Annotated in this window: 44 protein-coding genes, 1 tRNA gene and 2 pseudogenes (1 of these 47 running past the window's edge); 40 read left to right on the forward strand and 7 right to left on the reverse strand. The window is 72.1% G+C overall.

Going from position 1 to position 57,671, the window contains the following annotated elements; genetic code table 11:
- Nucleotides 1-832: HAD-IA family hydrolase (locus tag ABZ570_RS12450; RefSeq protein WP_358061147.1), on the forward strand; the 832-nt coding region annotated here is incomplete at its 5' end.
- A 31-nt stretch (nt 833-863) separates the two neighbouring features.
- Here the strand turns inward: ABZ570_RS12450 and ABZ570_RS12455 are convergent.
- Nucleotides 864-1,199 carry an SCP2 sterol-binding domain-containing protein gene (locus ABZ570_RS12455; protein WP_358061150.1) on the reverse strand — a complete coding sequence of 112 codons (336 nt, stop codon included), beginning with the start codon at nt 1,197-1,199 and terminating at the stop codon, nt 864-866.
- 111 nt (nt 1,200-1,310) lie between these two features.
- On the opposite strand from ABZ570_RS12455, the gene ABZ570_RS12460 reads away from it, so the two are divergent.
- The 5 genes from ABZ570_RS12460 to ABZ570_RS12480 all read left to right on the forward strand — a co-directional run bounded on the left by ABZ570_RS12460 (nt 1,311) and on the right by ABZ570_RS12480 (nt 8,253).
- Nucleotides 1,311-1,874: a hypothetical protein gene (locus ABZ570_RS12460; protein ID WP_358061153.1), complete on the forward strand. Its 564-nt coding sequence runs from the start codon at nt 1,311-1,313 to the stop codon at nt 1,872-1,874.
- Nucleotides 1,871-2,134: a hypothetical protein gene (locus tag ABZ570_RS12465; protein WP_358061156.1), complete on the forward strand. Its 264-nt coding sequence runs from the start codon at nt 1,871-1,873 to the stop codon at nt 2,132-2,134. Before ABZ570_RS12460 ends, ABZ570_RS12465 begins: the two co-directional genes overlap by 4 nt.
- Before the next feature lie 22 nt (nt 2,135-2,156).
- Nucleotides 2,157-3,017: a TlyA family RNA methyltransferase gene (locus tag ABZ570_RS12470; RefSeq protein ID WP_358061159.1), complete on the forward strand. Its 861-nt coding sequence runs from the start codon at nt 2,157-2,159 to the stop codon at nt 3,015-3,017.
- Nucleotides 3,014-3,898, forward strand: a complete 885-nt coding sequence (locus ABZ570_RS12475; RefSeq protein WP_358061162.1) for an NAD kinase — start codon at nt 3,014-3,016, stop codon at nt 3,896-3,898. Before ABZ570_RS12470 ends, ABZ570_RS12475 begins: the two co-directional genes overlap by 4 nt.
- Nucleotides 3,899-4,515: 617 nt before the next feature.
- Entirely contained in the window at nt 4,516-8,253 is a 3,738-nt protein-coding gene (locus ABZ570_RS12480) for a S8 family serine peptidase (protein ID WP_358061165.1), read from the forward strand.
- A gap of 42 nt (nt 8,254-8,295) precedes the next feature.
- On the opposite strand, the gene ABZ570_RS12485 is transcribed toward ABZ570_RS12480, so the two are convergent.
- Nucleotides 8,296-9,282, reverse strand: coding sequence for a helix-turn-helix domain-containing protein (locus tag ABZ570_RS12485; protein WP_358061168.1), 987 nt, complete (start codon nt 9,280-9,282; stop codon nt 8,296-8,298).
- Between the two features lie 90 nt (nt 9,283-9,372).
- Between ABZ570_RS12485 and recN the strand changes: the two genes are divergently transcribed.
- The 23 genes from recN (at nt 9,373) to ABZ570_RS12600 (ending at nt 37,573) form a co-directional block, all read left to right on the forward strand.
- Nucleotides 9,373-11,130: a DNA repair protein RecN gene (gene recN, locus ABZ570_RS12490; RefSeq protein ID WP_358061171.1), complete on the forward strand. Its 1,758-nt coding sequence runs from the start codon at nt 9,373-9,375 to the stop codon at nt 11,128-11,130.
- Between the two features lie 116 nt (nt 11,131-11,246).
- Entirely contained in the window at nt 11,247-12,425 is a 1,179-nt protein-coding gene (gene steA, locus ABZ570_RS12495; protein WP_358061174.1) for a putative cytokinetic ring protein SteA, read from the forward strand.
- A 28-nt stretch (nt 12,426-12,453) separates the two neighbouring features.
- Nucleotides 12,454-13,395: a copper transporter gene (locus ABZ570_RS12500; protein ID WP_358061177.1), complete on the forward strand. Its 942-nt coding sequence runs from the start codon at nt 12,454-12,456 to the stop codon at nt 13,393-13,395.
- A gap of 87 nt (nt 13,396-13,482) precedes the next feature.
- Nucleotides 13,483-14,349: a hypothetical protein gene (locus ABZ570_RS12505; protein WP_358061180.1), complete on the forward strand. Its 867-nt coding sequence runs from the start codon at nt 13,483-13,485 to the stop codon at nt 14,347-14,349.
- Nucleotide 14,350: 1 nt separating this feature from the next.
- Nucleotides 14,351-16,036 (forward strand): lipid II flippase MurJ, encoded by a 1,686-nt coding sequence (locus ABZ570_RS12510; protein WP_358061183.1) that lies wholly within the window; start codon nt 14,351-14,353, stop codon nt 16,034-16,036.
- A gap of 118 nt (nt 16,037-16,154) precedes the next feature.
- Nucleotides 16,155-17,285 (forward strand): glycosyltransferase family 4 protein, encoded by a 1,131-nt coding sequence (locus tag ABZ570_RS12515; protein ID WP_358061186.1) that lies wholly within the window; start codon nt 16,155-16,157, stop codon nt 17,283-17,285.
- Nucleotides 17,285-19,738: a hypothetical protein gene (locus tag ABZ570_RS12520; protein ID WP_358061189.1), complete on the forward strand. Its 2,454-nt coding sequence runs from the start codon at nt 17,285-17,287 to the stop codon at nt 19,736-19,738. The genes ABZ570_RS12515 and ABZ570_RS12520 overlap by 1 nt, the downstream gene beginning before the upstream one ends.
- Before the next feature lie 150 nt (nt 19,739-19,888).
- Complete coding sequence (locus ABZ570_RS12525) at nt 19,889-21,646, forward strand: CTP synthase (RefSeq protein ID WP_358061192.1); 1,758 nt, start codon at nt 19,889-19,891, stop codon at nt 21,644-21,646.
- A 76-nt stretch (nt 21,647-21,722) separates the two neighbouring features.
- Entirely contained in the window at nt 21,723-22,328 is a 606-nt protein-coding gene (locus ABZ570_RS12530) for an NUDIX hydrolase (RefSeq protein WP_358061195.1), read from the forward strand.
- Nucleotides 22,329-22,664: 336 nt separating this feature from the next.
- Complete coding sequence (gene ald / locus ABZ570_RS12535) at nt 22,665-23,780, forward strand: alanine dehydrogenase (protein WP_358061198.1); 1,116 nt, start codon at nt 22,665-22,667, stop codon at nt 23,778-23,780.
- 5 nt (nt 23,781-23,785) lie between these two features.
- On the forward strand, nt 23,786-24,763 hold the full coding sequence (locus ABZ570_RS12540) for a site-specific tyrosine recombinase XerD (RefSeq protein ID WP_358061201.1): 978 nt from the start codon (nt 23,786-23,788) through the stop codon (nt 24,761-24,763).
- 193 nt (nt 24,764-24,956) lie between these two features.
- A complete protein-coding gene (locus ABZ570_RS12545; protein ID WP_358061204.1) occupies nt 24,957-25,880 on the forward strand; it encodes a ParA family protein in 924 nt (307 codons plus the stop codon).
- A 41-nt stretch (nt 25,881-25,921) separates the two neighbouring features.
- A complete protein-coding gene (locus tag ABZ570_RS12550; RefSeq protein ID WP_358061207.1) occupies nt 25,922-26,875 on the forward strand; it encodes a segregation/condensation protein A in 954 nt (317 codons plus the stop codon).
- Nucleotides 26,875-27,789: an SMC-Scp complex subunit ScpB gene (gene scpB / locus ABZ570_RS12555; protein ID WP_358061209.1), complete on the forward strand. Its 915-nt coding sequence runs from the start codon at nt 26,875-26,877 to the stop codon at nt 27,787-27,789. Before ABZ570_RS12550 ends, scpB begins: the two co-directional genes overlap by 1 nt.
- A complete protein-coding gene (locus tag ABZ570_RS12560) occupies nt 27,776-28,546 on the forward strand; it encodes a pseudouridine synthase (protein WP_358061212.1) in 771 nt (256 codons plus the stop codon). The genes scpB and ABZ570_RS12560 overlap by 14 nt, the downstream gene beginning before the upstream one ends.
- Nucleotides 28,547-28,780: 234 nt before the next feature.
- Nucleotides 28,781-29,461, forward strand: a complete 681-nt coding sequence (cmk, locus tag ABZ570_RS12565; RefSeq protein WP_358061215.1) for a (d)CMP kinase — start codon at nt 28,781-28,783, stop codon at nt 29,459-29,461.
- Nucleotides 29,462-29,528: 67 nt separating this feature from the next.
- Nucleotides 29,529-30,935: a ribosome biogenesis GTPase Der gene (der, locus tag ABZ570_RS12570; protein ID WP_358061218.1), complete on the forward strand. Its 1,407-nt coding sequence runs from the start codon at nt 29,529-29,531 to the stop codon at nt 30,933-30,935.
- Between the two features lie 165 nt (nt 30,936-31,100).
- Nucleotides 31,101-31,174 (forward strand) — tRNA-Pro (locus ABZ570_RS12575).
- Between the two features lie 619 nt (nt 31,175-31,793).
- Nucleotides 31,794-32,576: a hypothetical protein gene (locus ABZ570_RS12580; protein WP_358061221.1), complete on the forward strand. Its 783-nt coding sequence runs from the start codon at nt 31,794-31,796 to the stop codon at nt 32,574-32,576.
- Between the two features lie 355 nt (nt 32,577-32,931).
- Entirely contained in the window at nt 32,932-33,480 is a 549-nt protein-coding gene (locus ABZ570_RS12585) for a YceI family protein (protein ID WP_358061224.1), read from the forward strand.
- A 672-nt stretch (nt 33,481-34,152) separates the two neighbouring features.
- Nucleotides 34,153-35,724, forward strand: coding sequence for a hypothetical protein (locus tag ABZ570_RS12590; RefSeq protein WP_358061227.1), 1,572 nt, complete (start codon nt 34,153-34,155; stop codon nt 35,722-35,724).
- The gene (locus tag ABZ570_RS12595) at nt 35,721-36,950 is read left to right on the forward strand and encodes a DUF6880 family protein (RefSeq protein WP_358061230.1); all 1,230 of its coding nucleotides are present in this window, start codon (nt 35,721-35,723) and stop codon (nt 36,948-36,950) included. The genes ABZ570_RS12590 and ABZ570_RS12595 overlap by 4 nt, the downstream gene beginning before the upstream one ends.
- Before the next feature lie 365 nt (nt 36,951-37,315).
- Nucleotides 37,316-37,573, forward strand: a complete 258-nt coding sequence (locus tag ABZ570_RS12600; RefSeq protein ID WP_358061233.1) for a UPF0158 family protein — start codon at nt 37,316-37,318, stop codon at nt 37,571-37,573.
- A 43-nt stretch (nt 37,574-37,616) separates the two neighbouring features.
- Here the strand turns inward: ABZ570_RS12600 and ABZ570_RS12605 are convergent.
- A pseudogene (locus tag ABZ570_RS12605) lies at nt 37,617-38,248 on the reverse strand (nucleotidyl transferase AbiEii/AbiGii toxin family protein).
- A gap of 20 nt (nt 38,249-38,268) precedes the next feature.
- Nucleotides 38,269-38,625 carry a hypothetical protein gene (locus ABZ570_RS12610; RefSeq protein ID WP_358061235.1) on the reverse strand — a complete coding sequence of 119 codons (357 nt, stop codon included), beginning with the start codon at nt 38,623-38,625 and terminating at the stop codon, nt 38,269-38,271.
- A 441-nt stretch (nt 38,626-39,066) separates the two neighbouring features.
- Here ABZ570_RS12610 and ABZ570_RS12615 point away from each other — a divergent pair, with 441 nt between their 5' ends.
- Entirely contained in the window at nt 39,067-39,894 is an 828-nt protein-coding gene (locus ABZ570_RS12615; protein ID WP_358061238.1) for a tyrosine-type recombinase/integrase, read from the forward strand.
- Here ABZ570_RS12615 and ABZ570_RS12620 read toward each other — a convergent pair.
- A pseudogene (locus ABZ570_RS12620) lies at nt 39,853-40,360 on the reverse strand (IS630 family transposase); the annotation flags it as partial. The gene ABZ570_RS12615 and the pseudogene ABZ570_RS12620 sit on opposite strands and share 42 nt — an antisense overlap.
- A gap of 55 nt (nt 40,361-40,415) precedes the next feature.
- On the opposite strand from ABZ570_RS12620, the gene ABZ570_RS12625 reads away from it, so the two are divergent.
- Nucleotides 40,416-44,768, forward strand: coding sequence for a LamG-like jellyroll fold domain-containing protein (locus ABZ570_RS12625; RefSeq protein WP_358061241.1), 4,353 nt, complete (start codon nt 40,416-40,418; stop codon nt 44,766-44,768).
- Nucleotides 44,769-45,324: 556 nt separating this feature from the next.
- Nucleotides 45,325-48,648, forward strand: coding sequence for a beta-N-acetylglucosaminidase domain-containing protein (locus tag ABZ570_RS12630; protein WP_358061244.1), 3,324 nt, complete (start codon nt 45,325-45,327; stop codon nt 48,646-48,648).
- A 17-nt stretch (nt 48,649-48,665) separates the two neighbouring features.
- Here the strand turns inward: ABZ570_RS12630 and ABZ570_RS12635 are convergent, their stop codons facing one another.
- On the reverse strand, nt 48,666-49,439 hold the full coding sequence (locus ABZ570_RS12635) for a GntR family transcriptional regulator (protein ID WP_358061247.1): 774 nt from the start codon (nt 49,437-49,439) through the stop codon (nt 48,666-48,668).
- Between the two features lie 159 nt (nt 49,440-49,598).
- On the opposite strand from ABZ570_RS12635, the gene ABZ570_RS12640 reads away from it, so the two are divergent.
- The 7 genes from ABZ570_RS12640 (at nt 49,599) to ABZ570_RS12670 (ending at nt 56,105) form a co-directional block, all read left to right on the forward strand.
- A complete protein-coding gene (locus tag ABZ570_RS12640; protein ID WP_358061250.1) occupies nt 49,599-50,867 on the forward strand; it encodes an extracellular solute-binding protein in 1,269 nt (422 codons plus the stop codon).
- Between the two features lie 95 nt (nt 50,868-50,962).
- Nucleotides 50,963-51,796, forward strand: a complete 834-nt coding sequence (locus ABZ570_RS12645) for a sugar ABC transporter permease (RefSeq protein WP_358061252.1) — start codon at nt 50,963-50,965, stop codon at nt 51,794-51,796.
- Nucleotides 51,797-52,696 (forward strand): carbohydrate ABC transporter permease, encoded by a 900-nt coding sequence (locus tag ABZ570_RS12650; RefSeq protein ID WP_358061255.1) that lies wholly within the window; start codon nt 51,797-51,799, stop codon nt 52,694-52,696. It abuts the gene before it with no gap.
- Complete coding sequence (locus ABZ570_RS12655; protein ID WP_358061258.1) at nt 52,693-53,628, forward strand: BadF/BadG/BcrA/BcrD ATPase family protein; 936 nt, start codon at nt 52,693-52,695, stop codon at nt 53,626-53,628. Before ABZ570_RS12650 ends, ABZ570_RS12655 begins: the two co-directional genes overlap by 4 nt.
- Entirely contained in the window at nt 53,625-54,869 is a 1,245-nt protein-coding gene (locus ABZ570_RS12660) for a hypothetical protein (protein ID WP_358061261.1), read from the forward strand. The genes ABZ570_RS12655 and ABZ570_RS12660 overlap by 4 nt, the downstream gene beginning before the upstream one ends.
- On the forward strand, nt 54,862-55,611 hold the full coding sequence (locus ABZ570_RS12665; protein ID WP_358061264.1) for an SIS domain-containing protein: 750 nt from the start codon (nt 54,862-54,864) through the stop codon (nt 55,609-55,611). The genes ABZ570_RS12660 and ABZ570_RS12665 overlap by 8 nt, the downstream gene beginning before the upstream one ends.
- A gap of 206 nt (nt 55,612-55,817) precedes the next feature.
- The gene (locus ABZ570_RS12670) at nt 55,818-56,105 is read left to right on the forward strand and encodes a beta-N-acetylglucosaminidase domain-containing protein (RefSeq protein ID WP_358061267.1); all 288 of its coding nucleotides are present in this window, start codon (nt 55,818-55,820) and stop codon (nt 56,103-56,105) included.
- A 179-nt stretch (nt 56,106-56,284) separates the two neighbouring features.
- Here ABZ570_RS12670 and ABZ570_RS12675 read toward each other — a convergent pair whose 3' ends face one another.
- Nucleotides 56,285-57,358, reverse strand: a complete 1,074-nt coding sequence (locus ABZ570_RS12675; protein ID WP_358061270.1) for a LacI family DNA-binding transcriptional regulator — start codon at nt 57,356-57,358, stop codon at nt 56,285-56,287.
- Nucleotides 57,359-57,635: 277 nt separating this feature from the next.
- Between ABZ570_RS12675 and ABZ570_RS12680 the strand changes: the two genes are divergently transcribed.
- Nucleotides 57,636-57,671 carry the 5' end (the start) of a hypothetical protein gene (locus ABZ570_RS12680; protein ID WP_358061273.1) on the forward strand. It continues 1,290 nt past the right edge of the window, so the window shows 36 of its 1,326 coding nt (coding positions 1-36); the start codon lies at nt 57,636-57,638; its stop codon lies off the right edge, out of view.

Consider the following 57,671-nt stretch of genomic DNA (forward strand, 5'->3'; position numbering starts at 1 on the left):
CGCACGGCCAGCTCGCGTACCGCCCGGTCGGCGGCCTCGGAGAGCAGGATCGCGGTCCGCCGCGACCGCCGAGCTGCTGCGCGACCGGCTGCCGGCCGGCGCGCCGGTGCTCGTGGTCGGGGCGGAGGCGCTGCGGGCGGAGTTGCGTGCCGCCGGCCTGCGGCCGGTGTCCTCCGCCGACGAGAACCCCGCCGCCGTCGCCCAGGGGTACGGCCCGGAGGTCGGCTGGGTCGACCTGGCCGAGGCGTCCTTGGCGGTACGGGCGGGTGCGGCCTGGTACGCGACGAACACCGATCGGACCCTGCCCAGCCCACGCGGCCCGCTGCCGGGCAACGGCTCCCTGGTCGCGGTGCTGCGTACCGCGTTGGGGCGGGAGCCGGACGTGGTGGTGGGCAAGCCGGAGCCGGCGCTGTTCGCCACTGCGGCCCGCCGGGCGGGTGCGGGGCGGACCCTGGTGGTCGGCGACCGGCTGGACACCGACATCGAGGGTGCCCGCCGGGCCGGCCTGGACAGCCTGCTGGTGCTCACCGGGGTGAGCGACGTACCCGAGCTGCTGGCCGCTCCCGAGCAGCGCCGTCCGACGTACGTCTCGGTCGACCTGGCCGGGCTGTTCGACCCGGCGGCGGTGGTGCGGGTGCCGGGTGTGTCCCATGCCGGCGGCTGGTCGGTGATCGTCACCGACGGCGGGCTGGTCCTCGACGGCGCGGGACGCCCGCTCGACGCCCTCGCTGCCCTCTGCGCGGCGGCCTGGTCGGCGGCGGCCGACCCGCGGGTGCGGCCGGTCTCCCCGGCGGCGGAGGAGGCACTCGCCGCGCTGGGCCTGCCCGGCTGAGGCGTCGGGCCTGCCCCCGGCCGACCGGCGGTCAGAGCATCTTGCGAAGCTTCATCAGGTCGAACGGGTTCGCCTTGATCGACACCCGCCGGCCGGTGACCGCCTTGGCCATGTCGAGCTGACCGTTCACCAGCGCGACCAGGTCGTCGCTGGTGGTGCTGAGCGCGATCTTGGCCTGCGGATCGTCGCCGTCGGTCAGGTCGACCAGCCGGCCCCCTTCGAGGCGGCCGTGGAACGCGGTGTCGAGGTCGGTGATCCGGCAGGCCAGGGTGCGGTCCAGGTCGATCCGGCCCTGCATCTCGGCGTGCTGCTCCAGCCGGGCGGCCAGCTCCTGCAACGCCTGCCGGCACTCGTCCACGCTGGCCACATCGTCTCCTCACCACGCGCCACGCCGTTCCCCGGCACCGTACCGCAATGGGGTGTCCGGGGTGCCCGGTAGCGTGACACCAGCACACTCGCCCCGCGGAAGGACTCAGGCATGCAGGACGCGTGGCGCGCCTACCTCGAGCTGGCCATGGGCCTGACGGAGGCGCCCCGGAAGAAGGCCCAGGACACCGTGCGACGCGTGGTCGGGCAGGGGGGCGCGACCGCCGCCCAGCTCCAGGCGTTCGCCGAGGAGCTCGTCTCCACCGGCATGGCGAACCGGGAGGCGTTGACCAAGCTGGTCCGCTTCGAGGTGGACCGTGCGCTGGGCGCGGTCGGGCTGGCCACCGCCGACGAGGTCGCCGAGCTGACCCGCCGGGTGCGCGCGCTGGAACGGCAGCTGCGCGAGGCACAGCCCGCCCCGGCGGTCCTGGCGGCGGCATCCGCCGCCGAAGCCCCGACCTCCGGCGCCCCGGCGGCCCCGACCAGCTCGGTGCCCGCCCCGACCAAGGTGGTGGCGAAGAAGACGGTGGCAAAGAAGACGGTGGCGAAGAAGACCGTCGCGCGGAAGTCGGCGGCGACGGCCGCGGACGCCTCGGCCGAGCAGTCGCCGGCCACCCCGGCCCGGCGGGTCAAGAAGGCCACCCCCCGCAAGCGGACCGGCGGTGCCGGGTCGTGACCGCCCCGTACCGTCCCGGGCCGCCGCCGGTCCCGCGCCCGGGCCCGCCACCCGGCGGCCCCCGTCCCGGGCCGCCGCCGGGAGTGCGGCCGGCGCCCGTGCCCGTCGAGGAGATCGGCGACGACCGGCACCCCGCGGTGGACGCCGCCGTACAAGCGATGATCAACGCCGAGGCGCTGTCGCCGGCGGACCAGATCGCCCAGTACGAGGCGGCGTACGAGACGCTGCGCGAGACCCTGGCCAGCATCGACCAGACCTGATCGATCGGAGAGAGAACCGCCCATGGCACGTCGCACCCGGCTGGATGCCGAACTCGTCCGCCGCGGTCTGGCCCGCTCTCGCGAGCAGGCGGCCGCGCTGGTGGAGGCCGGCCGCGTCCAACTGCGTGGCGTGCCCGCCCGTAAACCCGCCGCGATGGTCGACCCGGCCGACCCACTGCTGGTCACCGGCGAGAACCCCACCACCGAGTACGTCTCGCGGGGCGGGCACAAGCTCGCCGGGGCGCTCGCCGCGTTCGCGTCCGGCGGGTTGACCGTGGCCGGCCGGCGCTGCCTGGACGCCGGCGCGTCCACCGGCGGCTTCACCGATGTGCTGCTGCGTGCCGGCGCGGCCGAGGTGGTGGCGGTCGACGTCGGGTACGGCCAGTTGGCGTGGTCGCTGCGCAACGACGACCGGGTGCACGTCTTCGAGCGCACCAACGTCCGTACCCTCACCCCGGAGGCCGTCGGCGGCCCGGTCGACCTGACGGTGGCCGATCTGTCGTTCATCTCGCTGCGCCTGGTGCTGCCGGCGCTGGCCGGCTGCACCAGGCCGGACGGTGACCTGGCGCTGATGGTCAAGCCGCAGTTCGAGGTGGGCAAGGAGCGGGTCGGCGCGGGCGGGGTGGTCCGCGAACCGGCGTTGCGCGCCGAGGCGGTGCTCGACGTGGCCGCCGCGGCGGCGCAGCTCGGCCTGGGGCTCGCCGACGTGGCCGCCAGCCCGCTGCCGGGGCCGAGCGGCAACGTCGAGTTCTTCGTATGGTTACGCCGGGACGCGCCCGCCGCCGATCCCGAGCGGGTACGCGCGGTGGTGGCCGCCGGCCCACAGGGCTTCCCGGCCGCGGCCGACGCGGCGGACGCCGCGAGTGAGGAGGTGCCCGGGTGAGCCGGACCGCTCTGCTGGTGACGCACACCGGCCGCCGACGCAGCACCGAGCACGCGCGGGCGGTGGCGGCGGACCTCATCGCGGCCGGCTTCGAGGTGCGGGTGGTGGCCGAGGAGGCCGACGACCTGGACCTGCCCGGTGTGGTGCCGGTGACCGGTCCGGAGGCCGCCGAGGGGGCCGAGATCGTCTTCGCCCTCGGCGGGGACGGCACCTTCCTGCGCGCCGCCGAGCTGGCCCGGCCGGCCAAGGCGCCGCTGCTCGGCATCAACCTCGGCAAGGTCGGCTTCCTCGCAGAGGCGGAGATCGACGACCTGGACAGCGCCGTACGGTGCGTTGTCGCGCGAAACTACACGGTGGACGAACGGCTCACCCTCGACGTGACCGCTGAGTTCGACGGTGGCCCGACCATCGAGTCGTGGGCGTTGAACGAGATCAGCGTGGAGAAGGGCGAGCGCGCCCAGATGCTGGAGCTGATGGTCGACGTGGACGGCCGGCCGCTGTCCCGGTACGGCTGCGACGGCGTGGTCTGCGCGACCCCGACCGGCTCCACGGCGTACGCGTTCTCCGGCGGCGGGCCGGTGGTCTGGCCGGAGGTGGAGGCGCTGCTGCTGGTGCCGATCAGCGCGCACGCGCTGTTCAGCCGCCCGCTGGTGACCGCGCCGACGTCCACCTTCGCGATCACGGTGGACCCGTTCACCACCCTCGCGGTGCTGTCCTGCGACGGCCGGCGGGTGTACGACCTGCCGCCGGGTGCCCGGGTCACCGTGCGCCGGGGCGCGCTGCCGGTGCGGATCGTGCGGCTGACGGCGCGTCCGTTCACCGACCGGCTGGTCGCCAAGTTCGACCTGCCGGTGCAGGGCTGGCGGGGCAGTCGCCGCTGAGTGCGGGCTCAACGGTCGGGGTGGAATGGAGCGCGCCGCGGCGCGCGGTCGGCGTACCCGTACCGCATGGGCAACGGGTTACGGTAGGAGCCTCCCCCGGAGGCGGTGTGCCGCCGCCGGGGCCGGCAGCGGCCGTCGAACCCGACGGTCACCGGGGCGTACGGGCTGCGTTGAGGTGGAGTCCGGGCGGGGCGGTGCGGCCGTGCCCGCTCGGACGCGTGGTCCGGCGGCCGTGAGCCCGACCAGGGGGTGGTCGGGAACGCGGCGGTCGGGGTGCCGGAGGAGTTGCGGCCGGCCGCGGCGGGCGGACCGGTGAGCCGGACCCGGCCGGGTGTCGACCCCGGCCAGGTCGTCGGCGCCGTGAGCCGACGCCGGAGGAAGCGGCGGCTCGCGAGCCGAGCGGCGAACTCCGTCCGGCACCCCGACCATCAGCCAGTACCGTCGCAGGTCGGCAACCGGCCGGCCATCCGGCGGTCCGACCCTGGCAGGCCGTTGTCCACCTGGCGACATGTCGCCGATGCGGCAGGCCGCAGCTAGTGACCGCTCGATGATCTTCGTCGCAGACTCCGAACGGTCGGTCTCCTGGGACCGGCCCTCGGAGTAGAGGAGCGCATCGTATGCACTGGCCCCCACGCTGGCTTGCCGCCAGCGCGGTCGGCGCGCTGGTGGTCGGGTTCGCCGCACCGGCGTCCGCCGACCCACCCGCCCGGACCACCGCCCCGGCACCGGCCGCGTCCATCCTGGGCACCGCGCCCGTCCGCATCACCCTCATCACCGGCGACCGGGTCGAGCTGGCGCACGCCGCCCCCGGCCGGGTCGCCGCCACCGTTCACCCCGGCCCCGGCCGCGAGCGGATCACCTTCCACACCGTGTCGGCCGACGGCGGGCTGCGCGTCCTGCCCAGCGACGTCGTGCCGTACGTCTCCGCCGGGGTGCTCGACGCCGATCTGTTCGACGTGCAGGAGCTGGTCGCCGAGGGGTACGGCGACGCCGCGCAGGACGAGCTGCCGCTGATCGTCCGCTATCAGGAGCCGGCCGCCGACCGGCTCCGTCCGCTGGCCGGGGCCGCCGCCCGGCCGCTCGAGAGCATCAACGGCGCGGCGCTGCGCGTCGCCAAGGGCGACCTCGGCCAGGTTTGGAGCGCGCTGAGCTCCGCACCGGCCGCGCGGACCGCCGCGAACGGGCCGGTCCGACTCGGCGCCGGCATCGCCCGCATCTGGCTGGACGGGCGGGTCCACCCGGCGCTGGAGCACAGCGTGCCGCAGATCGGAGCCCCCGCTGCCTGGGCGGCCGGCCGGGACGGCACGGGCGTCCGGGTCGCGGTCCTCGACACCGGAGTCGACGCCACCCACCCGGACCTGGCCGGCCGGATCGCCGAGACGCAGGACTTCACCGGCGGCGGCAGCGCCCGGGACGGGCACGGCCACGGCACCCACGTGGCGGCCACCATCGCCGGTGGCGGCGCCGCGTCCGACGGGCTGCGCAAGGGCGTCGCGCCCGGTGCGAAGCTGCTGATCGGCAAGGTGCTCGACGACGGCGGCAGCGGCTACGACTCGGGGATCATCGCGGGCATGGAGTGGGCCGCCCACTCCGGCGCGAAGGTGATCAGCATGAGCCTCGGCGGCCCGGCCACCGACGGCACCGACCCGATGAGCCAGGCGGTCAACGACCTCACCGCCGAGACCGGGGCGCTGTTCGTGATCGCCGCCGGGAACGAGGGCGCGGCGGGCACCGTCGGGACGCCGGGCGCGGCCGCCGCGGCGCTCACCGTCGGCGCGGTGGACCGCGACGACAACCTGGCCGACTTCTCCAGCCGTGGCCCGCGCCTGGGCGACAACGGCCTGAAGCCGGAGATCACCGCGCCGGGCGTCGGCATCGTCGCCGCCCGTGCCGCCGGCACCGCCATGGGTACGCCAGTGGACGACGCGTACACGCGGGCGTCCGGGACGTCGATGGCGACTCCGCACGTCGCCGGCGCGGCGGCGATCCTCGCGCAGGAACACCCGGACTGGACCGCCCGGAAGCTCAAGGACGCGTTGGTCAGCACGACGAAGGCGAACCCCGCGCTGACGGTCTTCGAGCAGGGCGGCGGCCGGGTCGACGTGGCCCGCGCGCTGAGCCAGCGGGTGTACGGCTCAGCCACCGCCGACTTCGGCCGGCTGAACACCGGCGGTGCGGTGGTGGAGCAGACCGTGACGTACACCAACGGCACCGGCGCGGCCCAGACCCTGCGGCTGGCGCTGGAGCTGCGCAACCTGGACACCGGTGCGACCGAGCCGGACGGGGTGTCGCTCGACGGCGCCGAGGTGACGGTGCCGGCCGGCGGCACCGTGAACGTTCCGCTGCGCGCCGACCCGGCGAAGCTGGACCGCGGGGTGTACGGCGGGTGGCTGGTGGCGACCGGTGCGGACGGTGTCGCGGTGCGGACGGCCGTCGGCCTGACCCTCAGCGGCCCGCTGCACTCCGTCACCATCAAGGCGCTGGACATGCAGGGTCAGCCAGGCGGGGCACCGGTCGTGACCCTGTTCGGCGAGCATCGGGAGTCCGACCGGCTCGGCTTCCTCTTCCGCGGGACGGAGTGGCAGGTGCAGGTCGAGGAGGGCCCGTACCTGCTGGAGGGGCTGATCGAGCACGGCGTCCCGCTGGACGAGCAGCTCACCCTGGTCACCGACCCCGAGCTGACCGTCGACCGGGACCTCACCCTGGTGCTGGACCCGCGCAAGGGCACGCCGGTGCGGATCGAGACGCCGAAGCCCAGCGAGCAGCGGGACACCCTCAGCTTCTACGAGCACCGCGTCTTCGGCAACGGCCGGCAGGTCGACCACGGCGTGATGGCGTTCAGCACGGTCCAGCAGGTGAACGTCACGCCGACCCGGCCGGTGCGCCAGGGCGAGTTCGAGTTCGCCTCCCGCTGGCAGCTGGTCGCCCCCATGGTGGACGCCCGGGTCAGCAAGGTCTCCGGTCCGCTGGACATCAACCTGCTGGGTCGGTCGCCGGCTCCGGCCGGCCGACGGAAGCTGCCGCTGGTCTGGGCGGGCGACGGCACCGCCGCCGAGCTGGCCCGGGCCGGGGTTCGGGGCGCGGCCGCGCTGGTCGCCGGTAGCTACGACCGCGCCGAGGAGGACCAGATCGCCGACGCCGCGGCGGCCGGCGCCGCGATGGTGCTCATCGTCCGTCCGGCGGACCGGAGCGCATGGACGGTCTGGCGTCCGGACGGGGACCGGCTGCCGATTCCGTCGCTGGTGGTCGCGTACGACGACGGGCAGCCGACGATCGCGGCGGCGAAGAGCGGCCGGGCCACCCTGGACGTGACGCTGACCGTGGACAGCCCCTACCTGTACGACGTGTGGCAGGTGTCGCAGGGGCGGGTCCCGGATCGGATCGTGCACCGGGTCACCGCGGACAACACCGCCGAGGTGACCGCCCGCTACGCCGACACCGGCGGATTCGACTGGGCCAGCGAGCAGCGGTTCGGGTGGCGTCCCTGGCAGGAGTACTCGTGGAACGACGACCAGCGGATGGTGCGCACCGGCACCGTGCGGCAGGAGTTCGTCAGCGCCGGGGACTCCTGGTGGCAGCAGCGGGTGCTGCACCGCCTCCCCTGGTCCGACTGGGGTCCGCTGGTCGGCGGGCTCGTCCAGCCGCCCCGGCGGTACGCCGCCAACGACCGGGTCACCGAGACCTGGCACGGCTCGGTGGTCCGGCCGGCTGTGCCGGCGGGCGGCGGGGCGCCGGTGCCCACGCGCACCGGCGACACTCTGAACCTGCGGCTGGCCGAGTTCGTCGACGCGGACGGCCACTACGGTCCGGCCCGGGTCAGCGAGGAGTGGGACAAGGTGCAGGCCCGGCTGAGCCGGGACGGGCAGCAGATCGCCGACCTCTCCCGTGGCTGGGCACCGGTGTCGACCACCCCGGGTGCGGCCCGCTACCGGCTGGACCTCAGCACCGAGCGCTCCTCGGAGGAATGGCGCTGGGCGACGCGTACCGAGACGGCGTGGCAGTTCACCTCGGCCCGGCCGGCCGGGGACGCCGCCCAGCCGCTGCCGCTGCTGCAGGTGGACTACCAGGTCCCCGCCGACCTGGGCGGCGAGGCGCCCGGCGGTCAGCCGCACCAGCTCGGGCTGACCGTGCGCCAGCCGGCCGGCGTGCCGACGCCGACCGGTGTCGGGGTGCGGGTCGAGGTGTCGTTCGACGGCGGGCACAGCTGGACGACGGTGCCGGTGCGCGGCTCGGGCACCCGGTTCACCGCCATGGTGCCGGCCGGGCACGGCACGGTGTCGCTGCGGGTGCACGCCGATGACCGCGCTGGCAACAGCGTCGACCAGACCGTGCTCGACGCGTACGGGCTGCGCTGACCGGACGGGGCGGGACGGCTCCCCGCCGCCCGCCCCGTCGCCTCAGATCCAGCCCCGGCAGGCGGCCTGGAAGGCAAGCCCCGGCCGGGTGTCCACGCCGGCGACAGCCATCAGGTCGGCCAGCCGCCGCTGCACGGTACGGCGGCTCACCCCCAGCTGGGAGGCGATGGACTTGTCCGGGACCCCGGCCACGAACAGGGCGAGCAGCCGAACCTCGTCGGGGTCCGGCCGGTAGCCGTCGACGGCCTGCCCGTCGACCGGCGGGGCGGACGAGCGCAGCGGCGTGGATATCCGCCAGTAACTCTCGAAGAGGGCGATCAGTGCGTCGAGCAGCTGGCTGCGGCCGATCACCGCGGCGCTCGGTTCGCCGCTCTCCCGGTCCGGCACCAGCGGGCAGATTGCCGTCCGGCCGTCCACGATGGCCAGCCGCACCGGCAGCCGGTCCAGCACCCGGGCCTGCTCTCCGGCGCGTACGCCCCGCTCGATGTCCTCGAGCCCGCCCGGTTCGAGGAGCATCTCGCGTTCGTAGATGGCCCGGTAGCGCACCCCGCGGGCCAGCGCGTCGAACTCCTCGACGTTGTCCTGGCCGGGCATGGCCAGCGGGTTGGCCCGGCAGAACCAGAGCACCTCGACCCGGGCGCCGTCCTGCGCGTCCCGCAGGCGCTCACGGAGCACCCGCGCCCCGGTGATCACCTCCACCAGGTGGTCGGCGTCGTGCCGCCGCATCCCGGCGCGGTACTCCTCGGTCAGCTGGGTGACCGCCGAGCGGGCCGCCTCCAGCGCCTCCTGCCGGCGCAGCAGCGCCTCACCGAGCGGGACGTCGGGGGCAAGCGGCCGCAGCGGCCCGTCCGGCTCCGGCCCGATCGGCAGCACCAGCCCCTTGCCACGCAGGGCCTCGAGTTGCGCGACGACCTCCGCGCGCGGCCGGCGCAGCCGCTCGACGAGCTCGTCGACCCGGGCCGTGGTGAGCTGGACGAGGGAGCGGTACAGCTCCTCCTCGCCGGGGGTCAGGCCGATCACGTCCAACACGGGGCAGAACTGTACGACGTCACGCGCCGTGCCCAGATGCGGCGTCGCCGGCTGGTCAACTGTCGGGGACCGCGTCTAGTGTCGGGTGCTGTGCTGGAAGAGCTGCGCATCACCGGACTGGGCGTCATCGAGGACACCACGCTGCCGTTGACCGGCGGGATGAACGTCATCACCGGGGAGACCGGTGCGGGCAAGACCATGGTGGTGACCGGTCTCGGCCTGCTCTTCGGTGGCCGGGCGGACGCCGGCCGGGTGCGGGCCGAACCGGGCCGTGCCGTGGTGGAGGGGCGGCTGCGCCTACACGGCCGGGTGGGCGAGACGGTGCACGCCCGGATCACCGACGCGGGCGGTGAGCCCGACGAGGATGGTTCGCTGCTGCTGAGCCGGACGGTCACCGTGGAGGGCCGCTCCCGGGCGCACCTGGGCGGCCGGAGCATGCCGGTGGCGATGCTGGGCGAGGTGGGCGAGCAGGTGGTGGCCGTGCACGGCCAGTCCGATCAGCTCCGTCTGCTGCGCCCGGCCGAGCAACGGGCCGCGCTGGACCGGTTCGCCGGCCCCGAGCACGAGAAGCTGCTCGACGCGCTGCGCGAGGCGTACACCCACTGGCGGGCGGTGGTCGACGACCTGGCCGACCGGCGGCGCAACGCCCGCGAGCGCCACCAGGAGGCGGATCTGCTCCGCCTCGGCCTGGACGAGATCACCCGGGTGGATCCGCAGCCCGGCGAGGACGACGAGCTGAAGGCGGAGGCGCAGCGCCTGGAGCACGCGGAGGGGCTGCGGACGGCGGCCCAGCTGGCCCACCAGTGCGTGGCCGGCGGGGAGGAGGCGACCGACGACAGCCCGGACGCCACCGCGCTGCTCGGCACCGCCCGGCGCACCCTCGAGGCCCAGGCCGGCACCGATCCGGCTCTCGGGGAACTGGCCGTGCGGCTGGAGGAGGCGGCCACGCTGGTGGCCGACGTGGCCGCGGAGCTGTCGGCGTACCTGGCCGCGCTGGACGCCGACCCGGCCCGCCTGCAGGCCGTCTACGAGCGGCGGGCCGCACTGCGCGGGCTGACCCGCAAGTACGCCGACGACGTCGACGGGGTGATCGCCTGGGCCGAGCGGGCCCGCACCCGACTGTCCGACCTGGACACCTCCGACGAGCTGCTCGACGAGCTGGAGAAGGAGTCGTCCCGGCTGGCCGGGGAGGTGGCCGAGCTGGCCGGCCGGGTCTCCACCTCGCGCCAGGAGGCCGCGGTCCGCTTCGCCGAGCAGGTCACCGTCGAGCTGGCCGGGCTGGCCATGCCGCACGCCCGGATCGAGGTGGCGGTGCTGCCCCGCCCGGCCGGGCGGGCCGAGCCGAGCCTCCCGGTCAACGGCGTCGAGGCCGGGGTCGGCCCGGACGGGGCCGACGAGGTGGAGCTGCGGCTGCTGGCCCACCCGGGCGCGCCGGCGCTGCCGTTGCAGCGGGGCGCCTCCGGCGGTGAGCTGTCCCGGGTGATGCTCGCCATCGAGGTGGTCTTCGCCGGGTCCGGCGGCCCGCCCACGCTGGTCTTCGACGAGGTCGACGCCGGGGTCGGCGGGCAGGCGGCGGTGGAGATCGGCCGGCGGCTGGCGCGGCTGGCCCGCAGTCATCAGGTCCTGGTGGTCACCCACCTGCCGCAGGTCGCCGCGTTCGCCGACCGCCACCTGGTGGTGGCGAAGGACACCGGGGGAGCGGTGACCACCAGCGGGGTCCGGGTGGTGGAGGACACCGAGCGGGCCCGGGAGCTGGCCCGCATGCTCGCGGGTTTGCCGGATTCGGACCTGGGTATTGCGCATGCCGAGGAACTCCTGGCCGTGGCGGCCAAGGAAAGGCGCCCGTGACCGGGTTTGTGACCGCAAGCACACCGGGCTGCGCTCCGGTGTGCTTCCCTGGGTAGGCGGCCCTGCTCAGGCATGTCGCGACAGCAAAACCTGCCTCACATGCCAGGATGGTCACGATGCGTCTACCCACGTTGCGCCGGACCCGGAACGCGGAACCGGGCTCAGTCCACGGCACCGCGCGCCTCGACCGCCGGACGAAGCGGCTGGTCGGCCGGCTCCGGCCCGGAGACATCGCGGTCATCGACCATGTCGACCTGGACCGGGTGGCGGCCGACTCGCTGGTCGCGGTCGGGGTCGCCGCCGTGCTCAACGCCAAGCCGTCGGTCTCCGGGCGGTATCCGAACCTCGGCCCCGAGGTGCTGATCGCCGCCGGCATCCCGCTCCTGGACGACCTCGGTGAGAGCGTCTTCGAACAGATCCGCGAGGGCGACCTGGTCCGGATCGAGGGCAACACGGTCTACGTCGCAGACGAGCCGATCGCGCACGGGGCGCTGCAGGACGCCGAGACGGTGGCCAAGTCGATGGCCGACGCCCGCGAGGGGCTGTCGGTGCAGTTGGAGGCGTTCGCCGCCAACACCATGGACTACCTCAAGCAGGAACGGGACCTGCTGCTGGACGGGGTCGGCGTGCCGGAGATCCAGACCCGGATCCAGGGCCGGCACTGCCTGATCGTGGTCCGGGGGTACGACTACAAGGCCGACCTGGACGTGCTGCGCCCGTACATCCGGGAGTTCAAGCCGGTGCTGATCGGCGTGGACGGCGGCGCGGACGCGCTGGTCGAGGCCGGTTACACCCCCGACGTGATCATCGGCGACATGGATTCGGTCACCGACGACGTGCTGCGCTGCGGTGCCGAGGTGATCGTGCACGCCTACCCGGACGGCCGGGCGCCGGGCCTGGCCCGGGTGGAGGGCCTGGGTGTGCCGGCCATCACCTTCCCGGCGGCGGCGACCAGCGAGGACCTGGCCATGCTGCTGGCCGACGAGAAGGGCGCCTCGCTGCTGGTGGCCGTCGGCACCCACGCCACCCTGGTGGAGTTTCTCGACAAGGGCCGGGGCGGCATGGCCTCGACCTTCCTGACCCGGTTGAAGGTGGGCGGAAAGCTGGTCGACGCCAAGGGCGTGAGTCGGCTCTACCGGCAGAGCATCTCCGGCTCCTCGCTGCTGCTGTTGGTCCTCTCGGCGGTGGCCGCGATGGCCTCCGCGGTGGCGGTCTCCACCGTCGGGAAGGCGTATCTGGGCGTGGTCTCCGAATGGTGGGACAATTTCGTGTTCCAGCTCGGCCAGCTCTTCTAGCTCCCCGACCTACCAAAAGGCTGCAAGCGTGATCAACTTCCGGTACCACGTGGTGTCCCTGACCGCGGTCTTCCTGGCCTTGGCAATCGGCCTGGTGGTCGGCACGGCCGCCCTCAACGGGCCGGTCGCCGACTCGCTCAGGGAGCGGGTCAACGCGCTGAGCAAGGACAACTCGCAGATGCGCCAGTCGGTCAACGACATGCAGAAGGAACTCAACATGGAGGAGGACTTCGCCGCCGAGGTGGCGCAGGTCGTCCTCCCCGGCAAGCTGACCGGCCACCGGGTGTTGGTGCTCACCCTGCCCAGCGGGCGGGAGCACGCCGAGGGCGTGATGAAGATGCTCCAGCTGGCCGGGGCCGACGTAACCGGCCGGATCGACGTCCAGGACAAGTTCATCAACCCGGAGAGCAACAACAACCTGCTGGAGCTGGCCGTCTCCGCCACCCGCCCCAACAGCGTCTCCACCGCCAACCTGCCGGGCAACGGGCACGGCGTGGAGACTTCCAGCGCGCTGCTGGCCACCATCCTGCTGGACCGGCCGGCGGGCACCCCGCCGGTCACCGACGCGGACCGCCGGACGGTGCTGCAGCAGTACACGAGCGGCGGGTACGTGACCGCGCAGGACAAGGTCTCCGGGCCGGCCGAGGCGGTCGTGCTGGTCAGCGGGCAGCCGTACGTCGACAAGGACGCGGCGAGGAAGGACGAGTCGGTGGTGAAGATCGCCGAGCAGTTCGACCGGACCGGCGCGATCGTGGTGGGCGGCATGGGCTCGGCCGGCGACAACGTGGTCGCTGCGGTCCGGAGAGACCCGGTCCTCTCCCAGAGCATCTCGACCGTCGACAACGCCAACACCGTGCAGGGCCAGGTCGTCACCAGCCTCGCCCTGGTGCAGCAGCTGACCGAGAAGAAGGCCGGCCAGTACGGTGTCGGTGACAACGCGGCGGGGCTGCTGCCTAAACTGCCGCAGTGAGCGAGCGGAGCGGGGCGGCGCGGTGAGCGGCCGGCCGCTGCCCGGTCCGCGCCGCGCCGCGTACGGCATCCGGATCGGAGGGGTCGCGTGACCAGGTGGGGTCGGCTGCTGGCCGTCGGGGCGGGAGCGGTCGCCGCCCGCTACCTGCTGCGGGAGGTGCGTACCTCCCCGGGCGCGCCGGCGCTGGAGCGCACCAACTTCCGGGGCCGCACGGTCACCCTGGCCGCCGGCCCGGCCCTGGCCGTCGGGGCGGCCACCGCGGGCGCGCTCGGCGCGGGCAGCGCCCCCGCGGGCGCCGCCGCCCTGCTCGCCGGAGTGGGCGCCGGCACGGTCGGGCTGTACGACGACATCGTCGGCGCGCGCCCGGAGCAGAAGACGGCCAAGGGCTTCGCCGGGCACCTCGCCGCGCTGCGCGAGGGGCGGGTCACCGCCGGGCTCGTCAAGATCGTCGGGGTCGGCGCGGCCGGTCTCGGCGCCGCCGCGCTGCTCGCCTGCGACCGCCGGGTCGCCGCCCACCCCCGCCGGCAGCGGGCCGGCACCCTCGGCCGCGGCCTCGACGTGCTGCTCGGCGCCGGCGTGGTGGCCGGCACCGCCAACCTGGTCAACCTGCTCGACCTGCGCCCCGGCCGGGCGCTGAAGGCGGGCATGCTGCTCGGCGCGCCGCTGTCCACCGGCGCGTGCGGGGGGATCGCCGCGGGCGCGGTGGGCGCCGCCGCCGGGCTGGTCCGGGAGGATCTCGACGAGCGGGTGATGCTCGGCGACAGTGGCGCCAACGCGCTCGGCGCGCTGCTCGGGGTGAGCCTGGCCGCGCGGACCGGGCCGCTCGGCCGGGCCGGGGTGCTCGCCGCGCTCGCCGCGCTCACCGCCGCCAGCGAGAAGGTCAGCTTCACCCAGGTCATCCAGCGGACCCCGGGGCTGCGGGAGCTTGACGCGCTGGGCCGGCTCGCGGACTGACGTGACAAAACCGGCATCCCTCGCCGGCGCCGGCCGGGTGGCCGGAGCGGCCGCCCTCATCGCCGTCCTCACCGTGGTGAGCCGGCTCGTCGGCTTCGGCCGTACCGCCGTCTTCACCTGGACGCTCGCCCCCACCGACCTCGGCGGCGCGTACGTCATCGCGAACAACCTCCCGAACTTCATCTTCGAGATCGTCGCCGGTGGGGCGCTGGCCAGTCTCGTCGTACCGCTGCTGGCGGGGGCGGCCGAGGCGGGCGACCGGCGGGCCGTGGCCGCCACCACCGGGGCCCTGCTCACCTGGGTGGTCGCCCTGCTGGTGCCGCTCGCCGTGCTGGTCGCGCTGCTCGCCGACCCGTTGGTCTCGCTGCAGGGGGGCGGCCTCAGCGAGGTCCAGCACCAGGCCGGAGCCCGGATGCTGCGGCTGTTCGCCCCCCAGCTGCCGCTGTACGGCGTGGGCATCGTGCTCACCGGGGTGCTCCAGGCGCACCGGCGGTTCGCCTGGCCGGTGATCGCCCCGCTGCTGTCCAGCGTCACCGTCATCGCGGTCTACCTCGGCTTCACCGCCGTCGAGGGGCGGCTGGCCACGGTGAGCGAGGTCGGCCGGGGCGGTGAGCTGCTGCTGTCCGGCGGCACCACACTCGGTGTGGTGGTGCTGTCGTTGTCCCTGCTCATCCCGCTGCGCCGGTTGCGGCTGCCGCTGCGGCCGGGCTTCCGGTTCCCGGCCGACGCCCGGGCCCGGGTCGGCGGGCTGGCCGTCGCCGGGGTGGTGACCGTGGCCGCGCAGCAGGTCGCCCTGATGGTCGCGCTGAACGAGGTCTCGTACGGGTCGGAGGCCAGCCCGGGCATCTACAACATCGCGCAGCCGATCTACTTCCTGCCCTGGGCGGTGCTGGCCGTGCCGCTCGCCGTGGCCGCGTACCCGACCCTGGTGGCGGCCCGGGCGGCCGGCGACGAGCGGGCCTACCGGGAGACCCTCGCCCCGGCGGTGCGCGGCGTGGTGCTGTTCAGCCTGTTCGGCGCCGCCGCGCTGGTCGGCACGGCGATCCCGGTCGGGCACTTCTTCTTCGCGCCGGACCTCGCGGGCCCGGCCGCGGCCGCCATCGCCGGCTTCGCCCCCGGCCTGCTCGGCTACGGCCTCTTCGCCGTGCTCACCCGGGCCCTGTACGCCCGCGGCGAGACCCGGTCGGCGACCGTCGTCACCGCGGTCGGTTGGCTGACGGTGCCGGCGCTGGCGGTGCTGTTCGGGCACCTGCTGCCGCTGTCCGACCGGGTGCTGGCGGTGGCCCTGGCCACTTCCGCGGGCATGCTGGTGCTCGGTGGGCTGCTGATCGCCGCCGTGCTCCGCTCCGCCGGCCGGGCGGCCCTGCTGGGCGTCGGCCGGGCCGGGGCCGCCGGCCTGCTCGCCGCCGTGGTGGCCGGGCTCGGCGGAGCGGGCGCCTCCCGCTGGCTCGCCAGCCTCGGGACCCCGACGATGGCGCAGGCGCTCGTGCAGGGCATGCTGTGCGGGGCCGTGGTCGGCGTACTTTTCTTCGCCGTCGCCTGGCTGATCGACGCGCGGGACGTCCGGCCGCTGCTCGCCGCGGCGGCCCGCCGGCTCCGGCGGCGGCGGGCGTCGGGCGGCAGCGGCACGCAGGCGGACCAGCGCCCCGCGGATCGGGGCGACGGGAAGGAGACCGTTACTCGGTGAGCGCGAGGAGTGAGCCGGGTTTGCGAGCCCCGCAGTCGCGAACGGAGGGCGGGCACGGTGAGCGCGAGGAGTGAGCCGGGTTTGCGAGCCCCGCAGTCGCGAACGGAGGGCGGGCACGGTGAGCGCGAGGAGTGAGCCGCGGTGGCCCGGCTCGGTGGCCCTGGTGCTCGCCTCCAGTACCGGCGGGGTGGGGCAGCACGTCCGCTCGGTGGCCCGGGGGCTGACCGCCGCCGGGGTTTCGGTGCTGGTCTGCGGTCCGGTGGCCACGCAGGACCAGTTCGACTTCACGGGGGTGGGTGCCCGGTTCGCACCGGTGGAGATCCCGGCCAGCCCCACCCCGGCCGACGCGCGGGCGGTGGCCGCGCTGCGTCGGGCGCTCGCCGCCACCGGGGTCGACGTCGTGCACGCGCACGGGCTGCGGGCCGGTCTGGTGGCCGTCCTGGCCCGGCCGGCGGCGCCGCTGGTGGTGACCTGGCACAACGCCGTCATCGCCGGCGGGTTGCGGGGGCGGCTGTCCCGGCTCGCCGAGCGGGTCGTCGCCCGCTCCGTGCGGGTGGCGCTGGGCGCCTCCAGCGACCTGGTGGAGCGGGCCGCCGCGCTGGGCGCGGCCGACGCCCGCCTCGCCCCGGTGGCCGCGCCGGAGCTGCCCTCGCCGCACCGCCGTCGGGCGGCTGTCCGCGCCGAGTTCGGGGTGGCTCCCGACCGTCCGCTCATCCTCTCCGTGGGCCGGCTGCACCCGCAGAAGCGGTACGACATCCTGGTCGACGCGGCGGCCCGGTGGCGTGTCCTGACTCCGCCGCCGCTGGTGCTGATCGCCGGCAGCGGGCCCGCCTACCTGCAGCTCGCCGCGCGGATCTCGGCCACCCGGGCGCCGGTGATCCTGCTCGGGCACCGCACCGACGTGGCCGACCTGCTGGCCGGCGCCGACCTGGCCGTGGTGACCAGCGACTGGGAGGCCCGCCAGCTGTTCGCCCAGGAGGCGTTGCGCGCCGGCGTGCCGCTGGTGGCGACCGCCGTCGGCGGCCTCCCGGAGCTGGTCGGCGACGCGGTGGTACTGGTGCCCGCCGGTGACGTCGACGCGGTCGACGCGGCGGTCCGTGACCTGCTCGACGACGATCCTCGCCGGGCCGAGCTGGCCCGTCGGGGCGCCGCCCAAGCCGCGACCTGGCCGACCGAGGCGGACACGGTGGCCGCCCTGGCTGCCCTCTACGCGGAGCTGGTGCCCGAGCCGTCGACGGGGAAGACGTGATGCTGCGCAGGCTGACGCCGGTCCTGCTGGCGCTGGTCGTGGTGGTGCTCGGTATCACCGCGCTGGCCGCCCGCCCGAACAGCGGGGACCCCGGACGCGGCGCCGACTTCGTGGTGCTGGCCGGGGTGGCCGGGCTGCGCTGGGACGACGTGGACCCGGAGACCACCCCGACGCTGTGGCGGATGGCCGAGGAAGGTTCCATCGGCTCCCTCTCGGTGCGCTCCGGGCACCGGCCGACCTGCCCGGTCGACGGCTGGCTCACCCTCGGCGCCGGCAACTTCGCCGCCTGGAACGGCAACCGCCCGTCCGGTGGCTGCCCGGCGGCCGGGGTGGCCGTCGAGCAGCCCGACCGGATCGGCGCCTACCTGCCGGACCACGAGAGCGTCGTCGCGTACAACCGCGACAAGCTCGCCTGGGGTGCCACGCCCGGCGCGCTGGCGGAGTCCGTCCGCTGCTCGGTGGCGGTGGGGCCGGGTGCGGCGGTGGCCGCCGCCCGCCCGTTCGGCCGGGTCGACCGGTACGCGCCGGTCCTCCCCGATGATCCGGCCCGCCTGCTCGGGTCGTGCGTGCTGAGCATCGTCGACCTGGGCGCCGTCGACGGCACGGACCGGGCGACCCGGGCCGAGCAGGCCCGGGAGGCCGACGCCCAGCTTGCCCGGGTGCTCGCGGCCCGGCCGCCTCGCTCGCTGGTGATGCTCGCGGGTGTCGCCGACACCGACGCACCGGCCCGGCTGCACGTGGCCGTCGCGAACGGCCCGGGCTGGGAGCGGGGCTGGCTGACCTCGCCGAGCACCACCCGCGAGGGTTACCTGCAACTGGTGGATCTGGCCCCCACCGCCCTCGCCGTGCTGGACCGGCCGATGCCAGAGCGGCTCTTCCTCGGCCGGGCCGCGGTGCCGGTCGGCGGGCGCCCGGCCGACCTGCGTACCGCGATCGACATGCCGGCGGACGCGGACCGCGAGGCGGGTGCGCTGCGCCCGGTCGCCGGCTGGTTCTTCACCGTGCTGGCCCTCGCCCAGGTGGCCCTCGGCGTGGCGGTTCTGCCGCTGCTGCGGCGGGCCCGCCGGCACGCCGGCCCGCACGGGCCCGAACCGGCGTCCCGGCGGGTGGTGGCGGTCGTGGAGCTGCTGCTGGTCGCCGCCGCGCTCGCCGTGCCCGCCGCCCTGCTCGCCGACGCCGCGCCGTGGTGGCGCGGTGCGCACGCCGGCTGGTGGTTCGCGGCGGTGACCGCTCTGCTGATCGTCGGGGGCACGGCCGCCGTCCGGTTCAGCCCGGGGCACGACCGCACCCTCGGCCCGCTCGGCGCGGTGGCCGGGTTGGCCACCCTGGTGGTCGGCGCGGACGTGCTCACCGGCTCACGGTTGCAGCTCAACGGTGTGGTCGGCTACTCCGCCCTGGAGGGCGGCCGGTACGCCGGCCTCGGCACCGTCGGTCTGGGCGTGTTCATCGCCGGCTCGCTGCTCTGCGGCGGCTGGCTGGCCCAGCGGGTGCCCCGGGCCTGGCGTCCGGTGGTGATGGTGGCGGTGGGCGGCGCGGCCGTGGTGGTCGTCGGCAGCCCCTACCTGGGGGCGGACTCGACGGGCGCGGTCGCGCTCGCCGCCGGGGTGAGTGTGGCGGCCGCGATCTGCATCGGCGGCTGGCTGACGGTGAGCCGCCTGTCCTGGGCCACGGTGGCCGGGTTGGCGCTCAGCATCGGCCTCGCCGTGATCGACCTGCGCCGGCCGGAGGCCGAGCGGGGCAGTGTGGGCCGGTTCCTCGCCGCCCTCGGCGAGGGCACCGGCGGGCTCACCCTGCACCGGTCGAGCGCCGCCAACATGGAAACCCTGGTCAACAGCCCGCTCACCGTCCTGGCCGTGGCCGGTGCCGCGTTGGTCTGGCTCGCCCTGCTCCAGCCCTGGGGCGGCCTGCTGCGGCTGTTCGGCATCTACCCGGCGATCCGGGCCGCGATGGCCGGCACCGGGGTGGCCGCCGGCATGGGCGGGGTGCTGGGCGGCGCCGCGCTGGACGTGGCCGGGGCGGCGGCTGCCCTGGTGGTGCCGATGGCGGCGCTCGCCGCCCTGCGGGTGCTCGACCATGCCACCGACCGCACCCTGCCGGGCGGGCGGCCCGGCGCCGAGCAGGGCGGCGGCGGGGCCAGGGGACCGGGAGGTGGTGGTACCCGCCCGGGTGGCGGCCCGGCGCCCGGCTCCGCCGACGCGCAGGCCGCCGACGCGAAGGCCGCCGACCGGGGGGCTGCCGACCGGGGGGCCGGCGGGGTCGGCGGGTCGGGTGACCCGGCTGGGCCGACCGGGGCCGTCGGCGGCGGGGGCGCGGAGGCCCGGAGCGGGGCAGCGAACGCCGCCCCGCCGGGCGAAGCCACCGCGGGCTCGCAGGCGTCGACCGGGCGGGCCGGCCGGTCGGTGCGGGTGCCCGCCCAGGGTGCCCCGGCGTCGGTGGAGGTGCCCTCCGGCTGAGGCGGAAGCGGTTTCACGTGCGCCGACGGTGGGTGCGACGCTGGTCCGGGGCGGGGAAGGTGTTACCGTGGAATCCCGTGGATCGCGTGATCATTTCGGTGATCGGCACGGCGGTTCGCACGACCGCTACGGACGACACGGGAGCAGGCCTTGGCCCCTTCAGCACGGACGACCAGGCACATTTTCGTCACCGGGGGCGTCGCCTCCTCGCTGGGTAAGGGCCTCACCGCCTCCAGCCTCGGCAACCTGCTCACCGCGCGCGGGCTGCGGGTGGTGATGCAGAAGCTCGACCCGTACCTCAACGTCGACCCGGGGACGATGAACCCGTTCCAGCACGGCGAGGTCTTCGTCACCGAGGACGGCGCCGAGACCGACCTCGACGTCGGCCACTACGAGCGGTTCCTGGACCGGGACCTGTCCGGCAAGGCGAACGTCACGACCGGGCAGATCTACTCGGCGGTGATCGCCAAGGAGCGGCGCGGCGAGTACCTGGGCGACACGGTCCAGGTCATCCCGCACATCACCAACGAGATCAAGTCGCGGATCCTCGGCATGGGTGAGCCGGACGCCGAGGGCCAGGTGCCCGACGTGGTGATCACCGAGGTCGGCGGCACGGTCGGCGACATCGAGTCGCTGCCGTTCCTCGAGGCGATCCGGCAGGTCCGCCACGACCTGGGCCGGGACAACTGCTTCTACCTGCACGTGTCGCTGGTGCCGTACCTGGCGCCGTCGGGCGAGCTGAAGACCAAGCCGACCCAGCACTCGGTGGCGCAGCTGCGCAGCATCGGCATCCAGCCGGACGCCCTGGTGCTGCGCTGTGACCGGGAGATCCCGGACAAGGTCAAGGAGAAGCTCTCCCTCTACTGCGACGTGGACCGGGAGGCGGTCACCGCCGCCCCGGACGCGCCGAGCATCTACGACATCCCGAAGGTGCTGCACCGGGAGGGTCTCGACGCGTACGTGGTGCGCCGGCTGGGCGTCTCGTTCCGGGACGTGGACTGGACCAGCTGGGACGACCTGCTGGACCGGGTGCACCAGCCGCGTCACACGGTGACCGTGGCGCTGGTCGGCAAGTACGTCGACCTGCCCGACGCGTACCTGTCGGTGAGCGAGGCGATCCGGGCCGCCGGTTTCGGCCACCGGGCGCGGGTGCAGCTGCGCTGGGTGCCCAGCGACGACTGCGTCACCCCGGCCGGCGCGGCAGCGGCCCTGGCCGGCGTGGACGGCATCGTCATCCCCGGCGGGTTCGGTGTGCGCGGGATCGAGGGCAAGATCGGCACCGCCCGGTACGCCCGGGAGAACGGCATCCCGCTGCTCGGCCTCTGCCTCGGCCTGCAGTGCATGACCATCGAGGCGGCCCGCCACCTGGCCGGCCTGGACGGGGCGAACTCGCTGGAGTTCGACGAGGAGGCGAAGCACCCGGTCATCGCCACGATGGCCGACCAGGAGGACATCGTCGCCGGCAAGGGCGACCTGGGCGGCACGATGCGGCTCGGGGCGTACCCGGCGAAGCTGGCCGAGGGCTCGCTGGTCGCCGAGGCGTACGGCAGCACCGAGGTCAGCGAGCGGCACCGGCACCGGTACGAGGTGAACAACGCCTACCGTGACCAGCTCACCAAGGCCGGGCTGCACATCTCGGGCACCTCGCCGGACGGCCGGCTGGTCGAGTTCGTCGAGCTGGACCGGAAGCTGCACCCGTTCTTCGTGGCCACCCAGGCGCACCCGGAGCTGAAGAGCCGGCCGACCCGGCCGCACCCGCTGTTCGCCGCGTTCGTCAAGGCGGCCGTCGCGTACTCGCAGGCCGACCAGCTGCCGGTCGACCTGCAGACCGCCCCGCCGGAGGCGGCGGCCGCGAAGGCGACCCGCGCCGGCGCCGCCGCCGCGGCGAAGGCGGCGTCGGGGTCGTGAACGAGCGCAGCGAGCGAACCATTCGGCGAAGCAGCGGGGTGTCTCGCGCCGCCGTCGAGCGGAGCGAGGCAGTGGCGTGAGCGGGGTCGAGCACCGGTACGAGGTGACCGCGCACCGGCAGGTCTGGTCCGGCCGGATCTTCTCGGTGGTCAGCGACGACGTCACCATGCCCGGTGGGGGCACCGCCTCCCGCGACTACGTGCGGCACGTGGGCGCGGTGGCCGTGGTGGCGCTGGACGACGCGGGCCAGGTGGTGCTGATCCGGCAGTACCGGCACCCGGTCGGCCGGCACCTGTGGGAGCTGCCGGCCGGGCTGATGGACGTCAGCGGCGAGGACCTGGCCGCCGCGGCGGCCCGCGAGTTGGCCGAGGAGGCCGACCTGACCGCCGGCACCATCGACGTGCTGGTCGACCTGCACACCTCGCCGGGCTTCTCGGACGAGGTGGTCCGGGTCTTCCTGGCCCGGGACCTCGCCGACGTGCCCGCCGAGCAGCGGCACGACCGGCGCGACGAGGAGGCCGACCTCCAGGTCGTCCGGGTCGACCTGGACGAGGCGGTCGGGATGGTCCTGGCGGGGGAGATCACCAACGCCGCCTGCGTGGCCGGGCTGCTCGCCGCCGCCCGGGCCCGGGAGTCCGGCTTCACCGAGTTGCGCCGGCCGGAGGCGCCGCTGCCCCGCTGAGGGCGGCCACGACGACGCAGGGGCCGCGCGGCGGCGACACCGGGCGGCCCCTGCGCCCGGCCGCCGCCGGCCGACCGGCGAGGCGCGGACCGACCAGCCGGCCGATCTGGCGCCGGTTGCCGCGAGCCCGGCCCGGCCGGCGTCGTTCCACCGCCCGAACCGATCGATGCCTGACACATCGTCAGGACGATCAGACACCGGATATCAGTGTGCTGCTCCCGGGATGCTCCCCGCGCGCCTAGACTGCCGCCGGCAGGACCGGTGGACCGTGTCGGCGAAGGGGCCGCTGCGGCGCCGCAGTCGGGGGTGAGCAGCCCCGGAAGAAGGTGTCTGCACGTGAAGGTCGGAATCCCCCGAGAGGTCAAGAACCACGAATACCGCGTGGCGATCACGCCCGCGGGCGTCAACGAGTTCACCCGCCACGGCCACGAGGTCTTCGTCGAGTCCGGCGCGGGTGTCGGCTCCAGCCTCACCGACGACGAGTTCGCCGCCGCCGGCGCGAAGATCCTCGCCACCGCCGACGAGGTGTGGGAGACCGCCGAGCTGGTGCTCAAGGTCAAGGAGCCGGTCGCCGAGGAGTACCACCGGATGCGCGAGGGGCAGGTGCTCTTCACCTACCTGCATCTGGCCGCCTCCCGGGAGTGCACCGACGCGCTGCTCGACCGCAAGGTCACCGGCATCGCGTACGAGACGGTCGAGCTGCCCGACCGGTCGCTGCCGCTGCTCGCCCCCATGTCCGAGGTGGCCGGGCGGCTCGCCCCGCAGGTCGGCGCCTTCTACATGATGCGTACCGGCGGCGGGCGCGGCGTGCTGCCGGGCGGCGTGTCCGGCGTGTACGCGGCCAAGACGGTGGTCATCGGCGCCGGGGTGGCCGGCATGAACGCCGCCGCCATCGCGCTCGGCCTGCAGTCCGAGGTGCTGCTGCTGGACAAGAACGTCGCCCGGCTGCGCCAGGCCGACGCCATCTACCGCGGCCATCTGCAGACCGTCGCCTCCAACGCGTACGAGATCGAGCGGGCCGTGCTCGACGCGGACCTGGTCATCGGCGCGGTGCTGGTGCCCGGCGCGAAGGCGCCGAAGCTGATCTCCAACGAGCTGGTCTCCCGGATGAAGCCGGGCAGCGTGCTCGTCGACATCGCCATCGACCAGGGCGGCTGCTTCGAGGACTCGCGCCCCACCACGCACGCGGACCCGGTCTACACGGTGCACGAGTCGATCTTCTACTGCGTGGCGAACATGCCGGGGGCGGTGCCGAACACCAGCACGCACGCCCTGACCAACGTCACCCTGCCGTACGCCCTCGAGCTGGCCAACCAGGGCTGGCGGCAGGCGCTGCGCAACGACGCGGCCCTGGCGCTGGGCCTGAACACCCACGCCGGCCGGGTCGTCTACGGCCCGGTCGCCGAGGCGCACGACCTGGACGTCCTGCCACTGGCCGAGGTGCTCAGCTGACCACTGTGACGCAAGGGGCCGGTGCGGAACCCGCGCCGGCCCTGCGCCGTGCCGTCCGCGGCTACCTGGACCACCTCACCGTCGAGCGTGGACTCTCCGTGAACACCCTCGCCGCGTACCGCCGGGACCTTGATCGCTACCTCGCCACCCTGGCCGCGGCCGGGGTGACCGACCTGGCCGCCGTCGGGCCCGCCGCGGTCGAGGGTCACCTGGCCCGGCTACGCGCCGGCGACGCCGACCATCCGCCGCTGGCCGCGTCGTCGGCGGCCCGCGCCGCCAGCGCCGTCCGGGGCCTGCACCGCTTCGCGCTGCGCGAGGGACTGGCCGGCGCCGACCCCGGCCGCGACGTCCGCCCGCCCACCCCGCCGCGCCGGCTGCCCCGGGCGTTGCCGGTCGACGCCGTCGTGCGGCTGCTGGAGACGGCCGGCCCGGTCACCGCCACCGGCGACGCGGCACCCCGCGCGCTGCGCGACCGGGCGCTGCTGGAGTTCCTGTACGGCACCGGCGCGCGCATCTCCGAGGCGGTCGGCGCGGTGGTGGACGACCTGGACGTGGCGGAGGGCACCGTCCTGCTGCACGGCAAGGGTGGCCGCAGCCGCCTCGTGCCGGTCGGCGGGTACGCGGTCGAGGCGCTGCGCGCGTGGCTGGTCCGGGGCCGCCCAGCGCTGCTCGCCGCCGGCTGGGGCACGCCGGCGGTCTTCGTCAACGCCCGGGGCGGCCCGCTGACCCGGCAGGGCGCCTGGACCGTCCTGCGTGGCGCGGCCGAACGGGCCGGCCTGCCGGTGACCGGACCCGAGGCGGTCTCCCCGCACACCCTGCGTCACTCGTACGCCACCCACCTGCTCGACGGCGGCGCCGACGTGCGGGTGGTGCAGGAACTGCTGGGCCACGCCTCGGTGACCACCACCCAGGTCTACACGTTGGTCACCGTGGAACGGCTGCGCGAGGTGTACGCGACCGCCCACCCGCGGGCTCGTGGCTGACCTCTTCGGACCCGTCCCGGCGGGCGCGCGGGCCGACACGCCGACCCGGTACCGAACGCGCTGCTGGCGGGTGGCGTACAGTCGGCATCGGCGTGGACCTCATGGGGCGACGAACCGGGGGTACGCAGCGGCGCCGCGAGGGACGTCGGACGGCTCCGACACCGGGTGGTCGTCGGGAGGGGGCAACGAGGACATGGCTGGCAACGGTGACCGTGCCGAGACCTGGACGTCGGAGCTCCGTGAGCAGCAGGCGTCGCTCGGCGCCGACCTCGGCCCGGCCGACCCGGCGGCGTACACGATGCGTAAGCCGATCCCCGAGCCGATGCCGACCGACCGGCACGGCCCGGCGCGGATCATCGCGATGGCCAACCAGAAGGGTGGCGTCGGCAAGACCACCACCACCATCAACCTGGGTGCCGCGCTCGCCGAGTACGGCCGCCGGGTGCTGCTGGTCGACTTCGACCCGCAGGGCGCCCTCTCCGTCGGTCTGGGCGTCAACCCGCACAACCTCGACCTGTCGGTCTACAACCTGCTCATGCAGGACGACGTCACCGCCGAGGACGTCCTGATCAAGACCGACGTCGCGGGGCTGCACCTGCTGCCCGCCAACATCGACCTCTCCGCCGCCGAGATCCAGTTGGTCAACGAGGTCGCCCGGGAGATGGCCCTGGCCCGGGTCCTCAGGTCGATCCGCAAGGAGTACGACTTCGTCCTGATCGACTGCCAGCCCTCGCTGGGGCTGCTGGCGATCAACGCGCTGACCGTGGCGCACGGCGTACTCATCCCGCTGGAGTGCGAGTTCTTCAGCCTGCGCGGCGTCGCGCTGCTGCTGGACACCATCGACAAGGTGCGCGAGCGGCTCAACTTCGACCTGGAGCTCGAGGGCATCCTCGCCACCATGTACGACAGCCGCACCACCCACTGCCGCCAGGTGCTGCAGCGGGTGGTGGAGGCGTTCGGCGACAAGGTCTACCAGACCGTGATCACCAAGACGGTGAAGTTCCCCGAGTCGACCGTCGCCGGCGCCCCGATCACCACCCTCGACCCGGCCTCCTCCGGTGCCCGCAACTACCGGCAGTTGGCCCGTGAGGTGATCGCCGCCCAGGCGGAGCGGTAGGTCGAACGCCGGGTGTCCGGGCCGTGGACTACGGTTCTCCGGTGACCGCACCACCCCTCGACCCGCCCGCGCCCCGCGACGCCGGCGACTCCGTGGCCGCCGAACTGGCCGCCGAGGTCGACGGCGTGGTGCCCGTGGCCCCGGCCACCGCCGAGGAGGCCAGCGGCTTCACCGTCCGGCTGGACAACTTCACCGGCCCGTTCGACCTGCTGCTCCAGCTCATCAGCAAGCACAAGCTCGACGTCACCGAGGTGGCCCTGCACAAGGTCACCGACGAGTTCATCGCGTACATCCGGGCCATGGGCGACCAGTGGGACCTGGACGAGACCAGCGAGTTCCTGCTGATCGCCGCCACCCTGCTCGACCTGAAGGCGGCCCGGCTGCTGCCCGCCGCCGAGGTGGAGGACGAAGAGGACCTGGCCCTGCTGGAGGCGCGGGACCTGCTCTTCGCCCGACTCTTGCAGTACAAGGCGTACAAGGAGGCGGCGGCGCACCTGGCCGAGCTGGAGGCGGTCGGCGGCCGGCGCTACCCCCGGGCGGTCACCCTCGAACCCCGGTACGCCGAGGCGCTGCCCGACCTGGTGCTCGGCATCGGCCCGGAGCGGCTGCTCAAGCTGGCGTTGAAGGCGATGACCCCGAAGCCGGTGCCCGAGGTGTCCATCGCGCACGTGCACATGGTCCGGGTCAGCGTCCGGGAGCACGCCGAGATCATCTCCGCCCGGCTGCGCCGCGCCGGCACGGCGACCTTCTCGCTGCTCTGCGCCGACTGCGAGATCACCCTGGAGGTGGTGGCCCGGTTCCTCGCCCTGCTGGAGCTCTACCGGCAGGGGCTGGTCGCCTTTGTCCAGGAGCACGCCCTGGAGGAGCTGACCGTCCGGTGGACCGGCCCCATCGAGGGTGACACCGAGCTGACCATCGACGAGTACGCCGGCTCCCCGGAGCCGGCCCCGCCGGCGCCCAGCGGCGACCCGGCAACCACGCGGGAGGGGTCCTGATGAGTGACGAGGAGCGGCAGGACTCGCTGGCCGACCAGGCCGCCGCCTGGATCCCCCCGTGGGAGCGGCCCGTACCCCCGAAGCCCGAGCCCGCCGCAGATCTTGGCAGCGAAGCGCACCTTGCGGGGCCCCACCCTTCCACGCTCTCCACCGTCGCTGAGACAGAGTCACAGTCTGCTCCGGATCTTGGTATGGAGGTTCCCCTGGAGGGGCCGGACACTGCCGAGACCTCCGAGGAGAGCGGCGGGGCCGCCGAGGCGGGGTCGACGGGTGCTGGCGAGTCAGCGGGGGAGGGCGACGAGGCAGGCGTACCCACGAAGCGGGGGCGGCGGCGGGCGGCGCCGGCGCCGGAGCCGGCACCCGAGCTGAGCGACACCGAGCTGCGCGGGGCGCTGGAGGCCATCCTGCTGGTGGTGGACCAGCCGGTCAGTGAGCTGACCCTGGCCCAGGTGCTGGAGCAGCCCCCGGAGCGGATCGGCCCGATGCTCGACGACATCGCGGCCGGCTACACCGCCGCCGGGCACGGCTTCGAGCTGCGTCGGGCCGCCGGTGGCTGGCGTCTCTACACCCGCCCGGAATACGCCACCTACGTCGAGCGGTTCGTGCTGGACGGGCAATCGGTACGGCTCACCCAGGCCGCGCTGGAAACCCTGGCCGTGGTCGCCTACAAACAGCCGGTGACCCGGTCGCGGATCTCCGCCATCCGGGGTGTCAACTGCGACGGGGTGCTCCGTACCCTGGTCTCCCGCGGCCTGGTCGAGGAGTGCGGCACCGAACCGGACACCGGGGCATACCTCTACCGGACCACCACGATGTTCCTGGAGAAGCTGGGGCTGAACACGGTCGACGACCTGCCGCCCCTGGCCCCCTTCCTGCCCGACGACGTAGAAGAGCTTGCCGATGCGACGCGATGACCGTGCCCCTAAACCCGACGCCCCCGTGTACGAGGGCGCCGAGCGCCTGCAGAAGGTGCTCGCCGCCGCCGGGGTGGGATCGCGGCGTGCCTGCGAGGACCTGATCTTCCGGCGCCGGGTCACCGTCAACGGCCGGGTCGCCCAGCTCGGCGACAAGGCCGACCCCACCCGCGACGTCATCCACGTCGACGGCGAGCGGCTGCAGGCCGACACCCGCCTGGTCTACCTGGCCATGAACAAGCCCCGCGGAGTCGTCTCCACCATGGCGGACGAGAAGGGCCGCGCCGCACTGTCGGACTTCCTCGGCAACCGGGTGGAGCAGCGGGTCTACCACGTCGGGCGGCTCGACGCGGACAGCGAGGGCCTGCTGCTGCTCACCAACGACGGCACCCTCACCCACCGCCTCATGCACCCGTCGTACGGGGTGCCGAAGACCTACCTCTGTGAGGTGAGCGGGCCGATCCCGCGCAACCTCGGCAAGCGCCTCCAGGCCGGCGTCGAGCTGGAGGACGGGCCGGTGCAGGTCGACTCCTTCAAGGTGGTGGACACCCTGGGCAAGACCGCCCAGGTGGAGGTGACCCTGCACGAAGGGCGCAAGCACATCGTCCGGCGCCTGCTGGCCGAGGTCGGGCATCCGGTGAGCCGGCTGGTGCGTACCTCGATCGGGCCGATCCGCCTCGGCGACCTGCGCGCCGGACGGACCCGGCGGCTCACCAACGCCGAGGTCGCCGCCCTGTTCAAGGCGGTGGGTGACTGACCCGCCGTTGCGGGTACGCGTCCCGGTAGGCTTCCTCGCGGTATCGCCGGCTCCCGGTCCTGGCGCCAGGCGCATCGACCTGGAGTTGCCGGGGCGGGCACGGGTGTCGCGGGTCGCGCCCGGCGATGCCGCCGCGCGGCCGGTCACGGCCGCGGGCATCATGGACGAGGGACAACCGCTCAACGGCGCCGAAGACACCGGCGGCCGGCGAGGTACGGGCTGAGGAGGAACACGGTGGGGGAGAACGAACGGACCGGACGGTGCGTGGTCGCGGTGGACGGGCCATCCGGTTCGGGCAAGTCCACCGTCTCGCGGCGGCTCGCCGTCCGCATCGGGGCCCGCTATCTCGACACCGGTGCGATGTACCGGGCGGTGACCTGGGCGGTGCTGCGCTCCGCCGTCGACCTGACCGACACCGAGTCGGTGACCAAGGTCACCAGCGAGGTCGACCTGCGTATCGGCACCGACCCCGAGGGGTACGGCGTGACCGCGGACGGCGTGGACGTGGCGAAGGAGATCCGGGGCCCCGAGGTGACCGGCGCGGTCTCCGCCGTGGCCGCCGTGCCGGCCGTACGCGAGCTGCTGGTCGCCCGGCAGCGGCAGATGATCACGAACGCCGGCCGGATCGTGGTCGAGGGCCGCGACATCGGCTCGGTGGTGGCCCCCGACGCCGACCTGAAGGTCTACCTGACCGCGTCGGAGGCGGCCCGCGCCCAGCGGCGCAGCGCCGAGGACGCCAGCGACGTCGCCGCGACCGCCGCCGACCTGGCCCGGCGCGACAAGCTCGACTCGACCCGCAAAACCAACCCGCTGCAGCAGGCCCCGGACGCGGTCGTGCTCGACACCACCGAGCTGGGCATCGACGAGGTCGTCGCCCGGCTGCGTGAGCTGCTCGCCGAGCGGGGTGTGGCGTGAACGAGCGGACCATTCGGTTCAACAGCGCGGCGCCTCGCGCCGCCGAAAAGCGGAGGGGGGCGGCGGCATGAGCGACGAGATCGGCGGCTGGGTCGAGCTGCGCGAGCCGGAGCTCGACGCCGCGGAGCCGGCCGGCCCGCAGCCCGTGGTGGCCGTGGTCGGCCGACCCAACGTGGGCAAGTCGACGCTGGTCAACCGGATCATCGGCCGCCGGCAGGCGGTCGTCGAGGACATCCCGGGGGTGACCCGCGACCGGGTCCCGTACGACGCGCAGTGGAACGGGCGGGCGTTCACCGTGGTGGACACCGGCGGCTGGGAGCCCGACGCCAAGGACCGCGCCGCGGCGATCGCCGCGCAGGCCGAGGCCGCCGTCGCCACCGCCGACGTGGTGCTGTTCGTGGTCGACGCGACGGTCGGCTCGACCGACGTGGACGAGGCCGCGGTGAAGATGCTGCGCCGCAGCGCCAAGCCGGTGATCCTGGTGGCGAACAAGGCCGACAACGCCGCCGTCGAGATGGAGGCGACCGCGCTCTGGTCGCTCGGCCTCGGCGAGCCGTACCCGGTCTCCGCGCTGCACGGCCGCGGCTCCGGCGACCTGCTCGACACCATCCTGGACGCGCTGCCCGAGGCGCCGAAGGTGGTGGAGCACCGCCCGCGCGGCCCGCGTCGCGTGGCGCTGGTGGGCCGGCCCAACGTCGGCAAGTCCAGCCTGCTCAACCGCTTCTCAGGGGAGGAGCGGGCGGTGGTCGACTCGGTCGCCGGCACCACCGTCGACCCGGTCGACAGCCTGGTGGAGATCGGCGGGGAGACCTGGCAGCTGGTGGACACCGCCGGGCTGCGTAAGCGGGTCGGCAAGGCCAGCGGCACCGAGTACTACGCCAGCCTGCGCACCGCCTCGGCGATCGAGGCGGCCGAGGTGGCGGTGGTGCTGCTCGACGCCAGCGAGGTGATCAGCGAGCAGGACCAGCGGATCCTCTCCATGGTCGTCGAGGCCGGCCGGGCCCTGGTCATCGCGTTCAACAAGTGGGACCTGGTCGACGCCGACCGCCGGTACTACCTGGACAAGGAGATCGACCGGGAGCTGCGCCGCATCCCCTGGGCGATCCGGCTCAACCTGTCCGCGCAGACCGGCCGGGCGGTCGACAAGCTCGCCCCCGCGTTGCGCAAGGCCCTGGCCAGCTGGGAGACCCGCATCCCCACCGCGCAACTCAACCAGTGGCTCACCGCCCTGGTCCAGGCCACCCCGCACCCGGTGCGCGGCGGCCGGGCCCCGCGCATCCTCTTCGCCACCCAGGCCGGGGCGTCCCCGCCGCGGTTCGTGCTGTTCACCACCGGCCCGCTGGACGCCGGCTATCAGCGCTTCGTCGAGCGCAAGCTCCGCGAGGAGTTCGGCTTCGAGGGCACCCCGATCGAGATTTCGGTACGCCCACGCAAGAAGGTCGGCCCGGGCGGACGCGGCAAGGCCCACGGCTGAGATTCCGTCCAGAAGCCGCCGGGAAACCCCCGGCGGCTTCTTTCCTAGGACGCTCTACGGGGAGTGCTGCGGGGCACCCGCGACGCGGGAGGGGCCTGTGCGCACCGCATGAAGATCCTGCGCTAAGCTGTACCGGCTGCCGCAGGGGAGACCAGGCGGGGGCAACGGGACGTGGCGCAGTTTGGTAGCGCACTTGACTGGGGGTCAAGGGGTCGTCGGTTCAAATCCGGCCGTCCCGACCGGTTGACCTGGGGAGATGGAGATCTTCCCAGGTAACGGCGGTAACATCCGGTAACGGATGATCTTTGATGGCAGTAACCGTGCTGCGGATTGGCCGTCTGCCCCCTCGCGTTCACCCGCTCCGGCCTGCGGCTTCGCGCCGATCGCGGATGGAACGGCATGTTGCTTCCTTGATTTCGCGTCAATGTCGATCCGATGGACCGTGGAGAACCTCGCGCGGTGACGCCCTGCTCGCACCGTCGAGCACCCGCAAGCTCGTCGTCCGGTGACCGAGCCCGACTTGTGGTCCTCGCGTACGAATCCGGCCTGGTGGCCCCCCGAAACCATTGACATCCAAGGCCGGCAGGAGCCAGGTCGCCCCGCTCGTGCCTCTGCGGGGGCCGCGCGTCGGTGTCGACCTGCCGGGGGATCCGCGGAAGTGATGCTTCGACCACCGTCAAGCGCTGGTCAGGGCTCGCGGTTCCCCGGTCGGCCCGTGACATGATGGCGCCCATGGGGAAACAGCAGGACGTCGGCGGGACCAACCGTCACAGTGGGTCAGGTGCCGCCGCGGACGGTGTGACGGGTGGCAGCGTCGATGCGCGGCTCGCCTTCGCGCAGGACCCCACAACGCCGCAGATGACTCTCATCGACCTGGCGTCCGACCCGTCGGCCGTGGTCCGTGAGGCGGTCGCGACCCGCACCGACGCGCCCGCGCAGGCATTGCGACCACTGACCCGGGACCATGATCGTCACGTCCGGGAGGCCGTGGCGAGAAACCCCTCGACCTCGGTCGCCAATCTCCTGCGGCTCGTCAAGGACGCCGACCGGTGGGTCCGCTGGGGGGTCGCCGGCAATCCGGCCTGCGACGAGTCGATTCGCCGGGTGATGGCGGAGGCCCCCGACAAGGAGCTTCGTGGTCTCCTCGCGGAGAGGCGCGAACTGGAGCCCGAGCTGGCCGCGCGGCTGGTCGAGGACGTCTCACCAGAGGTACGGGAACGACTCGCCACCCACACCCACGACCCCGACGTGATCACCGCCCTGATGGCCGATCGCACCGCACGCGTACGCAAGGGTCTCGCCCGCAACCCGCGGACCACCACCGCCCAGCGCAGCGCACTCGCCCAGGATCCCGTGGTGGACGTCCGCGCCGCGCTGGTGCTCGCGGTCGAGCTGACCGAGGCGGATCTGCGATGCCTGGTTGACGACCGCTCGGTGCAGGTGCGGATGGCGATGGCGACGTCGGAGGTGGTCCCGCCGCACATTCGGCAGGCGCTCGGTCGCGATCCCGACGAAATGGTTGCCGGTGCGGCGCGGGACTTCCGCCCCGGATCGGGCAACTCCTCGGTGGTACGGGCTCCGCGCATCGGTCAGCGGGCCTCCGGGACCGGCCGAGGCCGACCGGGCGGCGCCCGGCGCTGAGGGCAGCGGAGCCGCCGTCATCCGCCCGCGGCCGTCATCCGCCCGCACTCGATTCCGGGACGTCGGCGTGTCAAGGCTCGGATGGCCGACAGATCAGGCCGACGAGATGCTGCCGCGGATGGACGGGGCCGGTGAGCCGACGCGTACCTGGTCCGGTGCCTGCACTGCGGCGTGTACCTGGCCTCCTGCGGACATCCGGTGTGGGCAGTGGCAGGGACAGGTGCGCAGGCGACCGTGGCGTCGGGGCTGATTGGCGGATCCGGTAGCCCGATGGACGTGGCGTAGACCCGGCGCTGGCGCGAAGACGCGGCTGATCGCGGCACGGGTGGTGATGAATCCGCCTACGCTTGGCCGGGTGGAGATCAGGACCGGCCGGTTGCGGTTCGGCCCGGACAACGGGCGCATGCTGCTGCGTACCGGCCGCAAGGGTGCAGGGTCGGCCGTCGGCCACGACCTGACGATCGAGGTGACCGACTGGTCGGTGCAGGTGAACGTTCCCGAGACCGGGTCGGCGGATGCCACCGCGACGGCTCGCGTGGAGCTGGGATCGCTGGCCGTGCGGGCCGGCACCGGCGGTGCGCGGCCGCTGACCGACAAGGACCGGGGCGAGATCGAGAACAACGCCCGGCGGACGCTGGACGTCGACCGCCACCCGACTGCCACCTTCGAGTCCGCCCGCGTCGTCGCCGGCGACGACTCCGCCACCATCAGCGGAACGCTCACTCTGCACGGGGTCGCCGCCCCCGTCGACGTCGAGGTACGCGAGGTGACACCCGACCGGTACCGCGCCACCACGGTGGTCACCCAGTCGGCGTACGGAATCAAGCCGTACTCGGCTTTCCTCGGCGCGCTCAAGGTCCGCGACGACGTCGAGGTGGAGATCGAGGTCGAACTCGGACGCTGAACTGAGTCGATGTGAGCTGACCAGTTCAACAAACGGGCGCCGGCCGGCGTGAAAAAGGGCCGTCACACCGTGGGGGTGCAGCGCCAGCACTCGGGCACCGCCGGCTGGATGGGGCGGCAGGGCGGGTCCTTGACCGTTCGCCGTAACGGACCTGGTAACAGCGAAGGCCCGCCGGTGGGGGATTGGCTGACATGGGATGGCGTTAGGACGTGATGCGTGATGTCGTTCTGTCCGGATGTGTGGATGTATCGCGCTGTTCTGGCACGGCGTGACAGAATCGTTGGAAAACTGGGGGTCAAGGGGTCGTCGGTTCAAATCCGGCCGTCCCGACTGGTTGACCTGGGGAGATGAAGACCTTCCCAGGTAACGGCGGTAACATCCGGTAACGGATGATCTTTGATGGCGGTAACCGTGCCGCGGATTGGCCGTCGTTCCCCTCGCGCTCACCGGCTCTGGCCTGCGACTTCGCGCTGATGGCGGATGGACCGGCATGTTGCTTCCTTGATTTCGCGTCATGTGCTGCAGGTGCCGGCGGCTGTGGCTTCGGTAGATCGAGGACCCTTCTGCATGCAGCACGGTCGTCGGAGGGCGCCTGTCGCGGGCTCGGTGAGGTGGCGGCTGGGCAGTGAGCGTGTCGGATCCCGCGGGTGTCGGGTCGTGGTATGAACAGGCGTGCCGGTCAGCGTTGATGATGATCTGTTGAATCGTGCGGGTGAGTTGAAGCGGCAGCTGGTGGCGTTCTCGCAGCAGCCGCGCTACGACCGGGCGTTCGACGATGTGCTCGCGAGCCAGCATGGCGGTCGGGGTCCGCTTGATGAGCACACAATGATGATCCTGTGGGACTACTTCGTCCTGGAGCATCGGCTGCGTAACGGCCGGACGGTGGTGGAGCAGTTCGTAGCCGCGCACCCGGAGTTGCCCGAGCTGGAGCGGCGAATGCTGCTGGGATGGCGGGACGTGGTGCAGGGGCCGTTCGAGGTGAAGGGGCGCGACGGGGCTGCGCTGCTGGTGGTACACCTCGTTGATGAGTTGACCTACCGGGTGCGTTCCAACATGGGTCCGTCGGTGTTCCGGCGTACGCCGCGTCGGTCGTTCCTACTCGCTCGGCTGGTGGCGGTGGGCGAGGAGTGGATGATCAGCGGCCCGATGAACGTGTGGCGGGCGCAGGAGCGGGACGTCGCGTACGAGATGGCGTTGGAGATGTCGCTGCGCGCGCCGGAGGCGGTGTACCGGAACCCGGAGAGGCTGGCCCAGGCGTGGGAGGTGCAACGCCAGGACCGGGACAGGTTCGTGCGGTTCTTCGGCAGTGATCTGGTGGTGGTGGCCGGCGATCAGGTAGTGGACCGGATGGCCGATTACCACGCCTTCTGTCGCGCGGAGGTTTCTGCCACGTCGTCCTCCGCAGTGGCCGGCGACGAGCCGGCGAGGTTGGAGTTGCCGCCGGATGTCGTGGACGCGGAGACGGTGGCGATGATCTACGACGAGGTCGACGGGTTGGGTTTCTACGCCGAGTTCGGGCTGGTGGAGGCGGCGTTCGCGGATCCGAACCTGTTGCGCCGCCGCCGCTACCGTGAGCACACGCTGGCGTACCTGCAGGATGACAGCGTCGCCCCGCTGGTGCTGCGGCGGCTGGCGGAGCGTGATCCCGAGCGGGCCAGTGTCGTGTTTCGGCGACTGTTGAAGAAGCCGCGTTTCGACTGGGCCCGCGACGGCGAGGAGCTTCTGCGCGCGTACAAACCGGAGCATTTCCGGCGGGCGCCGAGGCCGCGGGTCAGCCCGGTAAGCGAGCGGCTGGCCGCGTACGCTCGCCGCGCTGAGGCAGCGTCAGGTGCTGGGCCAGGTCCATTCGGGTCTCGGTTGGGCCGGGAAGGGCGTCAGGCCGAGATAGCGCCGGTAGGCGGCATGGATCCAGGCGGTGACCGTGTCCGGCGGGAACGCCAGGTCGGCGAAGGTGACCTCGCCCATGCCGTGCGGGCCGTGACAGGTGGCGACGATGCCGCGTGCCTCGTTCGTGTAATCAATGGATGTGAGGACAACCGGGGTGCCCAGCAGGGCCGCCGTGGTGGGCAAGCGGGTCTCGTCCTCGATCACGGTGAGGAACGCGGTGTGCTGCTCGTCGGCGCCGTAGGCGTCGACGAGGATCGTCTTGATCGCGTTATCCAGGTCCTGGTCATCCGGCACGCCCACAGGATAAGCGGCGCGTTCCCGAGGTCCGGGTCGCGGTCTGCTGAGATGGACCGGTGACCGGTGATGAGCTGACGGTGTTGGTGGACCGGCTGCGCTGGGATCGCCGGCGCGATCCCTACCGGGGGCGACGTGAGTACTCGCAGGCCGCCCGCCAGGTGGCCGAGGAGGGTGCTCGGTTGGTCGCCGTGGGGCGGGCGGAACTCGCGGTGCCGGTATTGCGCAAGGCCGTCGACCGCATCACGCGGGCGCTGATGTATATGGACGACTCCTCCGGGATCGTCGGTGACGACCTGCAGGAGCTCATGGACCTGTATGCGAAGGCCTGTGCGGCGGCACTGCCGAATCCGGTCAGCTTGGCCGGTTGGCTGGTGAAGTTGGAGTGCGACGGTCCCGGCTGGCCGCGGATCCGGCTGGCCGACTTCGCTTCGGCGCTGGGGGAGCGGGGGATCGCGGAGGTGGAGCGGCTGGTCGCCGAGCGGGCGCGTGTCGCCGACCCGGAGTCGTGGACCGCCGCGTTCGCGGTGCGTGACCTGCGTGAGCAGCTCGCCGAGGTGTCGGGCGACGTCGACCGGTACGTCGCCGTGCTGGCCGAACACCTCACCAGCGCCGTGCAGTACCAGCGGATCGCCGAGGCGTTACGTGCCGCCGGCCGCAGGGATGAGGCTATCGATTGGGCCCGGCGGGGCGTGGCCGCCAACACGGGCTCTCCGTACACCGATCGGCTCCGCAACCTCCTGGTTGACATGCTCGTCACCGCTGGTGACAAGTCGGGTGCGGTGGCGGCCCGGCGGGAAGAGTTCGCCCGGCATCCCACCGCTGCGGGTTACCGCTCCTTGATCGACATCATGGGGACGGTCGGCGGCGACGACCCGACGGCGTGGGCGATACAGGTGCTGCGCGACCGGGTTGACCAGCAGCCGGCGTACGCCTCGGAGCTGGTTGACGTGCTGCTGGCGGCGGGCCGTGACGACGAGGCCTGGCAGGTGGCCCTGCACCACCAGCGGTGGCTCGGCGGACCGCAGTGGCAGACCCTGCTGCAGAGGCGGGCCGCGACGCATCCGGAGGAGGTGATCCAGCCGTACCGGGACCTCATCGAGAAAACGATCCTCGACTCGGCCGACAAACGGCGCTACCGACGAGCCGTCGCGTTGCTCCCCGCCCTTCGGACGGCGTACGAGGCGGCAAGAGAACCCGGGGCGTTCGGGCGGTACATCGCGGAGCTGCGCATCGCGCACAAGCGCCGGCCGACGTTCCTCAAGACGCTCGACGCCGCTGGGCTGTAGCTGCCCGGTCTCCCTGTTCCAAGTTGCTGGAGCAGTAGTCGCCTCACGGCCTCGGGTCTCCGTGCTGACAATCGGCCGGGCCGGCAGTCTCGCGGTCAAGAGGGAAGCGGACCTACCGTAGTTGTAGACGACCACCGCAACGGGAGCGGACACCATGCTCGACGTACGCCACCTCAATCTCGATTGAGATCGCAACGGCGCTGCAGGACCAGAGCACGTACGAGTACCGCTGGCTCATCGATCCGGCCAGCGGGGAGATCATGATCTGGACGGCAGACGCGGCATCGACGGGAAGACGCCGGTGGACCTCGACGAACTCGACATGGCCCCAATCGAGGCGTTGCCCCCATCAGTCTGGCCGAGACATGGCCGACTCTGCCGAGCGGGTCAGCGACGAGCGGGTGGGCCGTAGGCTTCAGCGAGCTATCCAGGGCAGGGGCGCCTTCCGCCGGTTCAGGGACGAACTGTACGAGGAGTATCCGCACCTGCTGGCGGCCTGGCACGCCTTTCATCAGGCCCGGGCAACCCGCCGGGCCATCGACTGGCTCCTCGACAACTCCCTCATCGATGACGCCGCCGCGAGCAGCTGTCGGAATGAGCATCCCGACCCGGACGTGCCGTGAGTCGGACGGGCCCGGTAGACGGAGGCGTCAGGACAGGGAGGCTCTACTCGACTTCTCGAAGTAGCGCGGCTCGCCATGTGGAGACGCGAGCCCGCAATCCGGCGATCTCATCCGACGTCAGGCCGTAGTCGGTGAAGTCTTCGTCGTCGAAGCGGTCGACGTGGCGAACATCGCTCGGTCGAATCCGTCGTCGGCGGCTTGGGCGAGTTCGCAAAGCTGGTCGAGGGTGTACCGGCCGCTGGTGATGGCGGCGTCGATGTCGAGGAAGTCGCGGGCGGCTGCGCGGTTGTAAAGCGCGTCCATCTTGCCTGCCATGACGTCGTCGGGGTGCAGGACCGGACCGATGTCCATCTGAACCGGCGGCTGGGCGCGCCAGTTGGCGACCAGCTCCACACGGTGCTGCTGGTCCGGGTGGGCTGCGTCGGTGACGTGCAGCCGGGCGAACGTGTCGAGTCGAAGGTCGAGGTCGACCCGGTAGCCTTCGGCACGGTAGGCAGCGATCACCTCGTCCACGGCTGTGGGGAAATCGGCGCGGCGTTGCCAGTCGGCGAACAGATCGACGTCTTCGCTGGGGCGGTCGAGGATCCCGTGTGCGGCGATCGCATGCCCGCCGGCCAACGCGAACCCGTATTGGCCGCCGACCTGCAGGGCGATCTGCGCCAGCCGGCGATGGATCGGCGGGGTCCGGTCGGCCACTATGCGGCGTGCCGGCGCGCGGTGGCCAGTTCGGAAAACCGTGCTTCCCACAGTTGGCGAACCTGTGGGGGCAACACGAGGCTCGGCCACAGGCGCAGCAGGGTCGCGGCGTCCAGCCACTGGATGAGGTCGTCGGGAGCGGTGGCCTCGCGCAGTACGGTCTCGTACATGCTTGCCAGGCGCCGAGGATTGCCCAGGTCGTAGCGCGCACGCCCGGACCAGTCGAGCCGGCGGTCGAGGCTAACCACGCCGCTCGTCGGCCCCCGTAGGTCATCGAGCCGGTCCGCGACGACGTAGGGCCGCTGGTCGGCGTAGCGTGAACCGGCCGGCGCTCCGCCGATATCGGCACCACCCATGATCGACCAGCCTCCTCAGGCTGTTCCCTGACGACAACGCTATGACCCACGGTAGTCGACGGCGCTGCGGGGCAGGGGGTGGTGTCACTGTGTGTCGGGCCGCAGCGCATGCCGATCGATGGCCGGAGCCATTGACGGTCGAGCGATGCAGCCCGGCTGGACCATCTGGCATGGGAAGCCCTTGATGATCTGCGGTAACGAACCCGGTAACAGAGAAGATCGGATCCGGCGGATGAGGCGGTAAAACGCGGGACGGAACAGCATTTCCGGCTGTCGCTTCTGTCCGCTTCTAAGGACGTTCCGACCTGTTCCGGGCATCGCGTGACAGAATCGTTGTAAAACTGGGGGTCAAGGGGTCGTCGGTTCAAATCCGGCCGTCCCGACAGCGAGAGGGTTTCCGCAGGTCAGCGACTTGCGGAAACCCTCTTTTCATTGCTTGGCATGGATGCCCGGTCTAGCACGCCGCTGTTGGACTCCTTGACCCGGGCAGGTTGCCATGCCACTACTGGATCTTCAAAAGCTCACCGTCGGACTGTCTCGGACCTGGGCCGGGTTCCTTCGGGACTGGGACCGGTCGCTGCGGGCCGGGAACTACCGCAGACCACCCGCTACAACTACCTGCTCGCCGCCGCGCAACTTGGCCGCTATCTCGGGGAGCACTCGCCGGACCCGGACGCCGAGGACGCGGCCGATGACCCGTGCGCGGTGACCCGGGCGCACGTGGAGGCGTTCCAGGCCTGGATGATCGACACCAGGTCCGCCTCGACCGCGTTGAACAAGCACAAGGGGTTGCAGCAGTTCTTCAAGTGGCTGCTCGTCGACGAGCAGGCCATCGATCGCTCGCCGATGGAGTGGGTGCGGCAGCCGAAGACACCCCGCAAGCTGATCCCGGTGATGCGCGACGAGGACACCGGCAAGCTCCTCGACGCGTGCAAGGGTAAAGGCTTCGCCAATCTGCGCGACGAGGCGTTGATCCGGCTGTACTGCAACACCGGCGCTCGGCTGTCCGAGGTCGGCAACCTCCTCGTTGCCGACGTGGACCTCGACACGGAGTCGGTGCACTTCCACGGCAAGGGCGCCAAGGATCGGCGGGTACGGTTCGGGCCCAAGACCGCCCGCGCCCTGAGCCGCTACCTACGGGCCCGGGGCAAGCACAAGGGCGCCGCCCTGCCGAACCTGTGGCTGGCGGAGCGAGGCGCCGCGCTCCTGGAGTTGATGGAGATCGGAGTCGTGGGTACGCCGTTCGGGCATGCCAGGCATCATCGGTAGGACCGGCTGGGAGCGGTTCAATGCCTGGATCTGCACTTTCTCGTCCACCGCACGGCCGGCGGGTCCAGATACAACCCGACCACGTCGACAACCTTCTCCATGAACAGCGGGTCGGTCGAGAGCTTGAACGTGTCGGCCTGGTGCGGCTTGACGTGGAACTTGCGCCAGATCCGCCCGATCGTCGACTTCGACAACCCCGATTTCTCGGCCATCGACTTGCGGGACCAGTGCGTAGCCTCCTTGGGCGTTTCCTCCAGCGTGGACACCAGCACCTCTTCCACTGGTCGATGCTGATCGACGGCGGACGGCCCGGCCGATCCTCGTCGACCAAACCATCCAGACGCCGTTGCGCGAACCGGCTGCGCCACTGACCCACCGTCGGCCGCGACACCCGCAAATCGGCGGCCACCTGATTGTTGGTCGCCCCAGGCTCCGCGCACGCCAACACGATCCGACACCGCAGATGCGGCGCGCCAAGGCGCAAAGGGTCCTCAGCCACTGTATTGACACCGGCGAGCAGGATGCTCCAGAGTTACTGGACTAGTCCAGTATTCTGCACGATACTCCACGCGAAGGTGGATCAAATGGGCACGAGATCGAGAGCGGCGCTATCGCTGCTAACGGTGGTGACGCTGGCGACCGGCCTGCTGGTGCAGGTATCCGCGGACGTCCAGGCGGCCGGCATCCAGGCAGTCGGCCAGCAAACGGTCAGCGAACCGACGGCCAGCGACCAGCGCGGCTCACGCGATGACCTGACCTTGCCCGATGGCTACGTCGGTCGAGTGAACCACGCGCTGGACCAGGGTTCCGACCACTGGGGCGAGAAGTTGCTCGGCCTGCCCGACGGTCCGACCATGGCCAACGTCAAGCCGCTGCTGGTGCCGGCCAACCACGCTGGTACGACGGACGCCGCCTCGCCCTGGTACTACCTGCCCTTCACCTATCCGGCGCCGGACCCCAGCCGGTGGGCCGAGGAGCGAGACTTCTCGCTGCACGTCGCCGACGGCAGCGAGCTGATGTCGCAATGGTCGGACTCGCGGGCGACCCAGCGCGTCCGCTTCTTCGTCGGCGCGGCCGGGTCCGAGCGCTACGGCCAGGCCGAGGCGAGGTCGGACGAGCCCCGCCTGACCGGCGGATACCTGCCGATTCTCGCCAACTCCTATCGTGACGCCGCCGGGGTCCGCTACGAGCGCGAGTCGTTCGTCACCGCGCCGACCCCGGGCGGCCCGGCAGTCAGCATGCTGCGGTTCGTCGTCAACGGGCCGGCGAACGCGCACCCGCGGCTCCGGCTCAACCTGAGCCGTGACAAGGTGGCGGACGTCGTCGCCAAGCCCGGGCTGCTGACCCTCGGTGGGAAGACCGTGGTCGCGTACAGCGGCGCGGCGACCTGGTCCGCGCCTGACCTGACCTTCACGCCTGACCTGAGCCGCGGAAAGGCCGAGCTCTACCTGGTCATGCCGAACGAGCCGGCCGAGCTCGCCGCCCTACGCCCGTCCGCCGAGCTGTACGGCTCTGCGAAGTCCCGCACCAGCAACTACTGGACGGCGCAGCTCAACGCCGGCGCCAAGGTCAAGATCCCGGAGAAGTACGCCGCGGACGCCATGCGCAGCACGCTGCTGAACAACCTCGTGATGGGCTTCAATCTGACCGTCGGCAACGGCTACGAGTCGCTGGACAAGTCCTTCGCCTGGGTGCCGGAGATCGCGGCGACGGTCACCTCGCTCGGCGACTTCGGCTACCAGGACAAGGCGCGCGCGAACCTCACCGAGATGCTGCGCCGCGGCCAGGGCAGCTTCTTCGTGTCCTGGGAGCGCGGGATCAAGCTGCAGACGGTGGCGACGTACTACCTGCAGACCAACGACGGGTCGGTACTGCAGGAGAACCTGCCGACGTTCCGCGACTGGCTCGCCGACTTCAAGCGGCAACGCGTCGCGGACCCGAACGGTCTGCTGGCCAAGACCCGCTACGCCTCCGACATCCCGGAGCCGGTCTACGGCCTGCACCACCAGTCCGAGGTCTGGCGCGGCCTGCGCGACATCGGTGTCGCGTTGCGGCTGACGGGCCGTGACGACGAGGCGACGCCGTTCCTCGACGAGGCGGCCGGCCTGCGCTCGTCGCTGCTGAGGGCGGTGGAGAAGTCGAAGACGGTGTTGCCGGACGGCTCGGTGTTCGTGCCGATCGGCCTGCTGGACCCCGCCTCGTCGAAGCCGTACGACAAGGTCACCACCGACTTCCTCGGCAGCTACTGGAACCTGATCATGCCGTACGCGCTCGCGACCGGCCTGTTCGAGCCGGGCAGTGCGACGGCGACCGGGCTGCGGGACTACCTCTACAAGCACGGGTCGCTGTTCCTCGGCCTCACCAGGTTCAACCTGTCGAGCGCCGATCCCGGTGTCTGCCAGAACCTCCGGCCCAACCAGTGGCCGGCGGTGCCCGGGTACAAGTCCAGCGGTATCGATCAGCAGTATGGCTATTCGCTGATGCGGTTCCTGGCCGACAATGCCGAGTCCGACCGTCTCGACCTGAGCTTTTACGGGATGCTCGCGCACGACCTCACGCCGAACACCTTCGTCGGCGGCGAGGGCGCCACGATCTCGCCGTGCCCGCAGTTCGGTGAGTACTACCGGTCGCAGTACTGGCCGCCGTTGTCGCCGAATAACGCCACCTACCTGGAGGCGATGCGCGGTCTGCTGGTCAGCGAGGACCTGGACGCCGACGGCGTGCCGACCCGGCTGCACCTGGCACCGGCCACGCCGCGGCCCTGGCTCGCGGACGGGGAGCGGATCGAGGTCTCCGACCTGCCGACCTCCTTCGGCGACGTCGGCTTCGCCTCCACTTCGGAGTTGGCGGTCGGTCGGCTGACCGTGCGGGTCGACCCACCGCAGGTGGTCGCCGGACGGGCACCGCTGACGGACGTGGTGCTGCACCTGCGCGCGCCACGCGGTCACCAGCTGACCGGGGTCACCGTCGACGGCCGCGCGGTGACGTACGACGCCGCGCGTGAGCTGGTCGACCTCGGCCGGCCCACGACGGCGGTCACGGTCCGGGCGACGTACAAGACGACGAAGGTGGCCGACGCGCCGAGCGCTGAGGCCACGAAGGTGGCGACCCCGCGTCCGTTGCTGGAGCCCGGTGAGACGTCTGCGCTGGACCTGGAGGTCGAGGCGCTCGGGCAGGGCATGGTCAGCGGCACCGTCGAGGTCGGCGTTCCGGCCGGGTGGACGGTCCGCGACTCGAAGCTGCCTTTCAGCGTGAGCAGCCGCCAGAAGCTGACCTGGTCCGACCTCGCGACCTCGGTTCAGGTACCCGCTGACGCAGTGCCGGGGAACTACCGGATCGACGTGGTCACCCGACCGTCCGGCGGTACGGCGCGGACCACCTCGCTGTCGGTCCGGGTCGCCCGGCCGGACGCGGCGGACTACGCCGCGCTGGTGAAGCGGGACGCGCCGGTGGGCTACTGGCGGCTCGACGACGCCGCCGGCCAGCCGGTGGCCGATGCCTCCGGCAACGGAAACAACGGCGCCTACCGCGGCCGCGTCGGCCGGTCCCAGCCAGGGGCGATCGCCGACTCCGCCGACACCGCAGTCCGACTCGACGACGGCTACGCCGAGATTCCGGACAGCGCCTCGCTCAGCATCACCGGCGCCTACACGCTGGAGGCCTGGGTCAAGGACGCGGCGGGTGGCCCGCAGGGCATCGTCGAGAAGTACGACGGCGGCGACTGCCTGCCGTCGCGCAACGGCTACGCCTTGCGCCTGGTCAACGGCAACAAGCTGCAGGCGCTCACGATCGCCGACCAAGCGCAGCTCGGCGTGACCAGCTCCCGCAGTGTCGAGCAGCTGCGATGGCATCACGTGGCGGCGGCGTATGACGGAACGACGCTGCGGACCTACCTCGACGGGCAGTTGCAGACGTCCACCCTGATGGCCAAGGCGCCGACCAACGGCGTGGGCAGCCTCAAGCTGGGCGCGCGTGGAGACGACGCGGCGGACCGCTTTGTCGGCGGCCTGGACGAGGTCGCGATCTACAACAAGGCCCTGACCCCGGCACAGATCGACTCCCACTACATCAAGGGTGTGCTCGGCAACCCCGGACAGTCGCCCAGCGCGCAGCCCGGTCCGGTGCAGAGCAGCGCGTCGGCGGCTCCGGCGGGCTCGGCACCCGCGCAGTCGGCGGCGACTCAGCAGCTGGCGGTCACCAGCGAGCCCGCCTATGCGGCGCAGGTGGTGGCCGACAAGCCGGTCGGCTATTGGCGGCTGGGTGAGCGATCCGGCACGAGCGCCGAGGACTCCTCCGGCACCGGCAACGGCGGTACCCACACAGGCGCGGTGACACTGGGCCGCCCAGGCGCGCTGACGGGCGATCCGGACACCGCCGCCGAGCTGACCGCTGGCTACATCGCGGTACCGGATTCGGCCTCGTTGAGCGTCAGCGGCTCGTTCACCCTCGAGGCATGGGTGAAGCTCAATGATGTCTGCGGGCAGCACAGTGTGGTCGAGAAGTACGACGCACCCGCCTACAACGGCTACCTGTTGCGCGTGCTGCCCGGCGGCAGGATCAGCGCCCTCACGTTGGCTGGAGCCGGGCAGTTGGCGTCGGTCGAAGGGCGGACGGTGGTCTCGCCGGACGAGTGGCATCACCTGGCTGCGGTCTACGACGGGTCGACCATCTCGGTCTACCTCGACGGACGGCTCGACGGCTCGGCCGCCACGAAGGTGGGCCCGACCGATGGGGCCGGAAGCCTCAAGCTCGGGGCCCGTGGTGACGACGCCGGTACCAGGCTCGCCGGGCTGCTCGACGAGGTCGCCGTCTACGACCATGCCCTCACCGCCGACGAGATCGCGCAACACCACTCGGTCGGCACCACGGGTTAATACTCAACGGCACGTTGGTATAGATGTGTCCTTGCTGGTGGCAGCAGGGCGGGCATGGCCGGTTTGGAAGACCATCGAGGTTCCTACGCCTTGTTGATCGTCCGAAGCGAGTCATGCCCGCTCTGCCATCATTGCCAATCCCAGGCCCGCGGGGCACGTTCGTCTTCGAGCTGCCCGAGCTGCGCGGAGCGGTCGTCGACATCAACTCCTGGCTGTGGCCCGCGCGCAACGGGATTGCCTCTGTCTCCTGCGGGTGGCTGGACGCTCAGGTCGTGGCAGGCCGCCCGCACCTGCCGTTTTGCTTTTAGGGGGTTGACGTGGTCAGGCGTGACATGGATCCTCATTACCGGTATAGACCGGCCGGTCGCGATCGGTCTTCCGGGAGGCACTCTCGTGCGAGCGTCGGCCCCGACCCCGACGGCTGGCCTCACCCACCGACCTGACCAGACCGCCGGACTTCGTGTCGGTCAGTCCTTGCGGTGGTCCGCTCACCGCGCACCGGCCGGGACACATGCCGACAACCAAGGTCGTCCCACATCGCATGAGTGGAGATTCGATGTTTCTGCCGCGCTCGTTTCGTGGCTGTCGCCGCACCGGAGTATTGGCCGGATCGGTCGCGCTTGCCATTGGCCTGGTGAATCCTCCGCCAGCTCGGGGCGAGGCCCAGGCTCCTGATCGGGTGAGCGTGGCGCGCATCCTTCCGGCGCCGCAGCGCGTAGAGCCGCGTCCGGGATCTGTTGTCCTGCCCGACAACGTCGATGTCGTCGCCGGCGCGGCCGTGGATCCGGCGGCCCGGAATTCGCTTGTGGACGTGCTCGACGCCCGGGGGGTCACCGCCAGGGTCGTCGGAAGCGCGGACATGTCCACACCGCGTCCGTTGATCTTCCTCGGCGGCCCGAACGAGACGTCGGCGACCACCGCCGCCCTGAGCGATCTCGGGGTGGAGGGGCCAGCGGCGTTGCCCGGTGAGGGGTACGTGCTGGCGGCCGGGCACGACCAGACCGGGCGCCCGCGGATCGTCCTCGCGGGCGTCGACGGCGCCGGCACCTTCTACGCCGTTCAGTCATTGCGCCAGCTGCTCGTGTCGAAAGGCTCCCGGGTGGCCGTTGGCGGTGTGGCGGTGCACGACTGGCCGGGTTACCGGATCCGTGGGGGCATGGAGTCGTTCTACGGACCGGTGTGGTCACAGGAGGACCGGCGCTCGCAGATCGAGTTCCTGGCCCGGCACAAGATGAACCAGTTCTTCTACGGACCGGCGGACGACCTGCGTACCGGATCGCACTGGGACTCCCTGTACGACGAGGCGGAACTGGACCGGCTGAAGGAGATCGCCGACCTGGCGACGTCCCGTCATGTCGATTTTGTGTACCGGATCTCGCCGGAGGCGCCCATGGCGCCTGGTCAGGGGATCTGCCATGCACGCGACGATGATCGGGGCAAGCTGCTGGCACGCCTGGCGCAGTTGTGGGAGATCGGGGTCCGCAGTTACGTCATCGCCTGGGACGACGTGTCCGGCAACTTCGCGTGCCAGGAGGACCGGGACGCATACCAGGGCGATCCGTCGCCGCTCGCGGCCGCCCAGGCCGGGGTCACCAACCTGGTCCAACACGAGTTCATCGAGAAGCACCCCGGCGCCAGCCGTTTGGTGGCCGTGCCGACGGAGTACTGGGGCATGACGCCCACGCCGTACAAGAACCGGTTCGACGAGTTGCTGAGCACTGAGGTCGACCTCTACTGGACGGGCCCGGAAGTGGTCTCGCCGAGCATCACCGAGGACGACCTCCGGGCCGCTCAGGATGCCTGGCCGCGGCACCGGATCATGATCTGGGACAACTACCCGGTCAACGACTACAGCCCCAACCGATTGCTGCTGGGCCCACTGGTGAACCGCGACGCCGGCATGGCGGGCGACGTGGTCGGCATCTCGTTCAACGAACTCGTCCAGCATCAGGAGGCCTCGCAGATCCCACTCGGTACGCAGGCCGACTACGCCTGGAACCCCGGGGCCTACGACGCGGAACGCTCATGGACGCGGACGCTTCAGATCCTCGGCGGTGACGCGTACGAGGAGCTGCGGCTCTTCGCGGAGAACAACAAGGCCAGCGCCCTGGACAACACCGCACGGCCGCAGTTCGCCGCGCTCATCAACCGGCTCATCGCCGACTATTCGGCGGGCCGAGCAGTGGGCGCCCAACTCGACCAGCTCGACCGCGAGCTGCGCCGCCTGGAGGAACTTCCCACCACGCTCCGGGCGCAGCTCGACAACCCTCTGCTACTCAAGCAGATCGGGCCCTGGCTGGACCGGGTGGGCACGACCGGCCGGGCGGGTCGGGCGGCCCTGGGCATCCTCCGGGCGCAGGACCGGGGGGACGGCGAAGCCGCCTGGCTGGCCCGGCGGGAGCAGGCGCGTACCCGCGGCATCCTCGACAGGACGTGGCACCAGATCAGCCCTGGCCCGGTCGACGATCTGCTCAGCTTCGCGGCGACCCAGAGCGACGGCTATATCGGTGACCGCTGGTACGGCGACCTCGGGGCTCCCACTGGCCTACCGGCTGCCGCCCAAGGGTCCGCGCTGGGCAACCTGACCGACCGGCGCGACGACACGGTCTACGTCGCGGCCGGCAAGCCGCAGGACGGCGACGCGATCATGGTTCCGATCACCAAGCCGCACCGGCTGTCCGCGGTGACCGTGGTGCAGGACGCGACCGCTCCCGCTGACGGCGTGATCCAGGCGCTGGTCGATGGCGCCTGGGTGGATCTCGGACCGCTCGCTGACGGGTTCACCAAGGTGCCGGCGGCGGACCTTTCGGCCAGCGCGGTACGGGTCCGGTGGGCGTCGGGCAGCGCGGCCCCGCGCATCTACGAGATCGTCCCGCACTACTCCGACGTGTTCGGTGGTAGCGTGTCGGTCGATCCGCCGGGGTCGCTCATCGCGCCTGGCAAGACGAAGCGGTTCCAGGTCGCCTTCGAGGTGTTCGCGGAACGCCAGGTGAGTGGACGGGTGACCGCGACCGGCCCGGGTGGCTGGACCATTGACCCGGCGCGGCAGGTGTTCCGTGCCCAGCCGCGTGGCCGGACGATCGTCGCGAGCGTGCCGGTGGAGGTGACCGTCCCAGCTGGCGCGGAGCCAGGGCGCCACCAGGTCACGGTGTCCTTCGCCGAGGACGGCGCGCCGGCGGTGAACGTGTCGCTGCCGATCCTGGTCGGGGAGCAGAACTACCCGAATCTCGTGACCGGGGCGGACCCGGCCGGCTACTGGCGCCTCGGCGACGCGGCCGGCGCCAGCACCGCCGTGGACAGCTCCGCCAGCGGGCAGAACGGGACCTACCTGGCCGGCGCCCATCCGGGCGCCGAAGGAGCGATCACCGGTGACCGGGCAGCGGACCTCTCCGCCGGCTACATCGAGGCGCGGCGCAGCCCGCGGACCAACCTCCAGGGCGCTTTCACGCTGGAGGCGTGGGTGAAGCTCGACACGCTCGCCCCGGCGCCGGGGCAGGCGATCATCGAGAGTTACACCGGGCCGGCGATCAACGGGTACGCCCTGCGGGTGACCGACGGCGTCCTGCAGGCGTGGTCGCTCGGCGCCGCCGGGAAGGGGTACGGCCTCGTGACCGGCCGTACCCGGCTGACGGCGAACGAGTGGCACCACGTCGCCGCCGTCTTCGACGGGTCACGACTGACCGTGTACCTCGACGGCGTGGTGGACAACAGCGTCGCGACGTCGGTGTCGCCCGGCAGCGGTACGGCGAGCGTCAAGCTCGGTGGCCGCGGGGACGACACGTACCAGCGGCTGCAGGGCGACCTCGACGAGGCGGCGATCTACGGTCGTGCCCTGACCGCAGCCGAACTCGAGGCGCACCACCTCACCGGTCTCGGCTGACTGCCGCCGGGTGCGCGTCAGCCTCCCTGGGACGGGGGGCTGACGTGCATCTGGATGGCGTAGCGGTCGCCGCGGTAGAGCGACCGGCCATACTCCACGACCTTTCCCATGTTGTCGACCGAGATGCGCTCGATCAGGAACGCCGGGGCGCCCTCGGCGACTTCGAGCCGTTTCGCCTCGGTGTCGGTCAGCCGGGCGATGGTGACGGTCTGCCGCGCCGATTCGAGCCGTACCCCGAAGACGCGGCCCAGAACCTCGTACAGCGAGTCGTCGCGTTCCATCACCTTCAGCAGGCTGGGGAACCGCGCTGCGGCGAGGTTCGTCCGCTCCAGCGCCATCGGGATGCCGTCCGCGGTACGGATCCGCTCGATGTAGTGGGTCGGGTCGCCCGGGGCGATGTCGAGGCTGGCGGCGACCAGGCGGGTGGCCGGTCGGGTGCGGGCGCGGTACGACTTGGCCCCCGGTGTCATGCCGCGCATCCGCATGTCCTCGCTGAACGAGCGGAAGATCTCCGAGTGGGTCAGTGTGGGGTGCTGCACGAAGGTTCCGCGCCCGGGCACCCGCCGGACCATTCCCTTCGACTCCAGCGCGTCGATGGAGCCCCGGACGGTCATCCGGGCGACTCCGAACCGTTCGGCGAGGACCCGCTCCGAGGGGAGCAGCGCGCCGTCCCGCGAGTTCAGGACCATGGCGCTGAGGACGTCCCTGATGTGCTCGCCCTTGCCGCCGTTGTGCTCCGCCGGCAAAGACTCGAGCGCCCCGTCGCTCGGCTCGTGTCGCGTCCTTGGCACGGACCCGCTCTCCTTCCTACGCAATTGAAGCCATCGTACGGGCAACTGCCCGGACGGCTGGTGAGGTCGGCGTAACCGTTGACCTCCGGTCTATACCAGTATTAACCTCGGCTGGTCCGCCACGTCCAGCGGGTGGCGGCCACGACGATCGGAGATGCGATGCCCACAAGACGCGGTGTGTTGGGGGCGGTGGCGCTGCTCGCCTTTGCCCTCACGGCGTGCGCGCCAGGCAGCGGGGGCGGCAGCGACGCCGTCAACCTGAAGGTCTGGGGCTGGCGGCAGGAGGATGTCGCGGCGTACAAGAAGATCTTCCAGGTCTACGAGAAGGCCCACCCGGGCGTGACCGTGGAGTACGTCCCCTACAAGAACACCGAGTACGACACGATCCTCAAGACCGGGCTCACCGACTCCAGCGGCCCTGACGTCGCGCAGTTGCGCTCCTACGGACTGCTCCAGCCGCTGGTCGGCTCCGGCAGCCTGGTGCCCCTCGACGACCAGGTTGACAGGCTGAGCGGATTTCCGAAGCCGATCCTCGACGGCGCGAAGGGCGAGAAGGACGGGCACGTCTACGGGGTTCCGTTCGCGATCCAGACGCTGCACGTCATCTACAACAAGAAGATCTTCGCCGACAACGGCATCGCCGCCCCCACCACCTGGGCGGACATGATCGCGGGCTTCGACAAGCTCAGCAAGGCCGGCGTCACCCCGCTGGCGAACACTGTCACCGACAAGTGGATGCTGCCGATCGAGCAGGAGATCTTCGGAGCCACCACGTACGGCGGCCTCGACTACCTCACCAAGCTGCTCAACGGCTCGGCGAAGTTCACCGACGCGCCCTGGGTGAAATCGCTCGAGACCTGGAAGAGCACCCAGAAGTACTGGCCGGCGCAGGCGTCCGGGGTGAGCTACACCGACGCGCAGGCGCTCTTCACCTCCGGCCGGGCCGCCATGTTCCCCGGTGGCGTGTGGGAGCTCGCCGGGTTCAAGAAGGCCAACCCCCAGCTCGACATGGGCATCTTCAACGTGCCGCCGGCGACCGGCGCGGCGGTCGACAAGACACTGGTGCCCGGCTACGTCGACGGGTCGTTCGGCGTGTCGGCGAAGTCCCGTCACCGGGACGCGGCGCTGGACCTCGTGCGGTGGATGGCGACGGAGGAGTTCGGCAAGGCACTGTCCAACGAGCTCCAGCAGATCTCCCCGGTACCGGGCGCCGAGCCGCAGGACGAACTCCTGGCGCAGGCACTCAAGGGGTACCAGGCGAACCCCAGCCCGTACGTCACCTACGCGTACTTCTCCGGCGGCACACCCACCGCCTGGGACCTCGCCTCCGAGGCGTTCTCCGACTACGTCCTGGGCCGAAGCAACGCCGCTGACGCGGCTGCACACATCCAACGAGGGGTCGATCAGTGGTTCCGGCCCAAGAACTGACGGTCCGTCCTGCCCGGCGGTCACGCCGCCGGGCAGGACGGGTCTCGGCAGGGTGGATCACGTCGTTCTGCCTGCCGGCGTTCGCGCTCTACGGGGTGTTCCTCGTGGTACCGCTCGTCACCGCCTTCTACTACGGGCTGTTCCGGTGGGACGGCACCCGACAGGGGGAGTTCGCCGGGATCGGCAACTACCGCGAGATCCTCACTCGCTACCCGCTGAGCGACGAGATTCCCGCCGCGCTCGGACACAACGCGCTCTTCTTCCTCGGCACCATGGCGATCCAGAACACTATCGGGCTCGGCCTGGCGGTGCTCCTGCACCGCAACCCCCGGGGCAAGCGGCTGTTCCAGACGCTCTTCTCGCTGCCGTACCTGATCAGCCCGCTGATCGTCGGGTACATCTGGTCGCTGTTGCTGAGCCCCACCTTCGGCCCGATCAACTTCACGCTCCGAGCGGTCGGCCTGGACGCGTGGGCGCGGCCGTGGCTTGGCGAGCCGGACCTCGCACTGCCGGTACTGATCCTGGTCAACGCCTGGCAGTGGATCGGCGGACCGATGCTCATCTTCGGCGCCGCGCTGGCCGGCATTCCCCAGGAGTTGGAGGAGGCGGCCGCGATGGACGGCGCGTCACCGACCCGGACGTTCTGGAGCATCCGGTTCCCACTCCTGATACCGGCGGTCGGGGTGATCACCGTGCTGACGTTCATCGGATGCTTCAACATCTTCGACCTCGTCTACGCGCTCGGCGGTTCCGACGGCGGGCCCGGCGGCGCCATGGACGTGCTGGGCCTGCTCTACTACCGGACCGCCTTCCGAGGCGGCAGCAACGCGATCGGAGAGTCATCGGCGTTGGCCATGCTGATCTTCGTGCTCATCTTCGGCGTCTCCCTGGCCTTGGAACGGGCGCTGCGCCGGCGGGAGGTCCACTAGATGAGCACCACCCTTCGCACCGCCTCCCGCCCGGCAGGGAAGGTCAGGGCCGAGGCCGCGCGTCCGCGCGGCACCCGTCAGCGTTCGCTGCTGCACGGCGCCGGCAGCCAGCTCCTCCTGTGGGCGTACGCCGCGATCGCCTTCGGCCCGCTGCTGCTGGTGCTGATCGGCTCGCTGCGGCCCAACGCGGAGATCCTCCGGGCACCGGTCGGCCTGCCAGACTCGTTCGACCTGAGCAACTACACCCGCGCGTGGCAGACCGCCTCGATCTCGACGTACTTCATCAACTCCCTGACCGTCACGTGCGCTTCGGTGGCACTGTGCGTCAGCGTGTCGGCGATGGCCGCCTACGCCCTGGCGAGGTGGAAGTTCCGGGGCCGCGCACTGTTGGCGGCGTTCTTCCTGTCCGGGTTGATGATTCCCGCGAAACTCGGCCTGCTGCCGGTGTTCTACATGTTCCAGTCGATGGGTCTGATCGACAGCCGGATCGGGTTGGTGCTGCTCTACGCGGCGAGCGGCATTCCGTTCTCGGTCTTCGTGATCATGGGGTTCATGCGGGGACTGCCAGGGGAACTCGAGGAGGCCGCGCGGATCGACGGGGCGAACGAGGGCCGCCTGTTCGTGTCGGTCGTCCTGCCCCTGATGCGGCCGGCACTCGCCGTGGCCACGGTCTTCCAGTTCGCGCCGACCTGGAACGACTTCTTCTACCCGTTGGTGCTGCTGCGCAGTGGCGACAAGTACACCATCCCGGTCGGGCTGACCCGGTTCTTCGGCGAGTTCGCCGCCGACCGCGGCACCCTGTTCGCCGGGCTCGTGATCGCCCTGGTACCGCTGGCCGTGGTGTTCGCGCTCGCGACCAAGCAGATTGTCGCCGGGCTGACCGCAGGGATGTCGCGATGACAACGACGATCACCATCGACGGCGGCAAGTCGGAACTTCGGCTGCTGCTGCGTACCCCGGCGGGCCGCCAGATCGGCGTCGGCCCGGGCTTCTCCTACCGGCCGGACGAGGACGGCGTCGACCGGATACTGGCCGCCGTTCGTGGCGCCGCGGCGATGATCTCCCTCCCTGCACAGGTGGCCGGCGTGGTCGCCGGCCTGACGGGGGTACCGGGGGAGCGCGCCGAGCGCCGGCGGCTGGCCCTCGCCCTCGAGCGGCAGTTCGGCGGCCCGGCCGTCGTCGTGGAGGACAGCGTCCTCGCGCACGCCGGCGCTCTCGGCGGTCCCGGTGTGCTGCTGTGCGTCGGCACCGGGACGACCGTGCTCGCGGTGGACTCCGGCGGCGACCACGTGCGGCTCGACGGATGGGGTCCGCACCTCGGTGACCGGGGCAGCGCGTACGCCATCGGACTGGCCGGAATGCGCGCCGCGACCGCGTCGCACGACCAGGTCGGGCCGGCCACCGTACTGGCCGACCGCCTCGTCGCGGCGCTCGGCGGCGTCGACCTGGCGTCGCTCCAGGGCTACTACCGGGACCCCGCCATGATCGCCCGTACCGCGGCCTTCGCCCGCGACGTGCTCGACGCGGCCGCGCAGGCCGACCCCGTGGCCGGCCAGATCTGCGCCCAGGCCGCGGCCGATCTCGCCGACGCGGCGCAGGCGGCAGCCGTTCGGCTCGGTCTCAGGGGGGCAGCCCGGCGGGTGTCCTTCAGCGGACGGCTGCTGGCCCTGGGGAACGCTCTCCACCAGTCACTGGCGGCTGAACTCGAGGCCAGGGGGCTGCCCCTGGTCAGCCCCAGAGCGGCCCCGCTCGATGGTGGTCCGGCGCTGCTGAGCGGTGTCGACCCCTACGCACGCCTGGTGGCGAGCCACGGAACCGGTGGCGACGCATGAGGGTCGGACACGGGGTGGCGCGGCTCGAGGTCGTGCCCGGAGAACCCATGGGTGGCTACGCCGACCGCTCCGACGGCGTCCAGAACGTGCTCGACCCGCTGGAGGTCCATGCCGTCACGTTCGCCGACGACGGCCACCGGTTCGCGCTGGTGGTCGCGGATCTGATCTGCGTCAATGTCGACGTCGTCGAGCGGATCCGGAGCGCCATGCGGGACATCGGCGTGCAGTCCTGCTGGGTCGCCGCCACCCACACCCACGCGAGTCCCGAGGCAGGCTGCAGCCCCGGCGGCGACGCCACCCCACGGCACGTCGCCGACCGGCTCGAAGCCGCATCACTCGCGGCCGCGCGGTCCGCCCTGGCGTCCGAGCGCGCCGCCAGACTCGGCAGCGTCCGCACACTGGTTCCCAAGCTGGCGGGCCGTCGTAACGTCACCGACTCGGGCCCGCTGGACATTCCCGTCGACACCATCACGGTCACCGCAGGTACCGACGTGGTGGGGCTGGTCGTGATCTCTCCGGTCCACCCGACCATCCTTCCCGCCGACAACAACCACGTGAGCGCCGACCTGAACGGCGGCATCCGCCGGGCGCTGTCCGCACCAGGCAGGTGGGTGGTCGTCGCCACCGGTGCCGCCGGCGACATCAGTACCCGGCACACCCGCCAGGGGCGGGGGCTTGACGAGGCGGATCGGCTCGGCGCCTGGCTGGCCGACCGGGTCGAACCGGTGCCACCGCACGTCGGCGGGGGCACCCCGACGCCGGTACGGCCGCCGATCTCCCGAACCGTCACACTCGCCCCCAAGCAGCCGGAGGAACTCGACGCCGCCCTGCGGCAGACGCCACCGCCAGCGGGCAAGAACGAACGCATCTGCTGGGTCCTGCAACAGGGGCGGCGGATCGCGGAGGAGCAGGCCGCCCGCCGGCGCACCGAACCGTACGTCATCGACGTGGAGGCGGTGGACCTCGACGGGGTCACGGTCGTGGCCGTTCCCGGCGAGCTGTTCCTGGAGCTGAGCGAAACGATCCGTTCGGCAGCGCCCGACCAGGTGGGGGACATCGTGGTCCTCGGCTATGCGAACGGCTACCTCGGCTACCTGCCCGCCCGCGACACGCAACCCTGTTACGAAACCTATGTCAGTCCGGTCACCTCGGGCAGCGGCGAGATCGTCGTCGAGGCTGCCGTCGAAGCCGCCACCGAAGCCGTCGGCGACCGTGAACATTCCAGGAGGATCAGTGCCTGAACCGGCCTACGCCACCATCGCCCGGAACGCACTCGACCAGGTCCTGGCGGCAGAGCTCGACGCCATCGAGGCCGCGGCCGGGCTGGTCGCCGACGCCATCGCCGCCGGTGGCGTCCTCCAAGCGTTCGGGACCGGCCATTCGCGGATCGTCACCCTCGAACTCGCCGGACGTGCCGGTGGCCTCGCCGCCGTCAGCATGCTGGCGGTCAAGGATCTCGTGATGTTCGGCGGCGCCGACCCGGGGCCGATCCTCGACCCGACGTACGAGCGCGAGTCCGGCCTCGCCGAGCGGATCTACCACCTCGCCGCGCCCTCCAAGCACGATGCCTTCCTGATCGTCTCCAACTCCGGCATCAACGCCGCCGTCATCGAGATGGCGGCGCTGGCCCGCGAGCGCGCGCATCCGATCGTGGCGGTCACCTCACTCGCCCACACCCGCTCGGCCGGCGCGCGTTCGACCCAGGGACCGCATCTCGCTGACTTGGCGGATGTGGTGATCGACAACCACGCGCCGGCAGGAGACGCGGCACTGGAGATCACCCCAGGAGTTCGGACCGGGGCGGTGTCGTCGCTCACCGGAGTCCTCATCGCGCAGCTCCTGACCGAACTGGTCTGCCGCCAGCTGTTGGCCCGCGGCATCGACCCGCCCGTGCACGTATCCGCGAATCTTGCTCAGGGCGACGCGCACAATCGCGGCCTCTATGAGCGGTACCGGGATCAGGTCCGGCCGATCGAACCCTGATCCGCCCCGGACGAAGGCATCCAGGCGACGGGCGGGAATTTGGACCGCCAAGCCCACCATCGGCGTGAGGGCCGAGGCGTCACACGCGCGGTCCTCGCGTCATGAGTGAGAAGGGCGCTGCGGGCAGACCCGGGTCCACGCCGGGCGCCGCCACCCCACGGCCAAATCCGGATCATCAGTGATCACAAACCGCGCCTACTGTCGCGGTGAGGGCTCGGGCCTCCTCGCATCGCGACCAGCTGCGCCAGATCGGAGTCAGGCACTTCGTCATCGCATGGGACGACGTCTTCGCGACACGGCTGTTCTCCTGCTCCACCGACACCGGCACATACGGAACCGGGGTCACGGCGTGGGCCCGGGCGCAGGCCGACGTCACCAACTTCGTCCAGACACAGTTCATCAGCACCCACGCCGACATGGGGGCTCTTCGAAGTCAAGCGGGGTTGTTATCGATGCCGCGACTCTGGCTGCGCTGCTCGGCCCGGAGGTGGTGACCCTCGGCCCGTGGCCGCGCCTGCACGTGGCCGACAGCATCGACGATGCGTTCACCGTGGTTGAGTCCCGGCTGCTGCACCGCAGCCGCATCATGGACGAGCACCGCAGTTCGGGGGGCGACTACCAAGGCGCGGATGGACCAGATGATCCGGGTGAACTTGCGGGATGCCGGCTGAGTTTACGGGTTGAGGTGAGTCGAACGGGTCAGGATCGCGGAGGTGACCGGATCGGTGGTGGCCAGGTCAGGTCGCCGTACGCGGGGCAGTGGTGCCTCGCCGTCCGCCGGCAGGGTGGCGTTCAGCATCACCGTTCGGGCTGGCTGGCCGGGGGAGCGCAGCCGATCGAGCAGCAGCTTGCCGGCGGCCTGGCCCAGCTCGTACGCGGGCTGGTGGATGACTGAGATTGCTGGTGTGAGTAGCCCGGTCCATGGCGCGTCGTCGAAGACCACCAGCTCGACGTCCTGGCCGGGGGTGAGTTGCCGGTCGCGCAGGATGCGTAGGACGCCGACGGCCATCATGCTGTTGGCCACCAGGATGGCCTCGACGTCCGCCGTCTCCAGCAGGGCGTCCGCGGCCTGGCGGCCGCCGTTCTCGTTGAAGGCGGCGTAGCGGATGAGGTTCTCGTCGATCGGCAGTCCGGCGTCCTGTAAGGCTTCTCGGTAGCCGAGCACCCGTTCGCTGGCGGTGAAGACGCGCTGCGGTCCGGTGATACAGGCGATCCGGCGGTGGCCGTGGGCGATCATGCGGTCGACGGCTGCTCGGGCTGCGCGACGTGAGTCGATCAGGACCGTGTCCACTGCCAGGTCTTGCCGTAGCGGCCGGTCCATGGTGATGACCGGTAGACCTCGGGACAGCAGCCGGTCGACCCGGCTGGTCGCCGACGTCGGCGTGATCAGCACGCCGGATACCCGGTACTGCGCGGCGATGCTGAGGTAGCCCTCTTCCTTCTCCGGGTTCTCGTCCGTGTTGCACAGCAGCAACGAGTACCCGGCCGACTGGGCCACGTCCTCCACGCCGCGGGTGACCTGGGTGAGGAACGGGTTCTCGATGTCCGCGATGATCAGCGCCCAGGTGGCCGAGGTCTGCTGGCGCAGGGATCGGGCCAGCGAGTTCGGCACGTAGCCGAGTTCCCGTGCGGCGCGGCGGACGCGCTCGGCGGTGTCCGGTCGCACGGCGGTGTCGGAGGCGAACACGCGCGACACGGTCGCGGTGGACACCTGGGCGAGCCGGGCCACGTCACGGATGGTGGTCAAGGCGGGCCCTTCGCGGTGGCGTTCCGGTGGTGAGGTGAGCACAGGTTACCCGTCGGGCGGGCGGCGGTCGATGAGCCACGGGCGGAATGTAATCGATTACAGATTTCCCTGGCAAGAAGCGGCTCGTCGGGGCGTGGAAGGTTACCGGGCCGTGAAGGGGCTGTTGCAGCTACGTGTAAAAGTCCAGCACAAGAGGGGGTTGTGCCTGTGGCACAGCTCATGTAATCGTCTACATCCACGGGCCGCCTCCGGCCCCGTCCGTGGGAAGGACCTGACAGTGAAGCGGCAAAGAAGACTTGGCGCCGTTGCTGCG

The sequence above is a fragment of the Micromonospora sp. NPDC007271 genome (assembly GCF_040634005.1).
Taxonomy (GTDB): Bacteria; Actinomycetota; Actinomycetes; order Mycobacteriales; family Micromonosporaceae; genus Micromonospora.

What these genes read in the sequence shown, in the direction of transcription:
- steA (WP_358061174.1), top strand. Translation starts at nt 11,247, where the DNA reads ATGCGTCTACCCACGTTGCGCCGGACCCGGAACGCGGAACCGGGCTCA.
- ABZ570_RS12630 (WP_358061244.1), top strand. Translation starts at nt 45,325, where the DNA reads ATGTTTCTGCCGCGCTCGTTTCGTGGCTGTCGCCGCACCGGAGTATTG.
- scpB (WP_358061209.1), top strand. Translation starts at nt 26,875, where the DNA reads ATGAGTGACGAGGAGCGGCAGGACTCGCTGGCCGACCAGGCCGCCGCC.
- ABZ570_RS12470 (WP_358061159.1), top strand. Translation starts at nt 2,157, where the DNA reads ATGGCACGTCGCACCCGGCTGGATGCCGAACTCGTCCGCCGCGGTCTG.
- ABZ570_RS12610 (WP_358061235.1), bottom strand. Translation starts at nt 38,625, where the DNA reads ATGGGTGGTGCCGATATCGGCGGAGCGCCGGCCGGTTCACGCTACGCC.
- ABZ570_RS12480 (WP_358061165.1), top strand. Translation starts at nt 4,516, where the DNA reads ATGCACTGGCCCCCACGCTGGCTTGCCGCCAGCGCGGTCGGCGCGCTG.
- ABZ570_RS12460 (WP_358061153.1), top strand. Translation starts at nt 1,311, where the DNA reads ATGCAGGACGCGTGGCGCGCCTACCTCGAGCTGGCCATGGGCCTGACG.
- ABZ570_RS12560 (WP_358061212.1), top strand. Translation starts at nt 27,776, where the DNA reads ATGCGACGCGATGACCGTGCCCCTAAACCCGACGCCCCCGTGTACGAG.
- ABZ570_RS12650 (WP_358061255.1), top strand. Translation starts at nt 51,797, where the DNA reads ATGAGCACCACCCTTCGCACCGCCTCCCGCCCGGCAGGGAAGGTCAGG.
- ABZ570_RS12640 (WP_358061250.1), top strand. Translation starts at nt 49,599, where the DNA reads ATGCCCACAAGACGCGGTGTGTTGGGGGCGGTGGCGCTGCTCGCCTTT.
- ABZ570_RS12660 (WP_358061261.1), top strand. Translation starts at nt 53,625, where the DNA reads ATGAGGGTCGGACACGGGGTGGCGCGGCTCGAGGTCGTGCCCGGAGAA.
- ABZ570_RS12615 (WP_358061238.1), top strand. Translation starts at nt 39,067, where the DNA reads ATGGATGCCCGGTCTAGCACGCCGCTGTTGGACTCCTTGACCCGGGCA.
- ABZ570_RS12545 (WP_358061204.1), top strand. Translation starts at nt 24,957, where the DNA reads ATGGCTGGCAACGGTGACCGTGCCGAGACCTGGACGTCGGAGCTCCGT.
- ABZ570_RS12580 (WP_358061221.1), top strand. Translation starts at nt 31,794, where the DNA reads ATGACTCTCATCGACCTGGCGTCCGACCCGTCGGCCGTGGTCCGTGAG.
- ABZ570_RS12600 (WP_358061233.1), top strand. Translation starts at nt 37,316, where the DNA reads ATGGCCGACTCTGCCGAGCGGGTCAGCGACGAGCGGGTGGGCCGTAGG.
- ABZ570_RS12655 (WP_358061258.1), top strand. Translation starts at nt 52,693, where the DNA reads ATGACAACGACGATCACCATCGACGGCGGCAAGTCGGAACTTCGGCTG.
- der (WP_358061218.1), top strand. Translation starts at nt 29,529, where the DNA reads ATGAGCGACGAGATCGGCGGCTGGGTCGAGCTGCGCGAGCCGGAGCTC.
- ABZ570_RS12520 (WP_358061189.1), top strand. Translation starts at nt 17,285, where the DNA reads ATGCTGCGCAGGCTGACGCCGGTCCTGCTGGCGCTGGTCGTGGTGGTG.
- ABZ570_RS12625 (WP_358061241.1), top strand. Translation starts at nt 40,416, where the DNA reads ATGCTCCAGAGTTACTGGACTAGTCCAGTATTCTGCACGATACTCCAC.